Consider the following 57,671-nt stretch of genomic DNA (forward strand, 5'->3'; position numbering starts at 1 on the left):
TCGAGATCTGCGCGATATCGCCTGCCCAGGCTTGAAACAACGGCAACAGCCTGTTCACTTGCTGGCGGATGTCGTGTTGCGGCCGGCTTAGCCAGCGCAGGCTGGGCAGGCGCTCGGCGAGCTTTTCCGGCTGTGCGTAGAGCTTGAGCACTGCTTCCAGCGCGGCCAGGGTTAACTTGTCGCAGCGCAGGGCGCGCTTGAGCGGGTTCTTTTTCAGCTGGTCTATCAATGCCCGTTTGCCGACGATAATCCCGGCCTGCGGTCCGCCGAGCAGTTTGTCGCCGCTGAAGGTGATCAGGTCGGCGCCGCTGGCAATGCTGTCCATCGGCGTGGGTTCGTAGGGCAGGCCCCAGTGGCGCATATCGATCAGGCTGCCACTGCCCAGATCTATGGCGTAGGGCAATCCCTGTTCATGCGCGGCCTGGGCTATTTGCACTTCCGGCACGCTGGCGGTAAAGCCCTGGATGGCGTAGTTGCTGGCATGGATGGTCATCAGCAGGCCGGTTCTCGGGCTGATTGCTTCGACATAGTCGCGCAGATGCGTGCGATTGGTCGTGCCTACTTCAAGCAGCTTGGCCTGGGCGCGGCGCATGATATCCGGTACGCGAAAGGCGCCGCCGATTTCCACCAGCTCTCCCCGTGAGACCAGTACGTCCTTGCCTTTGGCCAGGGTGTTGAGGGTTAACAGCACGGCGGCGGCGTTGTTGTTGACCACGGTGGCCGCTTCGGCGCCGGTCAGACGGCAGAGCCAGTCCTCGACATGGCTGTCACGGTCACCGCGTTTGCCCTTGGCCAGATCGAATTCCAGATTGCTTGCGCCTCGGGCCACATCGCACATGGCGCTAATGGCTTCTTCCGGCAATGGCGCGCGGCCCAGGTTGGTGTGCAAAACGGTGCCGGTGAGATTGAACACCTTGCGTAAAGAGGGGGCGAGCAGGGCGTGCAACTGCTGCTGCACATGCTCGACAAACTGATTCGGGTCGCAAGGGTCACTGTTGATTCTAAGCCGGCTCAGCTCATCGCTGATGATCTGCTTGGTCAGTGTGCGGCCGTGGAGCTCGGTCAGTTCGTGAATGATTGGCCAGTTCAATATCTGGTCAACGGAGGGCAGGGTACGACGCACATCGGAGGATGTGGCCAGGTCGGTATTCTGCACGGAACACTAGCCTCGTGAAGTAATGCGAAGCAAGACGACTGGGTGAGATTGGTGTTCTGGGCGGATGCGGGCACCCCTGTACAAGACACGCAGCAAGTACGTCCTTGTAGCTCAGCGATGCCGTCCCTGGCATCGATGGTCTTGTACAGGGGTGCCCCCATCCACCCTGACTGAGCACCGAGTTCAACAGCCTTCATGCACGGGCTGCAAGGCCCGCCACCATCACGAGCCTTGCAGCGTTAACGCCTCCAAAATGCTCTCGAAAGCGTTGTCGGCCAGTGCGCGCAATTCGTCATCGGTACGGTCCTGAATCGGGTGAGGAACAAACACCATTTTCGGGTCCATGCCCAATGCCTTGGACTGCAGCGCTGCCGCTTCAACAAATTCGCTGGAAGCTATGCCTACGCCGGGGATCTGCCGGCCTTCCAAGTCGCCTATATCATGCATACAGCACGAGGTACAGGAGCCTCAGTCAGCCAGACCTTCCACCAGCAGATCACACTCACTGGCGATCTGTTGTTTCAGATCCGTGGGGGCAATACGTGCGAAAGTAGGTTTGCGATAGCGTTTTACCTCGATGCCGCGCTCGCTGAGCAGCTCATCCAGACGGTCCAGCAGCACGTTGCCACGTGCTTTGGAAATATCCAGCAAGCCGACAGTCAGGCCCTCCAGTGTGGCGGGTCTGGCCGTCAACGCGCGGCTGGCAGCCGAGCGTTCAGCGGTCGGGTCGAGCAATACGGTCGGCGATATCATGCCGTTACCTCCTTGCTAACCGGGGTGGAGCCAGTGGGTCCGGAAGCGGCCCAACCAGCGATAACAGCGGAAAACAGACCAGCCGGGCCACCGGCCCTGACGATCAGTAATCCACCAGGTCGAAACTTGGGTAGATCGGCGCCGGCAAAATTCTCCGGCATGCCCTCGGTAATGTCTTGCGCACCCATCACCAGATCCTTGCCCGGCAGAGTCAGCAGGCGGGTAAGCTCTTCGTGCAGGCGCGCCTTGCTCCAGCCGGCATCGGTAAATACCCGGCAGTGTTCGGGTGATATTACCAGGATGGCGTCGCCGTGCATGACCAGCTTGTAGTGATCCACCGCGCGCAAGGACAGGGCAAAACTGCGGGCCAGGGATTCGGGGGTGCGAGACTTCTGATCGACGATCGCCTGTACGCCTTCGCCAGCAAATAGGGTGACCACCGATTGGTCTTTGCTGAAGCCACGTTCAACGGCCAGAGAATCCCACTCGCTGTCTTCCGCTTCAGCAAAACAGAAGCTGTATTTGCCGGGGTTGCCCATGGTCGCGCGATCGATTTCGCCGGGGCGGCCACCGCCGACATTGCGCACTACCAACTGCAGCGCGCGGCCAATACTGGCATTGGCACGGTTGCCCTGGCCCAGGCAATTGACACCGGAGTTCATGCCAATACGTTTGGCCACGGGGCCGTTGACCAGCACCAATGGACTGCCAAACATCGTGGTGCAAAGCAGCCCATGCATGCCGAATTCGTCAATCAATGCAGCCTCGACTGCGGCGATGACCACAGGCATATATTCAGGTTTGCAGCCGGCCATGACCGCGTTGATCGCGACTTTTTCCACAGTGCAGGGCACCAGATCCGGCGGCATCAAACCGAGCACTTCGTCGGCTTTGCGCTCGGTGCCTTGCAGCATGCTGTATACGCGTTCAGGGGTCGGCGGGACGACGGGAAGGCCATCGCTCCAGCCGCGCTCATGACAGGCTTCTATAGGATCTTCGCTTTCACCGATTTCCACTTCGCGAGACTGGAAGGTAACGGCGCCAAAGCGGATTGCCAGCTTCTCTGCCATACCCGGATCCTGGGTTTTCGACCCGCAGCCGGGGCGGGAAGGGGGCAGGTCGGAGCCAAGCCCAGGTATGCCGGTCAGCTCCTCCCAGTCTTCACGGAACCAGCCGTAGGTGCGACTCTGCTCCTGACCGTTGGCGCGTTGAATCAAGGTGGGGACGATTTCACAGTCCAGTTGCCAGGACCACTCCAGCGTATCATCCTGGATCTGTTGGCCAGAGCCAACATCAAAGTCGGCCGTGTCCTGCACAATAACCGTGAGCGGTTGATCGCCACTGGCCAATTGAGCGAGTACAGGTTCGATCAAGGCGCAGGTCGGGCAAGCGCGCTTGAGAATAACGATGAGTCCATCAGGTAATGTTTGCATACCTGAGTTGTAGCAGTTTGAGCGCCACAGGCAAGCACTATCATTGGGTTTGATGGTGCTCGCCCACTGTCGTATATCGAGACGGGTGTGCACCTTAGCTTGCGATGGCTAAGCTGTCTCACTGTGGTATTTCCGCAGGGCCCTTCAGCTGGCTATTGCGGTCAGCTGTGGCCGCCCGCTGGGGCCACCGTGCTCCAGCAGCGCCGACAGGCGCACGTCCGCTCCGATCACATAACGCAGTTGCCCGTCCCCGGAGAACACCGGGGCCGAGAGGGTAAAACAAAAGGCATCGGTGGCCGAGGAGCGGTACACCGGGCTGATCTGCGGGGTGAGCTGATCTTTGACCTTGCGAAACCAGCTTCTGCTCGACCAGTTGCTGCCTTTCATGCTCTTGGCACCGCTGCACTCAAGGTCTGGTGCCAGAAGGTTTTCGCTGACTTGCAGGCCATCTGCGCCCACCAGATACATCAGTTCAAAGCGGCCGTCCTGGGCCAGGCAGTTGCGCATCAGCTTTTCTGCTGCCGCCATGTTGCTGCATATCGCGGGTTCACGCGCCAATGCGACCACGCGCTCGCGTATCTGTTGATGAACCCCTAGCTGGAATTCGCCCAGACCCTCAAGCAGGCGGTCACTCTCCAATCGAACCGCGTCGCTGTGTTTGCGCACCTGAGTGGCGCTCTGTTTCAGCTCGCCGGCGACGTCCGCGACTTTTTGCACGTCGGCGCTGACCGAGCGCACGGCTGCGCCGATCTGCTCGGTACCACTGGCCATGCCAGCCACGCGTTGATCCAGCTGGGCCATGGATTCGGTTGCATGGCTGAGACCCTGATCAACTCGTAAAATGCCTTCCCGGCCGTCGGAGATGGCCTGATGCATGCTATCGCCGGCTTGATGCAATCGTTGCATGCCGCTGCGCAGGCCATTGATGATCTGCCCGACCTGGTCCGTCGCCTGGGTTGTGTGGCCCGCCAAACGTCGTACCTCGTCGGCGACTACGGCGAAGCCGCGGCCTTGTTCACCGGCGCGGGCCGCTTCAATGGCCGCATTGAGGGCTAGCAGATTGGTCTGCTGAGAGATGTTGGCGATCATCGCGATGACCTGGTTGACCTCTTCAAGCTGCTTGCTCAGAGTCTGGATTTCCGTTGCTAGCGATTGTTCGGTCGCTTGTATGGTGTCGACCTGACCGAGTACCAGTTGACTATCGGTTTCACAAGCCTGCAATTGGGTGGATACGCTGCTGGCCAGATTCGCCACGGCAGTTGCGCCCGGCACCAGTTCCGACTCGAGGCTCGCACTGATTTCCTCAATCGCGCTGGCGATCATCTCCGAGGATTCGGCCAATTGATCGCCCTGGGTTTCCGTCGCTCTGGCAATGCTCGCCAGTTTCGGCGCATGCGCAGCTATCCCCACGGCCGCGTGCAGGCTAAGCGTAATGCGCTGCTGCAGTTTGCCGGTCCACCGACCGATTCTGCCAAGCAGGCCGGCTTGTTCCGGCACAGTGACACTCAGATCCAGGTGATCGAACAGCCTGTCCAGCTGTTCGGCTCCGTTTCTATCCTTGCGGGAGAAGTTGAAAAGGCTCATGACAGGTTCCTTGGCAGAGTTAGGCTATCAAACTGATATCAGTCTTTGCTGCCAAGCAAATAGAGTGCCACGCTCTAGCCTGCGGACACGCGCGGCTGGAGGCGATTGCATGCATTGATTTGGTGCGGGCGGTCTTATGGGAGAACGCAATGGTGCGTCGGGAATCACAGCTAGTGCATCTGGAGTTGCGGGCGCGGACCGGTCAGTTCAGTTGCGCAATAAAAAACGGGCGCCGTTAGCGCCCGTCTTGTGCTGCAGTATTGATGTGCGGTCAGGCGCCAGTCCAGCGCTTGAGTACGAGCGTGGCGTTGGTGCCGCCAAAGCCGAAGCTGTTGGACATCATCAGGTCCGCTGCTTCATCGGCGCGTTCGCGCAGAATGGGCAGGCCGGCGGCATTCTCGTCCAGCTCGTCGATATTGGCCGAGGCGGTGAGGAAGTTGTCGCGCATCATCAACAGGCAGTAGATGGCTTCCTGTACGCCAGCAGCACCCAGTGAGTGCCCGGAGAGGCTCTTGGTCGAGCTGATCTTCGGTGCCTTGTCGCCAAACACTTCACGGATCGCCTTGAGTTCTGCGACGTCGCCTACCGGTGTGGAGGTGCCGTGGGTGTTAAGGTAATCGATAGTGCCATCAACGGTAGCCAGGGCTTGCTGCATGCAGCGCACTGCGCCTTCACCACTGGGTGCGACCATGTCGTAGCCATCGGAGGTGGCGCCGTAGCCAACCACTTCGGCATAGATCTTGGCGCCGCGAGCCAGGGCGTGTTCCAGTTCTTCAACCACCACCATACCGCCGCCACCGGCGATGACGAAACCGTCACGCTTGTTGTCATAGGCGCGGGAGGCTTTCTCGGGGGTATCGTTGTACTGGGTAGAGAGGGCGCCCATCGCATCGAACAACATCGACTGCGACCAATGCTCTTCCTCGCCGCCGCCGGCAAAGACCATGTCCTGCTTGCCGAGCTGAATCTGTTCCATGGCGCTGCCGATGCAATGCGCACTGGTGGCACAAGCGGAAGAGATCGAGTAGTTGATGCCCTTGATCTTGAATGGCGTGGCCAGACAGGCGGAAACGGTGCTGCCCATGGTGCGCGGCACGCGGTATGGCCCGATCTTCTTGACGCCTTTCTCACGCAGGATGTCGATCGCTTCCATCTGATTCAAGGTGGAGGCGCCGCCGCTACCGGCGATCAGGCCGATGCGCGGGTGGCTGATGTCTTCCGCGCTCAGGCCGGCGTCGGCGATCGCCTGCTCCATGGATAGGTAAGCGAAACCCGCAGCATCGCCCATGAAGCGCTTGACCTTGCGGTCAATGGCAGCTTCCAGGTCGATATCGACGGTGCCGGAAACGTGACTGCGTAGCCCCATTTCAGCGTATGAAGGATTATGACGAATTCCAGATTTACCAGCTTTGAGGCTGGCGGCGACCGATTCCAGGTCCTGGCCCAGGCAGGAAATGATGCCCATACCGGTAATAACGACGCGACGCATGGTGAGTATCCTCAGAAGCTATCGGTAGATGTAAACAGACCTACCCGCAAACCTTCGGCGGTGTAGATTTCACGCCCATCGACGGCCATGCTGCCTTCGGCGATGCCGAGCGTCAGAGAGCGATTGATGGTGCGTTTGATATGGATGGTATACGTGACTTTTTTCGCAGTGGGCAGGACCTGGCCGAAGAACTTCACTTCGCCGGAGCCCAGTGCGCGGCCTTTGCCTTCATAGCCGAGCCAGCCAAGGTGGAAACCCACCAACTGCCACATGGCATCCAGACCCAGGCAGCCAGGCATGACCGGGTCGCCCTCAAAGTGGCAAGCAAAAAACCAGAGATCAGGATTGATATCCAGTTCGGCGACGATCTCGCCCTTGCCGTATCTACCGCCGGTTTCGCTGATGTGGGTGATGCGGTCGATCATCAGCATGTTGGGGGCGGGCAATTGTGCGTTTCCGGGCCCGAACAATTCGCCACGGCTGCATTTAAGCAACTCTTCCCGGGTGTACGCATTCTGTTTAGACATGTTGGCTCCTGCTCAACCCCGTTCGGTGGGGTGCGATTAATTCGGCTCTGCGGTGCTTACGGATTTATCCGCCAGCGTAAGCTCAGACAGCCCGGACCGGTTCAGAGTCACAACCGGGAACGGACTGGCGAGTCAGGCGTTGAGGATACCTGCGATGGGAGCCGAGGACAAAGTTTCTCTGCCCCCGACTAACGGCGGGTTGCGCTGAATCAATCCAGCTCGCCATATTGCGCCTGGAACTGATCACGCAGTTCGCGCTTGAGTACTTTGCCAATCGCGCTGCGCGGCAGCTCATCGGTGAGGATCAGGCGGTTGAGCCGCTGGGTCTTGCCGACCCGTTCGTTGAACCACTCGCAGATGGCCTGCGCATCGGTGTTCGCACCCGGCCGTAGTACCGCATAACCCACTGGCGTCTCGCCCCAGCTGCGCGATTGCACACCGATTACGGTGACCTCCTGCAGGTCCGGGTGCTTGCGCAGTTCCTGCTCCAGGTCACTGGGGTAAATGTTGAAACCGCCGCTAATGATCATATCCTTACGGCGATCCATCAACGTCAGGAAACCTTCTTCGTCAAAGCGGCCAACATCGCCCGTGCGAATAAAGCGTTTGCCCTCGGCGTCGTACCATTCAGCCTCGGCGGTTTTTTCCGGCTTGTTCAGATAGCCGGTCATCATCGCGGGAGAATGCCCGACCACTTCACCGATCTCGCCAGCAGGCAGCTCTACGCCGTCCTCGTCAATCACGCGCATATCGTGGTTTTCCAGCGGCTTGCCAACAGTGGCAAGCTTGTCCGGAAATTGATGCGCAGCGAGCATGCAGGAACCACCGCCTTCGGTCATACCGTAGAACTCGATAAGCCCGCCCGGCCAACGCTTGAGAATGTCAGCCTTGAGTTCGGCGTGGAAGGGCGCGCTGGTGCTGAACTTCATGTGGAAGGATGACAAGTCGTACTGATCAAAATCCTCGCGCGCCATGATGCGCTGATACTGCACCGGCACCAGCATGGTGTGGGTTACTGAGAGCTGCTCCGCGAGTTTCAGATACTTGGCCGCATCGAACTTGGCCATCAACGCCACGGTGCCGCCCAAGCCCAAGGAGGGTAGGAAGGACACCAGCGTGGTATTGGAATACAGCGGGGTGGAAATCAGCGTGACGCATTCCGGGCCGTAACCGAACACAATGCCGCGCTGAATATGCGACCAACGCATGCCGTGTGATTGCACGATGCCCTTGGGGTCACCAGTGGTGCCTGAAGAGTAGATGATGTTGAACGGCATCTCCGGGGTAATCGTCACGGGAGTTGGGGTTGCATCGGCCAGCCACTGGCTAAAGGCATTTTCCGTGCAGCTGTCATCCATGCTCATCAATTTGATCTGATGTTGCTCTGCGGTTTTGCCCAGCGCTTGGTCCACGGCTTGATCGACGAATACCAGCTTGGCTGCCGAATCCTTGATCATGGTGACCAGGCCCTCGGGGGTGGAGGAGGGCGCCAGGGGCGCTACCACCATGCCAGCGCGCAGGGCGCCGATATACAGCAAGGCATAGGGGATCGAATTGCTGCCGCAGATGGCGATGCTGTCGCCGGCTTGGAAACCGTCGCGCTGCAGCGCTGCGGCGACCTGATCGACCTTGCTGTTCAGCGCCGCGTAATCAAGCTGCTGACCATCCTGAATCAGCGCAGGATGGCTGCCTCGCGTCTTGGCGTGCAGGGCGATGAGGTCAGGCAATACGCTAAAGGGCGTTTCAAGGGTGATGGTCATGGTGACAATACTCGCAGACTGTTGATGACAGCTGCCTAGTATCGCCGCTCGGTGCGGCCTTGCACAGGAGTGAAATAGTGGTGGATCAGCGCGGTCAATGATCGGCTTTTTTCGCCTGTATCTGGTCTTCCACCGCTTTTTGCAATGCCTGGCGCGAGAGCGGTTTGCTGAGGAAACCCTGCATGCCAGCGTCGACACACTGCTGTCGGTCATCGGGCATGGCGCTGGCCGTCAAAGCGATGCAGCTGATGGGCGCGTGTTGCTGCTTGCGGCAATGCTGTAAATACTGGCGATAGACGCTCAGGCCGTCGATATCAGGTAGCTGAAGGTCCATCAGGATTACCGAGAAGGCTTGATCGTTCATGGCCAGATGGTTCAGCGCGGCCTGCCCGCTATCCGCGGTGATAACGCGATAACCCAGGCTGTGCAACATGCCCTCGATGACCATCTGGTTCACCGGGTTGTCCTCCACCAGCAGTATCGGTAACTCTGCGGTCATTGCCGTTGGCGGGACAGCCGTGCTGGGCGTCTCGGCTAGTGTGTCGGTCAGGGGCAAGGTCATTGTCAGGGTGAAGCATGAGCCCTGGCCTTCAGTGCTTTGCGCTTCCAGGCTACCGCCCATTTTCACCGCAAAGGTCCGTGCGATCGAAAGACCGAGTCCGGTGCCGCCGAAGCGTCGGGAGGTGCTGCTGTCCGCTTGCTGAAAGGCCTGAAACATGCTTTCCAGACGATCGGGTGCGATGCCGATGCCGCTATCGCGAACCTCGCAGCGCAGCCGGATATTGCGTGCATCGGCATCCGCCTGCCAACTTGCGTCGATCTCGATGCGCCCCTGCTCGGTGAATTTGAGCGCGTTACCGATCAGGTTGACCAGGATCTGCCGGATCCGGGTCGGGTCGCCGATCACCGTGGGCGATGCAGGACTACCCTGGGTGTGCGTGATCAGGGAGAGACTCTTCTGCGCGGCGGTGTGCTCGAACACGGTCACCGAATGGTTGATCAGCTCGGGCAGGTTGAAGGCTATCTCTTCCAGGTCCAGCACGCCGCGTTCGATACGAGAGAAGTCCAGGATATCGTTGATGACCCTGAGCAGGTGATCGGTAGATTCGCCGGCAATCTGCACATACTCGGCCTGCTCATTATTCAGCTCGGTTGTTTCCAGTAGTTGCAACATGCCCAGCACGCCGTTCATGGGTGTGCGCAGCTCGTGGCTCATCATGGCGAGAAAATCCGATTTTGCCCTGTTGGCGGCCTCGGCCTCTTCCTTTGCGGTATTCATCTGATTCAGCGCTTGCTGCTGCTCAAACGCCGACTGCTGTAATGCGCCTGCGAGGGTGTTGATGTTATGCATCAACTTGCCCATTTCGTGCTGCTGATCTTCGGTCAAGCGAGTGTCCAACTGCCCATCCTGCAGCGCCTGAACCGCTTGGCTCATGCGTGCCAGCGGACTCGACAGGGCGCTGGCGAGCCGCAGCGCAAGGATCAGCGCGGCCATGATCACCAGCGCTGCAAGAAGCAGGGCGCCGAGCAGGATTTCATCCTGTCGATCATCGAAGGCTTCGCGGCTCAGACCCACTCGCACCTGCCCGAGATAGCGGGACGCTTCGTCACCTTGCATCGCGGGGGCGTCCAGCAGGTAGAGCTCATTGCGCAATGGAATGCTTTGGCGCTGGATATCCGCAGCGAAGTATTGCAAAGGGGCGGGCTTAGCTTTTTGGGATTCGGACTGCAAATCCAGCATCAGCGTGCCGGCTTGGTCATATACCTCTACGCTGCGCACGTGCGGCGTGTCCAGAGTGCCTTTGATCAAGCTTTCGAGGGTCTTCAGGTTGCCGCTGATCACGCCGTATTCGGCGGTGGGTGCCAGTTGCTTCGCGATCAGCGCGCCGGTGTCCTGTAATTGACGACTGACGTCATCCAGGCGTGCGCTGACAAAGTAGGCGAAGACCACCAAACCCAGCATCAGTGCGGGGGCCAGGGCGATCAGAATCAGCCGGTTGTGAATACTGCCGGTGTTCCTTGGGCTCATTGGCCCACCTCCTGTTGTCTCAACTGACTGCTCAGAGCATCGTCATCCGGCGGCGGGAAGCCGAGAGAGCGGGCGACCTGAGCGTTACTGAGAACGGAAAAATATCGTGGGTAGCTGATCACGCCGCCGCGCCAGGGCGCATCGAGTAAATCATCGACGCTCTGCGCCATCTGCTCAGGTGTGCTGTAGGTGGTGCTCAGGCTGCCGGCATTGATAAACGGGGCGCTTGGGCCGATCAGCACTTTGTTGCGGGTGTAGCTGCTGAGCAAAATGGTCTTCAGATTGTCCGCGTTGTAGATATTCGGATCGTCCAGGGCAACCAGCACGTCGCTGCGATCAAGCAGATCGATCATCTGCCTGCCAAGTTGCGCCTGTGTGTTGAGAGGCATACTGACCAGGTTCAGCCCGAGAGTTGTAGCGGATTGCTCCCATTCGGCCAGTTGTGCTTGATGCTGCGGTGTAAACAGCGCGCCGATATTTTCTATTCTGGGTATCAGTAGTTGCGCCAGTCGCAGTTGCCTGGACGGTGCAGGGTTGGCCAGCAATATCTGCACCGACTTTGCCGGGGACGATATCCCAAGATCGCTCAGACTGCTGCGGCTGATATAGGTACCGATGGTTGGCGTATCAAGCTTCTGGTTGAGCCGCCATTGCAGGCTGCGACTGCCCATGGTTATGAGGCGTGAGGCATCGGGGGCAGAGCCTGAACTGGCAAGGCTGTGAACCAATACGTCGTCGTAGCGACGCTGTTCGCGCAGACGCTCGACAAACTCTTCTGTCAGGCTACTAGGCTCGGGAATGACCACCAGCAGGGTATCGGCGCGTGCGACTGCGCAGAACGCCATGCAGCAAACAATCAGCAGCAGGCGAAGGCGATTCATCGCCCAGGTGCCTTGGTGATTGGTCTGTTCATGCGACATTCCCTGTCTAATGCGCTATCTATCAGCAGCAGCGATCGCTGCTGCTGATTGCTATGGTGCCTCAGAAATTGAGCTCGGCACTAAGATAATAATGGCTGGGGCTATTGAACTGATTTTCCGGCCAGGTCAGGCCCTCGTCATCCAGGCGGTACTGCCAGGTCAATGCCAGGTTGAGATTGCTTGAGTTGCTTAAATCAAAGCGCTTGGCAATGCGACTGTCAAGCCGTTCGAAGCGACGCTCGTTGAGCATGTCGGCGCCATAGTAGATCAGGCTGCTTTCAATCTTGCCTGGCCACTGTCGCAACCAGGCCGCAGAACCGCTGTTACGGGCGGTCAGACGCTGGTCGAGCCTGCTGGTGGCAATAAAATCGACGTAGGCATAGGTTAGTCGCAGCCGGTCAGAACGGGTTATCGTCCAGTCGATCTGCGTTTCTGCCCCGGTAAAGCGGGAAAAGTTATCGTTGTTTGGCTCGAAGTTCCAAAGCTGCAAGGGCTGGCTGATCATGTCTTCGATCTCGTCATAAAAGCCTTTTATGTCGATCGACAGACCCAGGTTGTGAAAGTAGCCGTTGTAGCCAATCTCGTGTGAGCGCATGCGCTCCTGCTTTAAGTTACCCGGTGCCTGCGCCAGTGCGTAGTACTGATCGCTACCAGAAACGGGACCGCTGAGGTTATTGGCGGTGTAGGTCCAGTGAGCGTTGTTTTCATACATGTCGGGCGAGCGCACAGCTTCGGAGTAGACCGCGCGCAAGCTGTGAGTGGGATATATGAAGAAATGCGCTGCCACACGTGGCGAGACCGAAAAGCCGCTGAGTTTGTCGTCTTCTGCCATGGCGCCCGCGTGCAACAGCCAGCGGTGGTGCGGGCGGTACTCCAGGTTGCCGAACATCTGACCGATGTGGTTGTTCACGCGGCCGCCAAACAGCGTGTCAGATTGAGCTTCGTCATAGCGCAGGCTGCCGCCAAATACGGTACGCAGGTTGTCGGCGAGCTGCATGGTGTTCTGTACTTCCACCTCGTAGCGCGTTTCTCGCAGGTTCTCGTTAAGATCCCAGCAGGCAGGCTCGCCGTCACGCGCAGCGGCGTGTTCGGCGACAACGGCGTCAACCAGGGGCAAGTACTCTACTGGTAACGCATCCCCTCCAGGGGGGAGGTCATCGCCAATATAAGGATGGTCCTCTGGCCTTGTAAGGTATTCGTTACGTAGCTCACGGTCCCCCCAAAAGCCTCTGTTGCGCAGAATATAATTTATTCGCCGCGGGTATACCTCGCCGATATCCGCCAGCGCCCGCAACGCAGGGGAGAACACCACGGGTGAGTCACAGGCTCGCCACTGGCTGAGGCGCTCCATATGCTGGGCGTAGGTTTTTATTTCCAGGCGGTGCGTAGGCGAGAGGTCATTTTTCCAATGCAGCTGGGCGAAGTAGTCGCTGGACTCGATGTCAGAATTGGCTTGATGCTCGTTCATCATCCGATCATATGTAAAGCTATTGTCAGTTGGCTCTGCCAGCACGGTATAGTCGTTGGCGCGCTGATTGGTGCCTTCTTTGGCACCAAATTGCCAGCTCAACGTCTGGTTGGCGGATAACGTGGTGTCTCCCAACATGTTGAAGGCGTTCAGACGCCTGCCATCGCGAAAGTCGTTGCCATCTTCATCGATATCGAAGCCGGTATCTTCCTTACCAAATACGCTGAGCCGAGCCAGGCTGTTGCCAAACTCGAGGCCTTGGCTTGCATACAGGTCCTTGACGCCACGGTTACCTTGAGTGACCTTCAAGCGCGTGCCTTGAGCCAGTTCTGGCCGGGTGGAAATGATATTGATCACGCCCATCAAGGCATTGGCGCCATAGGTCGCGGTATTCGGGCCACGGAAAACTTCAATGCGCTCGATATCTTCAATCGCCAACGGAATGTCCGTCCAGTCAACGGTGGCTAGCCCGGGGCGATATACCGAGCGGCCATCGACCAGCACCTGCATGCGGCGCGCTTCAGTGGTGTTGGTGCCGTGGTAGTTGACGTTGCCGCGATGACCGTACAGATAGCCGACCATCATGCCGGGCACGAGACGGAGTATCTCCGGGATATCCCGGGCCCCTGTGGCGCGAATCAAATCACGATCAAGAACTGTCATGCTGCCGGGCACCTCAGCCGGCGATTGCTTCAGTCGCGTAGCGCTGAGTACCGAGGGCAGTTCGGAGTCGCCTGAACTCAGGCCGTCCACGGCAAAGGCAGGCATGCTGGCAACCAGGCACAGCAGTGGAAAAAAGGGATATCTCAACGGTGATGCCATCATTTTGCAACCATGCAGGTTTTTGTCAGCCCATCTTACCCAGAGGCGGCTTTTTTACCACCTTTGACGAACTGATTTATCGGCAGCGCCCCATTTAGCCTTAGCACGATTTATACTGCGCCCATCAATCACTGTTCCAAGGATCTCAGATGACCGATCACAAGACGCCTGTCTGCATACTGGGTGGCGGTAGTTTCGGCACGACACTGGCAGGACTGATGGCCGCAGAAGGTGTACCTGTCACCTTGTGGCTGCGGGATGAAAAGGTAGCCGAGGAAATCAACCGGCTGCACGAGAATCGTCGCTACATGCCGGGTTTCAAGCTTGATCCGCGGCTGACGGTGAGCACTGATATGCAAACGGCAGTGGCTAATGCCGAGCTGGTGTTTCTAGCCATCCCCAGCAGCGCTTTTCGCTCGGTGCTCAAGGACATCGGACCGGCTCTGGCCGGCAAGGGCGTGATCAGTACCACCAAGGGTATCGAGCAGCCGGGCTTCCTGATGATGAGCGACATCGCCGCTGAGGAAGCGCCAGAGGCCCGCGTTGCGGTGCTCTCCGGCCCCAATCTGGCCAAGGAGATGGCTGCCGGTGAATTGACCGCCACTGTGGTAGCGAGCGATGACCAGGCGCTCTGTTCCGAGGTGCAGGGCGTGCTGGGCAGCAAGCGCTTGCGCGTGTATGCCAGTCAGGATCGATACGGCGTAGAACTGGGCGGTGCATTGAAAAACGTCTATGCGATCATTTCCGGCATGGCAGCCGCGATGGGTATGGGCGAGAACACCCGGAGCATGTTGATTACCCGTTCGTTGGCGGAAATGAGTCGCTTCGCCGTGCATATGGGTGCCAATCCGCTGACCTTCCTGGGCTTGGCTGGAGTAGGCGATCTGATTGTGACCTGCATGTCACCGCTGTCGCGCAATTACCAGGTGGGATTCGCGCTGGGGCAGGGTAAAACGCTGGAGGAGGCGGTTGCCCAGTTGGGGCAAGTGGCCGAAGGCGTTAATACGTTGCGGGTATTGCGGCAGAAGTCTGAGGAAGAGGGCGTTTACATGCCGCTGGTAGCGGGCTTGCATGCAATCCTGTTCGAACAGCAGCCGCTGGCAGCGGTTATCAGTCGCCTGATGAGCGCTGAACAGAAGCACGATGTGGAGTTTGCCGCGTTCATGTCCACTACAGCGGTGCAGGAGAAACCTTGATGAGTAAACTGAATCAATCCGTCGGCTCGGCCGATTTCTGGCTGCGCCTGCTCTATACCTTGCTCTTGGCGCTCGCCTGGCAGGTTACGGAGTTGCTGTTGATAGCGGTGGTGATACTCCAGATCGGCTATCGAGTGTTCACTGCGAAGGCTGACCCCAGGCTGGCTGAGTTCGGCAGTAGCCTGTCGGCTTACGCCGCACAGATCGGACGCTACGTTACCGGCGCGTCGGAGCAGAAACCCTGGCCGTTCATGGAATGGCCAACGGACAATGCCGCGGCACCTGTCTCCGAAGCGCCCGCCGAGAAAATATGAAGATCTGGATTCTGCGTCATGGTCAGGCGCAAGGGTTGGCGCCCAGCGATGAGTTGCGAGCATTGACCGACGAAGGTCGTGAAGAGGTGCAGGTGATGGCGGCGCAATTAGCTGGCCAGTCCCTGGATGCCGTTCTGGCCAGCCCTTACCTGCGCGCCCAGCAAACAGCTCAGATTGTCCAGCAGCAGATACAACTACGCCGTGGCGTGGCTACCGTGGCCTGGCTGACCCCGGACGATGACCCGCGTCGGGTGCTGGATTTCCTTGCTGAGCGCGCTGAACAGAACTTGTTGCTGGTCAGCCACCAACCCTTGGTCAGTCAGTTGATCAGCCTGCTGGTCGAGGGCCATCGGGCCGGGCACTACCCGATGCCAACAGCCGGACTGGCGTGCATCGAACTGGACTTCCCCGCTGCCGGTCTGGGTCAACTGCGGCTCCTGAGCAGTCCGGCCGATCTGCTTAACTGATCACGCAACCAGTACACGGGGCGGCCGATATGCCCTTTATTACGTGCTTCTTCTATCTTGTCGAGGGTGTAGCTAGATGGGATAGTGTTCATTCATACGGGTGAGCAACTTTACCAGTAGGTATTGCAGTGCAGCTTATCTCATAAAAAAACAATCAGAACCGAGGTGCCGTCATGGGAGATCAGGTCAGGCTGACCGTGTCATCTGCGCTGGAAGCCTTCTACCAGCGAGAGGCAAAGCATCCGGAGAAAATCTATCTGGTCCAGCCTTTGCCCGACGGGCAGGTCGAAGAGATCAGTTGGGGGCAGGCTGGTGATCAGGCTCGACGGGTGGCGGCTTACTTGCGCAGCCTGGATTTTCCCGAGCACAGTCATATTGCCTTGGTCTCGAAGAACTGCGCGCACTGGATAATCGCAGACCTGGCGATCTGGATGGCAGGGCATGTCTCCGTTCCGCTGTACCCGAACCTGACCGCCGATTCGGCGCGCCAGATTCTTGAACACTCAGAAGCGCGAGCGGTGTTTATCGGTAAGCTTGATGATTGGCAAAGCATGCGTCCTGGTATGCCGCCAAACCTGCCCATGCTCGGGTTGCCGCTGGCGCCGGAGGACCCACAATTGCTCAGTTGGCAGTCGTTGCTGCAAGCCAATGACCCCATGCAAGGTGAGCCATTACCTGATCCAGAGCAACTGGCAACAATCATCTATACCTCCGGCACTACCGGGATGCCCAAAGGCGTCATGCTCAGTTTTGCCAGCATGTATTTTTCTGCCAACAATTGCCTGCGTTTGTTCAATATCAGCGACGCCGACCGGTTGATGTCCTATCTCCCGCTATGTCACGTTGCCGAACGCCAGTTTGTCGAGGTGGCTTCGCTGTTGGCGGGGGAGACCGTATTTTTCGCCGATACCCTGGATAGCTTCCAGCGCGATATGCAGCGCGCTCGACCCACCGTGTTCTTTGGCGTGCCGCGTATCTGGGTCAAATTCCATATGGGGGTTATCAGTAAAATTCCCGCAGCTTTGTTGGATAAGCTGTTGAAAATACCGGTAATTGGGCGGCTAATGGCGCGTAAGGTGCTCACCGGCCTGGGGCTTGATCAGATTCGTTATGCTGTGTGCGGTGCCGCGCCAGTCGCCGACACCACGCTGGCGTGGTACCGGCGTCTTGGCTTGAGCATTGCCGAGGTATACGGCATGACCGAAAACTGCGGTTATTCGCATCTGGGGCGGCCCAGCCGGGTCAAGCCAGGTTGGATCGGGTTGCCCAATCCTGGCGTGGAAAGTCGTCTTTCGGCAGAAGGCGAGCTGCAGGTACGTAGCAATGCGACCATGCTGGGCTATTTTAAAGAGCCCGAGAAAACCGCAGAAACCCTTACCGAAGACGGATTCCTGCGCACCGGTGACGTAGGCGAGATCGATAACGAAGGCTTTCTGCGCCTGACCGGGCGCATCAAGGACATTTTCAAGACCTCCAAAGGCAAGTACGTGGCACCGGCGCCGATCGAAAATCTGCTCGCTGCGCACAGCCGCGTTGAGCAGGTCTGTGTGGTCGGGAATAACCTCGGACAACCCTTGGCGTTGGTGCAATTGTCCGAGGCTGGTCAGCAGGAAGCGCAAAGCAATCGTGAGCAGTTGTCCAAGGATTTCAGCGTGTTGCTGGACGATGTTAATGCAAAAGTTGAACGTCATGAACAGCTCAGTTGCCTGGTGATCGTGGAGGATAACTGGACAATAGAGAATGGCTTTATGACGCCGACCTTGAAGATCAAGCGCAATGTGGTGGAGGCGACCTACCAGGACCAGTTCGAATTATGGTCGGTGAGTGGGCACCGGGTGCTCTGGCAAGGCCAGTAAGCTAACGCATCAGTATCTAGGAGGAAGAATGGCCGCAATCTGGCACCAGAAAGTCGATCTTGAAGAGCTCAACAAACCCGGCGAGCATATCAACTCGTTGCTCGATATCCGCTTTGAGGACGTGGGTGATGATTGGATCAGCGCCAGTATGCCAGTGGATGCGCGCACCCATCAGCCCTACGGCATATTGCATGGAGGGGCGTCGGTGGTGCTGGCAGAGTCGCTGGGCAGTACCGCATCCTATCTCTGCATCGACAACAGCACATCGTATTGCGTGGGCCTGGAAGTCAATGCCAATCACCTCAAGGCGGTACGCAGTGGCCGCGTGACAGCCCTAGCCAAGCCGATCCATCTGGGGCGTACCACTCACGTATGGGATATTCGGCTGCACAATGCCGCGGACCAACTGACCTGTATTGCTCGGTTGACGATGGCTGTGGTGCCGGTCAGATAAGGCCTTATGCCGGGTCATTCATGGGCTCTGCATTACTTGTCTCGCATCCAGTGGTGGCATAGATTGCCCGCCGGTACTGCGGTCCAGGCTGCGATTTTCTGTATCCCACCCATAGGATTCTGTCATGAGCGTGAGTAGTCACGAAGTTCGATTTTCACTGCCGTCGCTAGAGGTTGCTGCCAAGGTATGGGGCAACCCAGACGGCTTGCCGGTGATCGGTTTGCATGGATGGCTGGATAATGCTGCCACCTTTGACCGTATCGCGCCGTTGCTGAATGATGTGCACCTGGTAGCGCTCGACCTACCGGGTCACGGGTTGTCCGGGCATATGCCAGCGGCTGGCTACAGCCTGTGGCAACAAGCCGCGACCGTACTGCAGGTAGCCGAGAATCTGGGTTGGAAACGCTTTGCGTTGCTTGGCCATTCCATGGGCGCGATTATCAGTGGGGTGCTGGCCGGCAGCCTGCCTGAGCGGATCATGGGTGCCTGCCTGATCGATGGCCTGCTGCCATTTACCTCCGAAGCCGAAGATGCACCCAAACAGATGGCGCGTTTCTTCGCTGCCAGCCTGGCACTGGAGAGCAAGCGCAAACCGGTTTACGACAGTGTCGACAAAGCCATTCAAGCGCGGGCCAAGGGCAGCAATACGGATATCAGCAATGAGGCGGTGAAGATACTCGTGGAGCGCGGGTTGATGCCGGACAACGGCGGCTGGACCTGGCGCACCGATCCGCAACTCATGCTGCCTTCACCCATGCGCTTCACCAGCAACCATGCTGTGGCGTTTATCGAGGCCATCACTTCGCCGACCTGCCTGGTACTGGCCAACCAGGGCGTAATGCATAAACACCCTCAAGTGCTGGACCGTATCGAACGCTTTCAGAATATCGAGTTGCATCAATTGGACGGGGGGCATCACCTGCATCTTGAGGAACCAGCTTCGGAAGTCGCAACGATATTTGACAGTTTTTTCAGAAAGCTGACTTGACCCTGAACCGTCAGACGCAAATGATCAGTACCAGCAGCGGCTTGGACTACAGCATCCATCAGAGGTCAGGGGAGAGCACCTTACCAATATAATGCTGCTGAGTAGTGTATGGTCCCATGTGCCCCGTTCTGAGGGTGCCAACAGGAGATTGAATGCCCTTTTTTCTACCCACCCTGGGTTTTGCTGGCCTCTTGCTTTGTGTGCTGGCCCGGCCTGCGGCCGCAGATGATCTGTCAGAGCGCCTTCTACTGAGCGCCTTTCCTGGTGCAACGCTGGTGGATTCTTCCAGCGAAGCGGCTGTCGATCATGCGGTGGTGATGGGCAGTATTCGGCGCATCAACAATCAGCTACGTGCGGAGCGTGAAGTACGCACCATGGGCGAGCTCATCCGTGCCACCTATCGGATACCCGACCCACATGATCGCCATGAAGCATTTGAACATGCCAAGGAGCAATTGTTGGCTCAGCCAGGCAGCATGCTGTTTTTCTGCCAGGGCCGGGAGTGTGGCAGTAGCAGCTTGTGGGCGAATCAGGTGTTGAACAACTCGACGTTGTATGGCCCGGAAGATAATCAGGCCTATCTGGTCATGCAGTTGGATAGCGAACCACAACGATTTGTCAGCTTGTATGCGATTACCCGCGGCAACCGGCGGGTGTACCTGCATGTTGAACAGTTCACTCCCGAACAGCCGGTGGCTGAAACGCTCTACCCCACGCCCGCTACTATGCTCAAATTGTTGCATGCGGAGGGCCAACTGGTGATTCCGGCAAACCATGCCGCGGATCCAGAAACAGCGCAGGCCTGGGTCAATTTGATCAATCGCATGCTGCGTTCCGATACCCGTCTGCGGATATCGGTCAACGGTGATCAGGCGCCTGCGGTAACCCGGCAACTGGTGGAACTGGGAATACGTAGCCAGCGCCTGGAAGTGGGCGAAGCACTTCCCCAAGACGCCATTTTGATCATCAAGCTCTGACCCATAAACGCCGACTCATCGCGGCCGTAAGGTGACCTGATCCGGCAGAGCCTGAATCGCCTGCCAGTCGAACAGCTGGCTGCGATACCGCCCCTGATTGAATAGCTCGTTCTGGTCACGATAATGCGGGTCTAACGGATTGCCAGATTGCCCCATCGGATTGATGCCCAAACTGCGATCCAGGTCCGCCAGATCAATCAGGCGGCGGGTCGAAGGCCCCGCTTTGATCTGGTAGATCCCCACACCTGTATCGAAGGTCATGCTGTTAAGGCTTTCTGGTCCGCCGTCAACGGCGGCAACCCGGCTGTCGAAAAACCGCCCCACCGGTAGGCGCTCGCTTAACGCATGTTCATGCTGCAGGCGGGTAACTCGGCTCCAGCTCCAGCTGTCTGGCTCGATGCCCAGCTCGTCTGTCAGCGACTCGATCGTCTTTACCCAGGCTTGTTCAATGGCCGCCTGGCGACCGTCCATGATCGGTTGGAGTCGGTTATCCCACCAGGGGGAGGATGGCTTCCAGTACAGGCTGTACAGGCTTTTTTCGGCCAGATCAGTATTGCGGAAAACGTCAAACTGCTCGCCCAGTTCATCGGCAAACAGCGCCTGCATTAGATGGTCCTGCCAGCGCTGAAACAGCGTTGCGCCAACCTGCTCACGGGTGAAGGTGCCATTCCATTCGCTGAGTATCTCAGCCGCTCGGGCCGCCGGTGCACGCAGGTCCTTGCTTAACAACTGATGGTCCAGCAAGGGCAGCGCATCATCCAGCATCGCCAATGCCTGCGGCTTGCGCGTATCCAGTTGCATGTCCTTGAACTGCGACAGGTCGAACTGCTCTTCGTTGTTCAGCAACTCTGCCAGACGTTCGGCGCGCTCGCTGGGGGCGTAATAGCCAGGCATGATGCGTCGTCGGCCGGCTTCGGTATAAGGATTATTGGCACTGAAAATATGCCCTGAAGAAGGGTTGATAATGCGCGGATTGGCGCTGAACGGCTGATAGCCGAGAAAATCGTCCCGGCCACTGGAGCCGCTGAGCAGCGAGTAGCTGTTGTTGCTGTTTGGCCAGCGCTTGAGCCGGCCGATCGCCCACATGGCGATGTTATCTTCGACGTCGGCATAAATCAGGTTGAGCCCGGGAGAACTGTGGAGCGCTGCAGCCTGTTCAAACTCATCCATGCTCTTGGCGCGGGCCAGTCCATAAAACGCCTGCGCGGCGTCATTGTCGATGTTGAGGAAACTCCAGAACAGGCTGACTGGCGGCCGCGCCGCGGTTTCAGCGTCCAATGCGACCCCCGGTGCTGGATCATTGATGATCGGCCCATGTCGCGAACTGCGCATGCGCAGCAGGCGATCTTCTTGTCCGCGAACCTTGATAACTTCTTCATGTATGGTCAGGTCCTGCCAGCCGCTGTCGCCCGCGCGTACTTGATCGGGGTTATCGGGGTTGACCCGCTCGCGGTAGAAATCCACTTCGTCATTCATCAGCATCGTCAGCCCCCAGGCGTGCCGACGCGTCTGGCCCAGCAAAGGGAAGGGGATGCCGGCAAGAAAGTGGCCGTAGACTTCGTGCTCAGGGGTACGCAGGTGCGCTTCAAACCACACCGCAGGCGCTGAGTAACCGATATGCGGATCGTTGGCCAGTAGCGGCGAACCGCTCAGGCTACGCTTGCCATTGACCGTCCAGGCGTTGCTGCCGAGAAACTGTCCTGCGGGCACTTGCTGCTCGGCTTTGACGATCTGCTTCAGCAGCGGGTCGAGCAGGCCGGTTACCTCGCTGTCCACGGCCCTGCGCGGCGGCATGCTATCCGGCCAGCTGGGGACCAGATCACGGGCGTGGCGCTCGCCGAGATTGCCCCTGATGTTATCCATCAACGCATCGGTCTTGAACGCCTCGGCAAAGGAATAGGCCATATAGCCCATGACATGCGCGATGTCGGCGGCATCAAAATAGTCTGGTCGAGCCAGCAGCAAGCGGTATTCCAGAGGTGTTTTGCCGCTCTCTATGTAGGAGTTGATGCCGGCTTGGTAAGCGTGGATCAGTTTGACGTGCGGCTCTTCGGACTGCTGTTCCAGCCGTTCGGCATATTGCCGAGCAAAGCGGCTTATGCCCAGAGAGCGAAAAAACCGGTCGGTTTCAAAGGTTTCCTGGCCATAGAGTTCGGACAGGCGTCCCGCGCCTATGCGCCGCAGCATGTCCATCTGGAACAGCCGGTCCTGGGCATGCAAATAACCCAGCGCAAGGTAGGCGTCGTGATCATTGCGCGCATCGATATGCGGTACGCCCCAGGCGTCGTAGAAGACTGAAACGGGCTTTTGCAGCCCTGGCAGATCGAGCTGCCCATCGCGCTGTGGTTCTGCATTATAGAGGGCCCAGGCTCCCAATGTACCCAGCACAGCCACCAGCAGCAGCACAGCAAAAGCCCACTTCAAAGAAATCAGCACACGGGTATTGATCACGGGTAACCTTAACGCTATTGGAAGATGTCCGCGCATGATGCTCAGACAGTCATCCGCCGTCAATCGAGATTATTTTGCAGGGGGAAGCATGTCCCAACGGGTTGCATTGGTATTGGGAAGTGGTGGCGCCAGAGGTTATGCGCATATTGGCGTAATCGAAGAAATCGAACGTCGGGGTTACAAGATTGACTGCATCGCCGGTTGCTCTATGGGCGCCGTGGTCGGGGGTATTTATGCTGCTGGAGGACTGGAGGCCTACCGCGAATGGGTATCGGGATTGGCCTATCTGGATGTATTGCGTTTGTTGGATGTGGGCTTCGGCAATCTGGGTGCGATTCGCGGGGAGCGGGTATTCGGGCGTATTCGCGAGATCATCGGCGAGGTGAATATCGAGGACCTGCCGATTCCCTTTACTGCAGTGGCTACCGATCTGACCAATCAACAGGAAGTCTGGTTTCAGCAGGGTTGCCTGCATCAAGCCATGCGCGCCTCGGCCGCGATACCCAGCCTGTTTTCGCCGGTACGCCAGGGCGGCCGGGTGCTGGTCGACGGTGGTTTGCTGAATCCCTTGCCGATTGTGCCGGTGGTCTCGGCCCATTGTGATCTGATCATGGCAGTCAACCTGAACGCCACCCACTGTGCCGGCTACACCCTGCCGGTGGTGGAGCGCCCGGCACCCATCCGCCGTCAATGGGATCAATGGACCGGTACCTTGAATGTACGCAATTGGTTGGCTCGTCGGGAAATAGACGAGCAGGGCGCTTTGTCCGATCAAATGGCCTTTTTGCCGGAGGACGAATCACCGGAAGAACCGTCACCGGCATCCGATAAATTACCGCAGATTGACCGCAATGAACCAGAGCCCCCAGCCAAGGTGGCGGAAGTCCCGGTCGGGCCTGCAAGTTTGCTGGAGCTGGTGAACCTGTCATTTGAAGCTATGCAGGCCTCGTTGACCCAATACAAGATCGCCGGCTACCCGCCTGACGTGTTGATAGAAGTACCCAAGCGTCTTTGCCGCTTCTTCGAGTTTCACAAGGCCCCTGAACTGATCGAGTTGGGTCGTATGGTTGCCAGCGACACCCTTGATCGCCACGAGGGGCTCAAGCGCTGAAGGCAGACAGCATGCTAAAATCTCCGGCTTATGTCATAGCGGGAGAGCGGGATGAGTGAAAATATACGTCTGACCGAGTTCAGCCATGGTGCCGGTTGTGGCTGCAAGATTTCGCCAAAGGTGCTGGATGAGATTCTTGCTGTGGGTCAGCCAGGTCCCGATTTTCCACAGTTGTGGGTAGGCAACGCGAGTCGTGACGATGCGGCGGTATTTGGTCTGGATGCCGAACAGGGCATTGTCAGCACCACCGATTTCTTTATGCCGATTGTTGACGACGCCTTCGATTTCGGCAGAATCGCCGCGACCAATGCGATCAGCGATATCTACGCCATGGGTGGCAGCCCGATGATGGCTATCGCGATTCTCGGCTGGCCAATCAATCTGCTGCCGGCCGAACTGGCCGGTCAGGTGATCGCCGGAGCGCGCTCGGTCTGTACTGCCGCGGGCATGCCGTTGGCCGGTGGGCACTCGATTGACGCCCCCGAGCCGATATTCGGTCTGGCCGTGACCGGCCAGCTGAAACGCAGCCAGCTCAAGCGCAATGATAGCGCACGGCCTGGTGCGCGCCTGTTCCTGACCAAACCCTTGGGTATTGGCATTCTGACTACCGCAGAAAAACAGAAAAAATTGCGCCCGGAAGATGCCGGTGTGGCGCGCGACCTGATGTGCCAGTTGAACAGCGTCGGTGCGCGCTTTGCGACCCTGGAAGGCGTGCAGGCGATGACCGACGTCACCGGTTTTGGTCTGCTCGGGCATCTGGTGGAGATGGCTGAGGGCTCCGGGGTCAAGGCGCGCATAGAGGAAAGGCTGGTGCCGCGGTTGGCCAGTGTCGAGTATTACCTCGGTCAGGGTTGTGTGCCGGGCGGCTCGGGGCGCAACTTCGACAGCTACGGCGCGAAGGTCGCCGAGATGCCACAGGCTTGGCGTAACTTGCTTTGTGACCCGCAAACCAGTGGCGGGCTCCTGGTGGCGGTAGATCCTCAGGCGGAAGCCGAGTTTCTGGCCATGGCCGCCGCAGAGGGCTATCAGCTGCAGGCGATTGGCGAATGTCTGGCGGCGGACGCGGGTCCCTGCGTCGAGGTCGTTTGATGCGCGAAAATAGTCAGGACTATCGGCAGCTGTTTCTCAACGCGGTGCCGTTGATGGATGTCCGCGCGCCGGTGGAGTTCAACAAGGGTGCCTTTCCTGCAGCGATTAACCGCCCGTTGATGAACGATGATGAACGTCGACAGGTGGGTACTTGCTACAAGCATTCCGGCCAGCAGGCGGCGATCGACCTGGGTAACCGCCTGGTCTGTGGCGATATCAAGGAGCAGCGTATCGCCCAATGGGCAGATTTCGCGCGCAAGCACCCCGAAGGATACCTTTATTGCTTTCGCGGCGGGCTGCGTTCACAGATAGTCCAGCAGTGGTTGGCCGAGGCGGGGATTGACTATCCGCGGGTAGTCGGCGGTTACAAGGCCATGCGGCGCTACTTGATTGATAGTATGGAATCGACCATACAGAGTTGCCCCATGCATATTGTCGCGGGCCTGACCGGTACTGGCAAAACTGAAGTGATCCATGCGCTGGGCAATAGTCTGGATCTGGAAGGGCATGCCCATCATCGTGGTTCGAGTTTCGGCCGCCATGCCACCGCGCAGCCGGTGCAGATCGATTTCGAGAACGCCTTGGCCATCGAAGCGTTACGCGTGAGAGAAGCTGGGCATGGGCAGCTGGTGCTTGAGGACGAAGGGCGGATGGTCGGAAGCTGCACAGTGCCGCTGGAGCTGTACCAGACCATGCAAACCGCGCCACTGATCTGGCTGGAGGACAGCTTCGACAATCGCGTCGGGCGGATTCTCGGCGACTATGTGATCGATATGCATGCCGAATTTGCCCTGCTGCATCCAGATCAGCCCGAAATCGCGTTCAATGCCTTCTCAGAACACCTCACCGGCGGGCTATTACGCATCCGCAAGCGACTTGGCGGTGAGCGTTACCAGAGTCTGCAGGCTATCATGCAGGACGCGCTCGAGGTTCAGCGTTCAACTGGAGAGGTGCATGATCACCGGGCATGGATCGAGGGCTTGCTGACGCATTACTACGATCCGATGTATGCCTATCAACGCTCAGGCAAGGACGAACGGGTGGTGTTCAGCGGTGATCAGCAGGCAGTGGTCGAATTTCTGCAGCAACAAGCCATAGATAATCAGTATAAAGCGTGAACAACATAGCTGATTCAGTCGGATTGTGACGTTTGCTGCTGGTACTATCCTGCCAGTTCAACCAATTCTGTCAGGAGTCGAGACACTATGAGCACTACATTTGCCGGTAAAGTTGCATTGGTCACCGGGGGCGCGGCAGGTATTGGCCAAGCCACAGCGGAGGCTTTTGCTGCTCAGGGAGCCAAGGTGGTGGTGTCCGACATCAGCGAAGCCGCCGGTCAGGCGGTCGTTGAAGGAATCAAGGCCAAGGGTGGTGATGCGGTGTTTGTTGCTTGCAACGTGGCCAAGGCTGATGAGGTCAAGGCGTTGATGGATGCGGTGATCGCCCACTACGGCCGATTGGATTGCGCGTTCAACAACGCGGGTATCGAGATCGAGCAGGACAAGCTGGCGGACGGCAATGAAGATGTGTTCGATGCCATCATGGACGTTAACGTCAAGGGCGTGTGGCAGTGCATGCGTTTCCAGATACCCTTGATGCTCAAGCAAGGCGGCGGCGCGATCGTCAATACCGCTTCCGTGGCAGCGCTGGGCGCTGCACCTAAAATGAGTATCTACGCCGCTAGCAAGCACGCGGTGCTGGGTTTGACTCGTTCGGCCGCAGTGGAGTACGCGAAGAAATCGATTCGCATCAATGCGGTATGCCCGGCCGTGATCGATACCGAAATGTTCCGTCGCGCCGCAGCCATTGACCCGCGTAAAGCCGAGTTCGCTGCCGCAATGCACCCGGTTGGGCGCATTGGCAAAGCCGAGGAAATTGCTGCTGCGGTGCTCTATCTGTGCTCCGAAGGCGCAGGTTTCACCACCGGTATCGCCTTGCCAGTAGACGGCGGCGCCACCTGCATCTAGACCCTTAGTCGTCCCGCCCCTCCATCATTACCCGTTTGAGCAGAATATAAACGGAGCCGGTGCCGCCGTGGCGGGGCAGGCAAGAGGTAAAGCCCAGCACCTGGCTGTGTTGACGCAACCAGGTGTTCACGTGGCTTTTGATGATCGGGCTGCGACCGTCTTTACGCTGGGCCTTGCCATGTGTGACCCGTACGCAGCGCACCTCCATTTTGTTCGCTTCCGCGAGAAAGGCCCAAAGCAGTTCCCGGGCCTTTTCCACCGTCAGGCCATGCAGGTCAATCGAACCTTCAAAGGGGATCTGGCCGCTTTTCAATTTGCGTAGCTGGCTTTCCTGAACGCCGTTTGCTGCCCAGATGAGCTCTTCCTCGGGCAGCACATCAATCACGAACTGATCCGACATGCCGTCCACGCGAACGCGATTGGTCGGCTGCACGGCGCCCTGGCGCAGGGTCTTGATTCGCGTGCGGTCGGTGCGGGCTTTGCCGGTGTCGGCCTGGTCTACCTTGATGCGCCTGGCCCCTTGGGTAGCCTGGCGGAAAAGTTCCAGATCGTCCGGTTCGCTCGGGTCGTGGCTCATGGTAGTCATTCTGCGTGATAAAAAGGCAAGTGTATCAGTAGTTTCCAAGCCCATGCAGGTTAGAATGAGCGCTTGTCAGCAACCCGCGATCGAGCTGTTTAAGCCCTCTGGAGGCATCGTCATGACCGAGCACACCGCCCTCACCACTATCCGCGACCTGGTGCGCTGGGGTGTCAGCCGCTTTCATGAAGACGGGGTGTTTTTTGGCCACGGCTCGGATAACGCCTGGGACGAAGCCCGGCTGCTGGTATTGCATGCGCTGTATCTGCCATGGGAAACGCCCGAAGAGTATATGGCGTGCCAAGTAACCGAAAGCGAGCGCCAGTTGACCCTGGCGCTGCTGCAACGGCGGATAGAACAGCGCATTCCAGCGGCATACCTGACCGGGCAGGCCAGGTTTGCCGGTTTGGACTTTATCGTCGATGAGCGAGTATTGGTGCCGCGTTCGCCGATAGCCGAGCTGATCGCCCAACGCTTCCAACCCTGGCTTGAGGCGGAGCCGACACGGATCCTCGATCTGTGCACGGGCAGTGGCTGCATTGGTATCGCCTGCGCTTATGCCTTCCCCGAAGCTGAAGTGCTGCTGGCCGATCTGTCCGCCGATGCGCTGGCGGTCGCCGAGCTGAATATCGATGCCCATCAATTACAGGGCCGCGTAGAAGCACGCTGGTCGGATGGTTTTGAAGGCATGCCTGGCGAGCGATTTGACCTGATCGTCAGTAACCCGCCCTATGTCGATGCCGAGGATATGGCCGAGTTACCTGACGAGTACATGCACGAGCCGGAAATGGGCCTGGCGGCCGGTCTGGATGGCCTGGATCTGGTACGCAGGATGCTCGCGCAGGCTGCAGATCATTTGACCGAGCAGGGCTTACTGGTGATAGAGGTCGGCAATAGCATGGTGCATGTGATGGCGGAGTGGCCTGAAGTGGATTTCGAATGGGTGACATTCAGCCAGGGCGGGCATGGCGTGTTTGTACTCAGCGCCAGGCAATGCCGGGAGTATCAGGGCCTGTTTGCCTCCCACCTGAGCTGAAGCGCGGAGCTGAGATGAGCTGAAAAAAATTCAGCTCATCTCAGCTCATGACCACCCAAAGCAGCATCAGCGCTTGAAATATCGCGAACACGATCAGACAGCCGATGGCGAAGCGCTGATTCATTTCATTGTTCTTGAAGTTGTCTATCACCCGCTGGAACTGTGAAAGCTGCGCCTGTTGCTTGCGGTTCAACTGTTCCTGCTCGCGCAACTGGTTGAGAATATCGCTGATTTGGATCGCGGCGACTTTTTCAGTATTCCAGCTACTGATCAAGCTACTGACCCGGTTGGCCTGGGCGCGCCCTGCAGTGCGCTCCTCGTTCGAATAGCTCAGATCAAATCCGGCACGCAGCAACAACTTTTCCCGAATCAGCCGGCTTTCTTCGCTGCTGACTTCCTCCGCGTGCAATATGATCGGTGTGATCGAGTAGTCGCCGCAACTGCGCTGGCACCACTCGATAAGCTGGGCCAGTAAGTAGCCGCCCAGGCCGCGTTGAGCAGGTTGCATGCGTACCTGCTCAAGTGGGCCAAAGCGCACGCGGCGGTTCTTGTGGTCAACCAGCACTTCCAGCAGGTTGGTATCATCGGTTTTGTTTTCGCCATCGGTATTGACCCTGAGGCGGAATAACTCCAGATGAGCCGCACGTTCCTGGATAAGCGTGACCCGGGCCAAGCGTTCGGCATGGGCGATCTGCCGGCCTTTATAGATGGGTTTGAGCTGTATCCAGTAAACGTCGGTAGGCCGGGCGCGGGCGAAAGGGTCGCGCGGCGCAGTAACGATTTTCTGCTCGTTGTTGTCCTGCTCTGAAGAGGTGACTTGATTCATCGGCATTCCGAACAACAGTGGGCAATGGGTTATGAGGGTATTTATCGGCCGTTAATCGGGATTCTGCAATGAAAATCTGCCTTGGTCACCACCAGCTACTGGCTGCTTGCCAGATCAGGCGCAGGGCCAATAGCGTCAATAGCAGGTTGAAGATGAGGCCGAAGCGCTGGTCACTGATGCGCTTGAGCAGGTGCAAACCCGCCCAGGTACCCAAGGCGCCTGCTGCGATCATCAACAGTATCAGCCCCAGCCATTCGCCGAACACGAAACCGGCCGCGCCGTAGACGATTGCCTTGGGCGCATGTTGCAGGCTCATCGCCGCGGCAAAGGTAGCGACGGTAGACAGCCTTTCACCTTCCTGTTGCTGCTTGATGAAGGCGGCGACCAGTGGCCCGGTCGCACCCACAAACAGGCTTACGAAGGTGGTGAAGGTCGCGGCAATCATGGTGCCGGCCCGCCCGGTAGCCACCTTCGGAATCGCCGGCCCCCAGCACAGCAACAGGATAAAGCCAGCGATCCATAGCTGCACCAGGGGCAGCGGCAGGTCGACCAGAAACAGACTCGCCAGCCATGCGCCGATAATCACGCCGGGCAAGAACCAGAGAATGACACGCCAATTGATATGTCGGATGGTCATTAGCGCGCGGTTGGCGTTGGAGCCGAATTGCACCATACCGTGAACGGGAATAATGGCTGCCGGGGGCATGACCAACGCCATGATCGCCAGCAGCAACACGCCGCCACCGATACCCATGGAGGCAGTGAGCGCCGAGGTCAATATCGAGGAAATGATCAACAGTACGATCACCAGGCCGGGGACACCGGTGGGCAACACAAGCTCCAGTACTGCCTGCATGAATGCGTCCGTCAGGAGAAAACGCATAGCCTAGCGGCCTGCTGCCAGGCTGTCACCTGTCGAGAGGGAACGGTATACTTGTCAGCTTCGCTCACAAGACATCAGGTTGCGCGCATGTCCGGAAATACCCTAGGCACTCTTTTTACCGTGACCACTGCTGGTGAAAGCCATGGCCCGGCGCTGGTGGCTATTGTCGATGGGTGCCCGCCGGGGTTGGCGCTGGACGCCAGCGATCTGCAGCGCGACCTGGATCGGCGCAAGCCCGGCACCAGCCGGCACACCACTCAGCGTCAGGAGCCGGACGAGGTGGAAATTCTCACCGGTGTGTTCGAGGGTAAAACCACCGGCTGCCCGATTGGTCTGCTGATTCGCAATACCGATCAGAAATCCAAGGATTACTCGGCGATCAAGGATACCTTCCGCCCAGCGCATGCCGATTACACCTATCACCACAAATACGGTGTGCGCGACTACCGTGGCGGTGGCCGCTCCTCCGCCCGGGAAACAGCCATGCGCGTAGCGGCAGGTGCGATCGCGCGCAAGTATCTGGAAGGGCAGGGCATTGTCATTCGCGGCTACATGAGCCAGCTGGGGCCGATCGAGATCCCATTTAAAAGCTGGGATGCGGTAGCAAACAACGCGTTTTTCAGCGCTGATCCTGACAAGGTGCCGGAGCTTGAAGCCTATATGGATCAACTGCGCCGCGACCAGAACTCGGTCGGGGCGAAGATTACCGTGGTCGCAGAAGGGGTGCCGCCAGGTCTGGGTGAGCCGGTATTTGATCGTCTGGATGCCGAATTGGCTTACGCGCTGATGAGCATCAATGCAGTCAAGGGCGTCGAGATTGGTGCCGGTTTTGCGTCGGTGGCGCATTTGGGCACGGAGCACCGTGATGAGCTGACTCCAGAAGGTTTCACCAGTAATAATGCCGGCGGTGTACTCGGGGGTATTTCCTCGGGTCAGCCTATTGTTGCGCATCTTGCGCTCAAACCCACCTCCAGTATCACCACGCCTGGTCGCTCGATTGACGTCAACGGCAATCCGGTGGATGTGATCACCAAGGGTCGACATGATCCCTGTGTGGGCATACGCGCCACACCGATTGCCGAGGCGATGATGGCTATGGTACTGATGGACCATCTGCTGCGCCATCGCGCGCAGAACGCCGATGTCACCGTCACTACTCCGATACTCGGCCAGCTGTGAGCTGCCGGGTTTAGATTGAGGCGTTGATGCTGCCTTATTGGCGCCTCTCCGGTTTCTACTTCGCCTACTTCGCCTTGCTTGGCGGCGTAGCACCCTTTCTTGCGCTGTATTTCAGTCATCTGGGTTACAACGCAGCGCGGATTGGCGAACTGGTGGCCATCCCGATGCTGATGCGTTGCCTGGCACCCAATTTGTGGGGCTGGCTGGGTGATGTAACCGGGCGGCGTTTGACGATCGTACGCTTGGGAGCCTTGTTTACCGCGCTGGCATTCACCGGAATATTTTATCGCCAGGATTACCTCTGGTTGGCAATGATCATGGCGCTGCACAGCTTTTTCTGGCACGCCGTGTTACCGCAGTTCGAAGCCATTACCTTGAGTCATCTGGGCGCCCAATCGTCGCGCTACACCATGGTGCGATTGTGGGGCTCGGTTGGATTCATCGCGACCGTAGTCGGCTTGGGCTGGCTGCTGCAGATCCTCAGTCTGGATGTATATCCGGTCGTCATGCTCGGTATCATGCTGGCCATTTTCTTCTGCAGCCTGACGGTGCCTGCGGCGCCCGTAACCAAGCCGAATCACACAGGGGTACATACCGAAGGCTTTTTGCGGGTGTTGCGCCGACCCGGCGTGCTGGCGTTTTTTCTTTGCGCTGGTCTGATGCAGTTCTCTCACGGGCCTTACTACACGTTTCTGACACTGCATCTTGAAGCCCTTGGCTACAGCCGCAGCGTGATTGGGTTGCTCTGGGCCCTTGGTGTGATCGCAGAAATTCTGCTGTTTCTGGTCATGGCCAAGGTGCTATCGCGCTTCACCCTAAAACAGCTATTGGTCACCAGCTTGCTGCTCGCCGCCATACGCTGGTTGGTACTGGGGTCCTTGGCCGAGTATCTCATTGCATTGCTGTTTGCCCAGCTGTTGCACGCGGCGACTTTTGGTTGTTTCCACGTAGCGGCAATCCATTTTATTCAACGCAGCTTCAACGACCGCTTGCAAGGCCAGGGCCAGGCGCTTTACGCGACATTGTCAGGTATGGGGGGAGCTCTCGGCGCGCTATATGCCGGTTATAGCTGGAATACTATTGGCGCCTTCTGGACCTTCACCGTTGGTGGTCTGGCAGCTCTGCTTGCCGCGATCGTGTTACTGCGCTGTTTGCCCTCGGCCGACATTGAGCAGGCTCGAGGTCATACTTTCAGCTGACTGTCCGCTGCTAGCCAGGGCCTTTATACTGCCCTTACATTCCAAATAACAGGCGACGTCCAGGATGAATATCCTCGCTGTCTATGATCACGACCAGCTCCAGCTACCAGGCAAAGTCCTGACCCATTCCGAGGATATTGAGCCGCTGCTGGCTGGCATGGGTGTGCGCCTTGAGCGCCTGCAACCGCTGCCTACTCTAGGGCAAGATGATTCTGATCAGACCATTACCTCGGCCTTTGAACCGGTATTGGCTGACAGTCAAACAGCGGGCCCCTTGCCCTGTTTGCGAGTACAGAGAATGGAAGCGCTACCGGGTTATGCAGATGAAGCGCCGCACGCAGATGAGCAGTGTTTCGAGCAAGCTACAGCACGGCTGCAGGTGAGGGGCGCGGGTGTCGTCTGTCTGCATCAGGATCGCCAACTGCTGGTGTTGAGCTGTCGTCAGGGTGATTTGCTGACACTCCCTGCGCGTCTGGCCCATTGGTTTGTTCCCAGCGCCGGACAGCCCAGCCTGGTGATTCATGCGGCTGCGACGCAGCAAGCGCTGATCGCGGAGCTAACCGGTAATGATATTGCCAGCCGTTATCAGGTGCTTGAATTGTAAAACGTTGGGTGCGCGCTTGAGCTATAGTAAAGACCCATTGTAAAAGGAGCTTTATATGAATGTGAGCGTCGGTAACGGCTTTCTTGGTCTGGTTATTCTGATTCTGGATATCTGGGCGATCATCAATATCGTGCAGAGTAATGCCAGCACTGGCGCCAAGGTGTTGTGGGTGGTGTTGGTACTGCTGCTTCCGGTAGTCGGCCTGATTATCTGGTTCTTTGCCGGCCCGCGCGGTGGAAAGGTTTGAATGGAGTCTGAAAATCTTCCTGTGGCACTGGTTACCGGTGCCGCCAGAGGGATAGGTAAAGGCATTGCCGCCAGCCTGCTGCGTGCAGGCTGGTCGGTAGTTCTCACCGATGTAGACGAGCCCGCGGGTCAGGCCGCGGCAGAAAAGCTGGCTCGGCTGGGTACGGTTGAATTCATCCCTATGGATGTGAGCGATGAGGCGAGCGTGATGGCCTGCATCGAACGTATTGAAGGTGATTTCGGCCAGCTTGATGGTCTGGTCAATAATGCCGGTATGGCTGACCCGGACAATGGGCCGATCGAACAACTGAGCCTGGAGGCGTGGAATCGCAAGTTGGGGACCAATCTCACTGGTGCGTTTCTGGTAGCCAAGCACTGTATCCCCATGCTACGTGAAAGCGGGGGTGCAATCGTCAATATAGCTTCCACGCGAGCAGTACAGTCTGAAGCGCATACCGAGGCATACGCGGCCAGTAAAGGTGGCTTGGTCGCGCTGACGCACGCATTGGCTGTTAGCTTGGGGCCGACCATCAGGGTTAACGCAGTAAGTCCGGGCTGGATAGATACGCGTGACAATGCCCAGCAACAAAGCGACCCCTTACGCGCGGTCGACCATCAACAACACGCAGTAGGGCGTGTTGGCCAACCTCGTGATATCGGTGCTTTGGTGGTGTTTTTGCTGGGGCCAGCAGCAGGATTTGTGACCGGGCAAAATCTTGTTGCAGATGGCGGGATGACGCGCCAGATGATTTACGTAGAATAAAGTTTCTATCCCTCTCCGGTTAGCCCCCATGTTCTTGATTCGTTGCTGCCTTTTTGCCCTGGCTTTAGGGAGCTCGGGGCTGTTATTGGCCGACCCCTCGGCCTGGGATGCGGTGCGCGAGGGCAGGGCGATGGTTATCCTGCGGCATGCCTACGCACCGGGTATCGGAGATCCCGATAACTTCAGCCTGAACGACTGCGCCACGCAGCGGAATCTGAATGCGCAGGGAAGGGAGGAGTCTAGACGCTGGGGTGATTACCTGCGCAAGCAGGGGCTGGGTTCCGCTACCGTGTATACCAGCCGTTGGTGCCGGGCAGTCGATACCGCAGAAGGCTTCAAGCTGGGACAAGTGCAGCTATTGCCAGAACTGGATTCGTTTTTTCAGGATCGAGCGAACGCTCAGGAACAAATGCAATCATTGCGCCGCTTTATCGCTGCGCTGCCTGCAGGCGAACCGGTCATCATGGTCAGTCATCAGGTGAATATTACGGCCTTGACCGGTGAGTTTCCGGGCTCTGGTGAAGCGTTGTTGCTAGCCCTGCCTTTGAGTGACCGGCCAACGCTACTCGCCAGAGTGCCAGCGCCGGAGTATTAGCCGGCGCTGGTATGGCGGTGTAGAGTGCAGTTGCTCTATTTTTCGACGAATGCCCGCTCGATTACATAGTGCCCCTGGTCGCCATGACGGGCTTCCTTGAAGCCGCGCTCATCGAGAATGGCGCAGAAATCCTTGAGCATGCTTGGGCTACCGCACAGCATGAATCTGTCCTGCTCCAGATCAAAGGCGGGCAACCCGATATCGTCGAACAGCTTTCCGCCGGTCATCAGGTCCGTCAGGCGGCCCTGATTGCGAAACGGCTCCCGTGTCACAGTGGGGTAATAAATCAGTTTTTCCCTGATCTCTTCACCAAAGTATTCATGGTTAGGCAGTTCATCGGTGATCAGATCCTGATAAGCCAGCTCGCGCACGTGTCGGCAACCGTGGGTGAGGATGACCTTGTCATACTGCTCGTAGGTTTCGGGATCCTGAATGATGCTGATAAAGGGTGCTAACCCAGTGCCGGTGCTGAGCAGGTAAAGGTTGCGTCCTGGTAACAGGTGATCCAGTACCAGCGTACCTGTGGGTTTACGGCTGATGACGATCTGGTCGCCTTCGGCAATATTCTGCAGGCGAGATGTCAGCGGGCCGTCCGGCACCTTGATGCTGAAGAACTCCAGGGTGTCTTCATAGTTGGGACTGGCAATACTGTAGGCGCGCATCAGCGGACGGCCTTCAACTTCCAGCCCAATCATGATGAAATGACCGTTTTTGAAACGAAAACCCGGATCCCGCGTTGTTCGGAAGCTGAACAGATTATCAGTCCAGTGGTGCACGCTGAGTACCGTTTCGGAATTGAAGCCCGCCATTTAAATTCCCCCTGTAAGACTTGAGATATAAAGCCTGGATATCTTTAACTTGCGTGCAGTGTAAGGGCTGGCTAACCTATCGGTAAAACAAATAGTTTGGCTATATGTAAACGGAAAAACCGATAATGAAATACAGTTTCAGGCAGCTTGAAGTCTTTCTCGCCACCGCGGCGCATGAAAATCTTACGCGGGCGGCCGAGAGCCTGGCCATGTCTCAGTCGGCCGCCAGTAGCGCGCTGCGAGATCTTGAGCAGCAGTTCTCTGTGCAGTTGTTCGACCGTATTGGCAAACGTCTGCAGCTTAACGAGTTGGGCCAGAACATTCGGCCTCGGGTTGAGGCGTTGCTGGATCAGGCGCGCAGCCTCGAGCAGGCAATGGCTCGGCATGAGGAGCCGGGCCATCTGAAAGTCGGGGCGACCCTGAGTATCGGTAATTATCTCGCAGTGGAGATCATGGCCCAATACATGCTCGAACAACCGGGCGCAAAAGTGCAGCTGCAGGTGGCCAACACGTCCACCATTGTTCAGAAGCTGCTTAATTTCGAGTTGGATATCGGCCTTATAGAAGGGGAGACGCAGCATGCTGATCTGGAGATGCTGCCGTGGCGGGACGATGAGTTGGTGGTCTTTTGTGCCCCCGATCACCCCTGGGCGGGCAAACCTTGGCTGAATGATGAAGACCTGCTGGCGGCGCAATGGATTATTCGTGAACCTGGGTCGGGTACGCGCCAACATTTTGAGTGGGCCATGCACGGCTTGCTGCCGCAATTGCAGATCAAACTCGAGCTTCAGCATACCGAGGCGATCAAGCGCGCAGTAGAGGCCGGGTTGGGCGTAGGCTGCCTGTCGGCAATTACCCTGGTGGAAGCCTTCCGCAGGGGCAGTCTGGTGCCGTTATCAGTACCGCAGCGGGATTTCCGGCGGGGTTTCTACTTTGCATTGCATCGCAGCAAATTCCGAACGGCAGGATTGCAAAGCTGGCTGGAGTTATGCCGCGCGTCCGTTTGAAGAACACCTCTAGGATAAATCGCGTGCACAAAAAAGCCTGACGTCATCACATGCTTGTGATTAAACGTCAGGCTTGATGGGAGCTGCGTATTACTGCTTGGAAAGAACCAATTGGCCTTCTTCCAGCGGAATGCGGTTGCCTGGTTTGTGATCCATGCGAACGCTGCCTTCTTCCTCGCCGATGGTGTAATCCACCTGATAGGCAACTACCCGGTCATTGCTGTCGTAAACAGTCTCGCAACGGGTTTCAGTTGTGGTGTAAGTGCTGTTCTGCTGCATTCTTTCCTGGGTTTTATTCCCAGCGTAACCGCCAGCTGCAGCGCCTGCGACGGTAGCAATTTTCTTGCCGCTGCCACCACCTACCTGGTTACCAAGCAGGCCACCTACAACGGCACCAGCGACCGAGCCGAGCACTTGATGTTGATCCTGAACAGGCTTCTGCCGGTTGACGGCCACCTCTTGGCAAACCTCTCTGGGAGTTTTCTCGGTTTGCGTGATTTCTTCCACATTAACCACTTGGGCGTAGGTAGGCTCTTTGTCCGAAAGCGCGGTATAGCCGGCAATCGCACCGCCGGCGGTGGCTACTACAGCACCGATAATGATGCCCGACAGCATTGACTTGTTCATGATGAAACTCCAGTGCGATGAAATGTGTGCATTTTTTTAGTACGCACTGTTCTGACAAGACACTGTGACATAGGTTCACACTTTAGTCTGTAACTAATGTGACGCAGGTCGCATTCTCAAGCGCGTGGTAAGCTCAAGTGTCACCGGACGCCGCCACTGATCCTCTAGCTTTTGTCGCAATACGCGTAGATCGGCCAACAGAATGGGCTGCTCCGCGACCAGATCGCCGCGGATAATCACCTCATCGCCTGAGCGACTCACCTGCGGCACCAGTAGGCTCATACTCTTGCCATGAATGACAAAGGCTTCACGGGTCAGGTCATTTTCGATCTGCCATCTATCGTTGATGTCCTTGAAAGCAATCGTCAGGGGTATTGCTACGGTGGCCAACAGCAAAGCGGAGACCGCCAAACCTCTGCGCGCCTGCAGTAGCGGTGCATAGCCAAGTACCAGAAAAGTCAGAGCCGCACTGAGGGCAATCCCCACCAGGTTAGTCAGAAACAGCAGCATGGCACCGCTGAAAACGTCCCACTGCCACCAGCCGATACCGATGCCCGCCACCGACAAGGGTGGTACCAGAGCCACGGCAATGGCCACGCCGGGCAGACTTTTCATCACGCTTTCGCGGGCGTGGGCATAACCGCCGGCAATACCTGACGCAATCGCGACGCCCAGATCGAGAAGGTTGGGGTGTAGGCGACCAGCCATTTCCGGAGTGATTTTATTAATCGGAATCAACAGGCCGAGAATGGCCGCAGTCCCTAGCGCCAACAGAACACCTGCGCCAATAGTGGTGAGAGAGCGCTGCAGCAGGTTGCTGTTGCCGCGCAGCAACCCCATCGCCAGAGAAATGATCGGCGCCATCAACGGCGCCAGCACCATGGCGCCAATGATCACCGCGGCACTGGAGAGAAACAAGCCGAAGCTGGCTACCACCACGCTGAGCACCATCAGCGCGACGTAGTGGGTATGCAGTTGGGCGTTATCGCGCAAGAGCAGGAAGAGATCCTTGAAATCGTCTTCCAGAGCTCGGGTAAAAAGCGGCAGGTGGCTCTGGATCATGCTCAACCGCGCCTGATTGGTCGGCAGGTTGTCGATCTTCATGGTGTCTTTGCTATGGTTGCCTGGCGCCGGATTAGCCTGAGCGATGTCACCGGTATTGATCCGCACTGCCTGTGGGTACAGACGCAGCTCAATGGTAGCCGCCTCGCGCCGGCGCCCATCCACATAGTAGGCAAGCGGTTTGCTCGATTCGATCTTCAGGTACTGACTTTTGATATAGCTGACAGCCTTGGGCAGCCGGTTTACCCGGCTTTCTCCGCTGACCACCCCGGCAACCAGGAAACCCAGATACTCGCTGATGGATTTTGGCGCGATCAGGATGCTTGATACCTTGCCGTCCTGTGCCGAGAGACTCGCGTTGATCAGTCGTGCCGCCGCCGCATTGATATCATTTTCGATTACCACCATGCCGGTGATGGCTGTTTTCAGCGTCACATCCTTGCCGGTGGTCAAAGTGACCGGAAAAGGCTTGATAGCCCGCAGGTTCTTCAGGCTGCTCCATATCAGCGCAAGCCAGTAGAGCAGGTGCTGCCAGCGCGATGCCTGTCGGTTCAGATAGGTTTTACTACGCTGATCAATGAAGGGTGTTTCACCCAGCATGACCATGCCGAGAACCACTTCGTCATTACAGCGGGCGATGTCCATGGCAGTCGCGTCGACGCGAAAGGCCAGCTTAAGGGCGTCGGGCGCTTTGCTCGGAATGCCGAACCATTTGTGCAGCCGGCTTTTGCTCGCCGCAGGCAGTATTCCCAGGGAAAAATTAAGTGTTTTTGCCAGGTTGACGTGTTCTGTGATGTTTTCTTCATCGACCACGATGACCACGTGATCCGCCATCGTCAGACAGCTTCCGGGCGTTTTGAAAAAATCTTCGGTAGTGAATTCAAACAGCTCTATGTCTTCTGCCACGGCAAAGACACGGATATCCTCGAGCTTGTTCTGATGGGCATGGGAGCAGACTAACAGCGCTTTTTTGTGCAGGGTCACCGGCAAATCCTTACAAGATGAGCCGGCATTCTGCTTTATTTTTGCTGGTTTTGGCAGCCTGGCGCGCAGAGGCAGCGGGTCAGGGTAGCGGCAGGGCGTGAGAGTCGCGTTTCAAAATGCGGACGAAATCTCCCTCTGCCACTGGCGGGCTATATAAATAGCCTTGGAACGCGTGGCAGGACTGAGTTTGGAGGAAATCCAGCTGTTCCTGGGTTTCCACACCTTCGGCAATGAGTTCTAGCCGGAGGTTACGCGCCATCGCAATAATCGCGCGTACGATCTCCGCATCATTGGCGTCGCGGGTACAGTCGCGAATAAACGACTGATCGATCTTCAACAGATCGAGGGGTAAACGCTTGAGGTAGCTAAGTGACGAATAGCCGGTGCCGAAATCGTCCAGCGCAAACCTTACGCCCATGTCACGCAGTTCCTGCATCTTGGCGATGGTATCGCTGATATTCTGAATAACGATGTTTTCGGTAATTTCCAGTTTCAGGCATCGTGCAGGCACGCCGCGGCTCTCTATAGCGTGGCGCACCTGGTCAACAAAATCGGGTTGGCGAAATTGTCGGGGGCTGATATTCACGCTGAGGCTGAACTCCTCAGGGTTGATATGGCCCTGGCGCAACAGTTCGGCGATGAATTGGCAGGCTCGGCCCAGCACCCAGGTACCAACCTCGAGAATCATGCCGCTTTCTTCCAGTACATGGATGAAACCCATTGGGCCGGTAAGACCTTTTGTTGGATGCATCCAGCGAATCAGCGCTTCAGCGCCGACAATGCGTTGTTCCAGAGCGTCGAATTGCGGTTGATAGAAGAGCACGAATTCACATTTGCTCACCGCGACGCGTAACTCGGTTTCCACGGAAAGTCGCTCGCTGGCGGCAATCTGCATCGCCTGTTCGAAAAAGGCGATGCCGTTTCTGCCATTTTCTTTGACTTTGTAAAGAGCGATATCCGCGCGTTTGAGCAAATCGTCCGGGTTGGTTCCGTGTTCCGGCAGCAGAGTGATGCCTATGCTGCAACCCAATTGCAGGCTATGGCCTTCGATCAGCATCGGTGCCGACAGCGCGGCAAGCAGCTTCTCAGCGGTATGTTGCACTTGCAGGTGAATGGCCTCGGAGGGACCTTCCATACCGCAAAGCAGTACTACAAACTCGTCGCCGCCCAGGCGTGCGACCGTGTCGACCTTGCGCACCTGCGCCAACAGGCGACGGCTGACCTCCTGTAATACCGCATCACCGCAGGAGTGCCCCAGGGAGTCGTTGATGTGTTTGAAGTGGTCAAGATCAAAAAACAGGATTGCGCTGCTTTGCAGTAATCGCTCGCAAGCCGCCAGGTTCTGCGTCACGCGGTCACTCAGCAGCATGCGGTTGGGCAGGTCAGTGAGGGCGTCGTGATAAGCCAGATGTTTGACTCGCGCTTCAATCAGTTTCTGCTCGGTAATATCGCGAGCGGTCAACAACATGCATTCGGTGCCGTTGATAATCATCGGTTCTATCGAAACCGACACCAGAAGCTCCTGGCCAAACTTGCCATTCACGCGCATTTCTCGCTGCCGTACGCGCCCGTACCTTTCCAGCTCGTCAATCAGCACCGCGCGTTCGGAATAGTCTGCCCAGATGTTCATGTCCCGTGCGGTTCTGCCGATGGCATCAGTGGCGGTAAAACCGGTTAAGCGGGTGAAACCTTCGTTGACGTCCAGGTGCTTGCCAGTGGCCTTTTCGCTGATACTGATGGAGTCAGGGCTGGCTCTGAAAGCCCGGGAAAATTTATCCTCGGACGCGCGCAGTGCTGCTTCCGCTTCCTTGCGGGCGGTAATGTCCTTGAAGGTGGAAAGCATGCACAACTGACGGTTGATGGTGATGAAACTGCTCGAGACTTCGCAGGTCAGGTACAGGCCGTCGCGGGTCACGAAGTCGATTTCCATACTGTTGAGGCCGGCCGCTGGATCGATTCTTTTCAGCACTTGCGCACGCTGCTGTGCATCGCGCCAGAACCCCACCTCAAGAGCGGTTTTGCCAATGATATCTTCAGTGCGATAACCAAATACTCGGCTGAAACTCTGGTTGATCTCGATGACCAGTTGCGTGGTCGCATTGACCAGGATGTAAGGATCGGGCGAGCCCTGAAATAATGCCGAGAACTTGGCTTCACTGCGCTGCAAGGCCTGCTCACTGCGGCGTCGATCGGTAATGTCTTTCAAGGTGCCGACCATGCGCTGAATGCTGCCATCGGTGTGGCGATGAAGCGTGGCGGTCACTTCCACCCAGCGCAGGCTGCCGTTTTCCGGAACTAGGCTGTAAGTCAGCCGATAACGCGACTGCGTGCCTCGGCGGATGGCGATGAAGCTGCGACGCAGCTCACGGCGGTGTTTGCCGGGAATGTCCTTCATGAACAGCTGCAATGGGCCATCCCATGCTTCTTCGGCGTGACCGTGCAGTGCAGCGGCGCGCGCCGAACAGTGAAGCAGGTCAGTATGTGGGCTCCAATCCCATATGCCCATCTGCGCTGCTTCCAGCGCCATGTTCAAGCGCTCCTGACTTTCGCGCAGGGCGTTGTCGTGCTGCTTCTGCTCGGTGATATCGTGCGCGGTAATCACCAGGCATTCACTGCCATTGACCATCACCGGCTCGGCATACAGGGTGACGTCGAGGCGAGTACCATTCTGATGGTGAATGTGCACCTCGCGATTCCGGATACGGCCTTCCTGGCGCAGCAACTCATGCATCAGTTCGTAGGTAGCGCGGTCCATCACGTCCAGCTCACACAGCGTATGCCCAAGCGCATCGGTCGGCTTGAGACCCGTCAAGAGTTCGAAGCTTTGATTGGCCTCAAGCAACAGCTCAGTCTGCATATCCAGCACCACGATGGCTTCATGGCTGGCATTGAACGCCTTGAGATATTTTTCCTGGGAAATTTTCAGCTCACGCTCGGTACGAATGCGTGCGGTAATATCATGGGCCATCGATAGGCGGCATTCGATGCCATGCACGACAATGGCTTCCATCGAAACCAGACAGGTTTTCATCTCCCCATTGCGGCAGCGTAATACAGCTTCGAACTCGACAATCCGACCTTCACTGGCAAAGCGATCGAGCAACTGCAGGCGCTGCTTCTTGCTCGCCCAAAGCGGGAATTCAGACGAAAGCTGATCAATAATGTTTTCCGGAAGCCAGCCGAACAGCTCCTGAAACGCCGGGTTGACGTCTACCACACGGCTGGTGGCGGCCTCTGCCAGCATGCTGGCAATAGGCATGCGGTGGAACAGCCGTTTGAACGCGACATCCTGATCGCTGCCCGCTTTATGCTTGTTAGCGCTGGGTAACTGCGGCATTAATCCATCCCTGACTGGGTTTGCTTCCGACGAACAGGCAAGACAATTCTCTCTCTAGCTAGATTGAAAATAGACTTAGAAAAGGTTGCAAACAAGGCCCCATTACATTTGTTTGCAATCAAGCTGGCGCACCAGCGCCTGGCCCGCATTCGACAGGGTTCTACCGCTGTGCCAGATCACGCCGAGCTGACGCTGTAGCGTCACGTCGGGGACCTGCAAGGCTTTGACCTGTGTATCCAGCATGGTACGTGGCAATACGCTCCAGGCCAGGCCGATCGACACCATCATCTTAATGGTTTCCAGATAGTTGGTGCTCATGCTTATTTGCGGAATCACCCCGCGCTGCTGAAATAGCTGGCTGACCACCTTGTGAGTAAAGGTATTGACCCCTGGGAACACCGCCGGGTAAGCGGCCAGTTGCGCAAGATCGACCTGTGGCAGGCTGGCCAGCGGATGCTCCGGAGCCACTACAAAGTCAAGCGGATCATCCCAGACAGCTTTGGCCATGATCGGTGCTTCCAGGATCGGCGCCAGGGTGATCACCGCCAGTTCAATCTCACCGTGCAGGACTTTGTCATAGGCCACCTCCGAATCGAGGAACTCTATATCCAGCGCCACGTCTGGATAAGCCGCAGTGTAGTTACGCAGGACCGGAGGGAGGCGATGAAGGCCAATGTGATGACTGGTAGCCATGCTCAGGCGCCCCTGGACCTGGCTGGACAGGTTGCCAAGCGCGCGCCTGGTGTCTTTCAGGGCGGTGATGATCTGTTCGGCGCGCGGTTTTAACGCCCGGCCTGCCTCCGTCATGCTGATATGACGGCCTATACGGTCGAATAGTCGCGCCTCCAGCTGCTGCTCAAGAGTGGCAATCCTTTTGCTGATCGCCGGTTGAGTGAGATGCAGCTGCTCCGCCGCGCGGGAAAACGAGGCATGCTCGGCTACCGCGAGAAAGGCTGACAGGTTGGCAGTGTCCATGATTGAGATTCCATATAGTTATCCAATACATGAATAATATGAATTTGTGTTATCCGTTGCCAGCTTTTAAGCTTGTTGCGTGATTCAACGTGATCTATTTGAAATAAGCACGCCACCGAACGAGCGATCAATGCTCGCCTGGCAGCACCAGCCTGGTTCAGGAGTACAGCATGTCCGCCAAGACCCTTTACGACAAGCTTTGGGACAATCATATCGTCAAGCAGCGCGATGATGGATCTGCACTGCTTTATATAGACCGTCACCTGTTGCACGAAGTGACCTCGCCGCAGGCTTTCGAAGGCCTGCGCCTGGCCGGTCGCAAGCCCTGGCGTATCGACGCCAATCTGGCCACTCCGGATCACAACGTACCGACCACCAATCGGGCGGCCGGCGTTTCCGGTATCAGCGATCTGGTATCCAAACTGCAGGTCACCACTCTGGACGATAACTGCACGGATTTCGGCATTCTTGAATTCAAGATGACCGACCGCCGCCAAGGCATCGTGCACGTGGTCGGCCCGGAGCAGGGCGCTACCTTGCCGGGCATGACCGTGGTTTGTGGTGATTCGCACACCGCTACGCATGGAGCCTTTGCTGCGCTGGCGCACGGCATCGGTACCTCTGAGGTCGAACATGTGTTGGCTACCCAGTGTCTGGTAGCCAAGAAGATGAAGAACATGCTGGTCCAGGTCGACGGAGAGTTGGGCTTTGGTGTGACTGCCAAGGACATAGTCCTCGCGGTGATTGGTCAGATCGGCACCGCCGGTGGCAATGGTCATGCGATTGAGTTCGCCGGGTCGGCGATCCGTGATCTGTCGATGGAAGGGCGCATGACCATCTGCAACATGGCCATTGAAGCAGGCGCGCGCGTGGGCATGGTCGCTTGCGACGACAAGACCATTGCCTATGTGGAAGGCCGTCCTTATGCACCCAAGGGTGCGGACTGGGACCAGGCCGTAGCCGCCTGGAAAGATCTGGTCTCCGACGAGGGGGCCGTGTTCGATACCGTGGTCCATTTGGATGCGGCAAGCATCAAGCCGCAGGTGTCCTGGGGTACCTCGCCGGAAATGGTGGTCGCCGTAGACGCACTGGTGCCGGATCCGACCCAGGAACTGGATGCGGTCAAGCGCAACGGTTACGAGCGCGCGCTAAAGTATATGGGCCTGGAGGCCAATCAGCCGATCACCTCGATCAAGCTTGATCGGGTGTTTATCGGCTCCTGCACCAATTCACGCATTGAGGATTTGCGTGCCGCCGCCGCCGTCGCCAAGGGCCGCCAGGTATCGCCCGGCATCAAGCAGGCGATGGTCGTGCCGGGGTCCGGGTTGGTAAAAGAGCAGGCTGAGCTGGAAGGTCTGGACCAGATCTTTACCGCAGCCGGTTTCGAATGGCGTGATCCGGGTTGTTCCATGTGCCTGGCGATGAACCCGGACCGCCTTGAGTCTGGCGAGCATTGCGCCTCTACATCCAACCGCAACTTCGAAGGACGTCAGGGTAACGGCGGGCGTACGCACCTGGTCAGCCCGGCCATGGCTGCGGCTGCTGCTATCGCCGGTCATTTCGTTGATGTTCGTGACATGCTCAACCAGGAGGTCAGCGCATGAAGCCTTTTACTCAGCATACCGGCCTGGTCGCGCCTTTGGATCGTGCCAATGTGGATACCGATCAAATCATTCCAAAGCAGTTTCTCAAGTCGATTCGCCGCAGTGGTTTCGGCAAGAATCTGTTCGATGAGTGGCGCTATCTGGATGAGGGTTTGCCGGATCAGGATGCCTCGCATCGTCCATTGAACCCGGATTTTGTCCTCAATCAGCCGCGCTACCAGGGCGCCAGCGTGCTGCTCGCGCGCAAGAATTTTGGCTGTGGTTCCAGCCGTGAGCACGCACCCTGGGCGTTGGAAGAATATGGTTTCCGAGCAATTCTGGCTCCCAGCTATGCCGATATTTTTTATAACAACAGCTTTAAGAATGGGTTATTACCCATTGTTTTAACTGAAGAAGATATCGATGAGCTGTTTATACAAGCGGAACAGGTGCCGGGCTACGAGCTGACCGTCGATTTGCAGGCGCAGACGGTCACTCGTCCTGACGGCAAGCAGTACAGCTTCGAGGTAGACGCGTTTCGCAAGCACTGCCTGCTCAACGGCCTGGACGATATAGGCCTGACGCTGGAAGACGCGGACGCGATCCGCGCCTTTGAGGTCGGTCACAAGCAAAATAATCCCTGGCTGTTCGACGCTATCAAGGGCATCTGAAATCGCCAGCAACGGTTCTGATTTGAAGGAAGACATAATGAGCATGAAGATTCTGGTTCTGCCCGGCGACGGTATTGGCCCCGAGATCATGGCCGAAGCGGTCAAGGTGCTGGAGTTGGCCAACGACAAGTTCGACCTCGGCGCGGAGCTCAGCTATGACGATCTGGGCGGTGCGGCCTATGACCGTTATGGCAGTCCGCTGGCGGATGAAACCCTGGAGCGTGCTCGGCAGGCTGATGCCATTCTGCTCGGCGCAGTCGGTGGCCCCAAGTGGGACGCCATCGATCCGGCGCTGCGCCCTGAGCGCGGTCTGCTGAAGATTCGCTCGCAGCTGGAGCTGTTTGGCAACTTGCGCCCGGCGATTCTCTACCCGCAATTGGCCGAGGCCTCCACCTTGAAGCCTGAAGTGGTCTCCGGGCTGGATATCCTTATCGTTCGCGAACTCACCGGCGGCATCTATTTTGGTCAGCCGCGTGAGCGCAAGGTGCTGGAATCCGGCGAGCGCTTCGCCTTCGATACCCTGCCTTACAGCGAGTCTGAAGTACGGCGCATTGCCAAGGTCGGTTTCGACTCGGCGCGGGTGCGTGGCAAGAAGCTCTGCTCAGTAGACAAGGCGAACGTCCTGGCCTCCAGCCAACTGTGGCGTGAAGTGGTGGAGGAGGTAGGCAAGGACTACCCGGATGTAGAACTGTCGCACATGTATGTCGACAACGCCGCCATGCAGCTGGTGCGGGCGCCGAAGCAGTTTGATGTGGTCGTCACTGACAATCTGTTCGGGGACATCCTGTCTGATCAGGCGTCAATGCTCACCGGCTCGATCGGCATGCTGCCGTCGGCGTCACTGGATGCCAATAACAAGGGCATGTACGAGCCCTGCCATGGCAGCGCACCTGACATTGCCGGCAAAGGCATTGCCAATCCGCTGGCGACCATCCTGTCGGTCTCGATGATGCTGCGTTACAGCTTCAATCAGGTCGAGGCAGCCGATGCAATCGAGCAGGCGGTGAGTCTGGTGCTCGATCAAAAGCTGCGCACTGGCGATATCATGTCCGAGGGTTGTCAGTTGGTCGGCACAGCGCAGATGGGCGACGCCGTGGCCGCAGCTCTTAAAAACCTGTAAACTGTACGGCTTTGCGTTGCGCCCGGCTGGTCCGGGCGTAATAGTCTTTGAATTCACCCCACGGGGGTTGTAGTTATGAAACAAGTAGGTCTGGTTGGCTGGCGCGGCATGGTTGGTTCCGTGTTGATGCAGCGCATGCGCGAAGAAAACGATTTTGCCGATATCGAGCCGGTGTTCTTCACGACATCGAATGTTGGCGGAGCAGGTCCGGATATCGGCAAGGATACTCCACCGCTTAAAGATGCCTTCGATCTCGAATCGCTGAAGCCGCTGGACGTGATCATTACCTGCCAGGGTGGCGATTACACCCAGGCGGTCTACCCGAAGCTACGTGCCGAAGGTTGGAATGGTTACTGGATTGATGCGGCCTCCACGCTGCGTATGGAAGACGAAGCGGTCATCATTCTGGATCCGGTGAATCGCAAGAATATCGATCAGGCGCTGCGTGACGGGGTCAAGACCTACGTTGGCGGCAACTGCACTGTAAGCCTGATGCTGATGGGCCTTGGCGGTCTGTTCGAGCACGGTCTGGTGGAGTGGATGAGCGCCATGACTTATCAGGCGGCCAGTGGTGCCGGTGCGCAGAACATGCGCGAACTGATCGGGCAGATGGGCACTATTCATGGCTCGGTGGCGGATAAGCTGGCCGATCCGGCCAGTGCGATTCTTGAGATCGATCGCCAGGTAGCGCAAACCCTGCGCTCTGACGACTTTCCGGCCGAGCACTTTGGCGTGCCATTGGCAGGCAGCCTGATACCCTGGATCGACAAGCAGTTGCCCAACGGTCAGAGCCGCGAAGAATGGAAAGCCCAGGCGGAGACCAACAAGATCATCGGCCGCAGTGGCCGTCCGATCCCGGTCGACGGTATTTGTGTGCGTATCGGCGCCATGCGTTGCCACAGCCAGGCGCTGACCATCAAGTTGAACAAGGACGTGCCGCTGGCGGATATTGAATCCATGCTCGCCGAGCACAATTCCTGGTCAAAAGTGGTACCCAATACTAAAGAAGATACATTGCGTGATCTGACGCCGACAGCTGTGACCGGCACCTTGTCGGTCCCGGTCGGGCGTCTGCGCAAGCTGAACATGGGCTCGCAGTACCTGTCCGCGTTCACTGTCGGTGACCAGCTCCTGTGGGGTGCGGCTGAACCGCTGCGCCGCATGCTGCGGATTCTGCAGGAGAGCTAATCTGCCGGCCGGTCTTTTTTCAGGGGCACCCTGGCATTCGCCTGGGTGCCCCTTTGTTTTTGAGCAAGGTTTTTTCAGTTGAGGAATACGTATGAGCAAGACCTGTGACGTAGCGATAGTGGGTGTAACCGGCATGATCGGTGACGTGCTGATCAATGTGCTGGAGGATCACGAGTTCCCTATCGGAAGACTCTATTTGGTTGACGAGGAGGCCTCGGCTGGCGGGCGGCTGATGTACAAAGGCCAGAGTCTGCGGGTTGAGCCGCTGGAGCGCTTCGACTTCAGCAGCGTCCGTGTCGCGGTGTTCTTTTGCGCCGAATCTGTTACCGCGGCCTGGGCGCCGCGAGCGGTGGAGGCGGGGTGTAGTGTGATCGATGGCAGCGGGCATTTCCGCGCGGATACCAGCGTGCCGTTAATGGTTGCAGGCGCCAACCCCCATGTGCTGGAAGGGCGCAGCTGGCCCGGTATTGTGGCTTGCCCGGATAGCCAGGTGGTGCAAACCGTGTTGGCCCTGCGCGCAGTCGCCGGGTCTGGAGTTGAGGCCTTGTCCATCGCTACCTATCAGTCCATGTCTACTCGGGACCTGGACGCGGTAGAAGGTTTGGCTCTGCAGACCGGTCGTCTGCTTAACGGGCAACCGCCGGAAACGGGGGCGCTGGAAAAACAGGCCGCATTCAATTTGATCCCGCGTACCGGGGATGTGGATGAGTTGGGTTACACCCGCGATGAGGTCCGGCTGGCGGACGATTTACGGCGTATTTTCGAGGCCCCGCATATGCCTATCAGCGTGACATGCGTACTCGTGCCGGTATTTTATGGCAATGCGGCGGTGGTTCATGCTAAAACGACTGAATTAGTTGACGTCAAACGACTGGCGGGACTGATTCGCAAGGCTCCGGGAGTGAAATTGCTGGATAAGCCAGCGCCAGGTGGCTACCCGACGCCGGTTTCGGAGGCGACAGGAAGTGATTCGGTATGGATTGGTCGGTTACGTCAGGATCTGCTCGATCCCGCTGGACTGAATATGTGGATTGTGTCAGATAATCTGCGAAAAGGTGTTGTACTTAACAGTCTTCAGACCCTCGACCTGTTGATAAAAGACTATTTGTAATCAATACTTGCTGTGGATTTCGTATTAAGCAGATTAGGTTTGGGTTTTTGACCACTCAGGCCTAATAGGTGTGCCAGGTTGCTGCGGACCGGAAGGGGAGTTGTAGAGAGGGTCGGTACGTGAGCAACGGGATCTGTTGACGCGAGAGAAAACGATAAAAGCAAAGGAACTTCGCTATGGTTCGCAAACTGGTTTTGGCTGTCGCCGCAGCAAGCGCTCTGATGTCATCGAATATGACACTCGCTTTGGGCGTTGGGGATATCAACCTGCGCTCGGCGCTGAATCAGCCATTGGATGCAGAGATCGAGCTGCTCCAGGTCAAGGATTTAACCAGCCAGGAAATTCTGCCTAATCTCGCGTCGCCAGATGAATTTGGCAGAGCCGGTATCGAACGGGACTTTTTCCTTAACGATCTGGTGTTCACGCCGGTTATCCGGCCTGATGGTCGTGCGGTGATCCGCGTCACTTCTAGCAAGCCAGTCAAGGAGCCTTTTCTCAACTTTCTGATGGAAGTGCGCTGGCCGTCCGGTCGCGTATTACGCGAATTTACCCTATTGCTCGACCCTCCGCTGTACAGTCCGACGCCGGTCACCGCCAGCGCCCCGGCCACGCAAGCCTGGCGTGCTCCTGTCGAGCCAACCCAGCGCCCGGTGCCTACGGTTGCCGCTGCCCAACCCAGAGATACTCAGCCTTCGTCTCAGCCTCCGTCTCAGCCGCGGCCTCAGTCAACTGCGCCTGCATCAGCTCGCCCGTCGTCCGAGCAGGCCTCTGGCGAGTGGCGTACCAGCCGCACTGATACCTTGTGGGAAATCGCGCTTCGGAGTCGGCCGTCCGGCGCCTCGGTACACCAGACCATGCTGGCGATCCAGGAGCTCAACCCGAACGCCTTTATCGATAACAATATCAATCGGCTGAAAGCGGATCAGACCTTGACGCTGCCTGACGCTGAACAGGCACGGCGTCTCGGCCAGGCCGACGCAGTGGCTCAGGTTGCAGCGCAGAACAGTGCCTGGCAAGGCGGTCAACGGGCTGAGCCCGCACAGCGTCAGTTGGATGCCCGGCAGCAAGATGCCGCGCCTGCGGCACCGGAAACGGCTCCTGAGGGCGACTCGCTGCGCCTGGTGGCCGGCAGTGCCGAACAGGGTGAAGGCGCTTCAGACAGTGCCAGCACCGATTCCGCCAGTCGCCTGCGTGATCAGCTTGACGAGACCAAGGAACAGCTTGATTCGCTCGAGCGGGAGAAAGCGGAGGCGGATAGCCGCCTGACTGACATGCAGGCACAGATGGACACCTTGCAGCGCTTGCTCGAGCTGAAGGATGCTCAATTGGCAGCGATGCAGGAACAGCTGGGTGATTCGGCTGAGCTGCCAGATATAGCGCCAGAACCAGCTGCGGACGAGTCCACCGCCGATGTGGTTGCTGGCGAGAGTGCTCAGGATCCTGAACTGCCCGCTGTTGATGAATCGGGCCTGCCCGCTGATCAGATGGACGCCCCGGCAGATAGCCTGGCGGAAATGCCCGAAAGCACGGAAACGCCAATCGAGCTTGATGAAGCAGTTGCCGACGATAGTGGTGAGGTAGCTGATCAGGCCGATACTGCAGCTGCGGAACTGTCGCCTTCGGCAGCCCCCGTTCCTGAAACCCCCGCTGCCGAGAGCAATGATCAGGCTCCTGCTGTGGTAGATGCAGAGCAGGACGGCGTCGAGGCGCTGCTGCAACGGATGATGCAGAACCAGACATTCCTGATGGTCGGTGGCGGCATCATATTGCTGCTGATACTGCTGCTGCTGATGGCCCTGGCGCGTCGCAATGCGCGCCGCGAGTCGGAAATGGCGGACAACTTCATAGCGCGTGCTGCCGAAAACCGGGAAGGCGATGAGTCAGGCGATGCCGAAGAGTTCAATGTCGCACTGGCCGGCTTTGATGAGGAATCGCAAGAGCTGGGGATCAGTCATGATCCGATTACTGAGGCCGACGCACTCATTGCCTACGGCAAGCTCGCTGAAGCAGCCGAAGTACTGAACGCGGCGATAGAGGTCGAACCCGAGCGTACCGATCTTCGCTTCAAACTGATGGAGGTTGAAGGGCTGCTGGACAACCGTGAAGGTTACGCCGAGCAAATGACAGCGCTGCGCGACATGGGTGCTCCCGAGTCGCAGATAGCGGCCATGAACGCGCGCTTCCCGGTCATGGCCGCGGCGCTCGTCGCCGGTGCTGCGGTAGCTGATGATGACGCTACCCGGGACTCATTGATGGAAGGCGATGCTGAGACCGTCTTCGAGCAGGATGAGCTGGAAACAATCGAATATGACGTTGGCGGCTTTGAGCCTGAAGAGCCTGCTACTGATGCGGGCCCGGTCGCGGCTGAGTCGGAACACGACGACCTGGACCTGGATTTTGACCTGGATGACAATCTGGCCAAGGACCTGGCTGATCCTGGTGTCAGCGCGCCATCTTCCCAGACAGCTGAAGATGAGTTTGAGCTGGATTTCAATCTGGATGAATCCTCTCAGCCAGCGAAAACTGAAACTGAATCGGACTTTACCCTGGACGAAGATTTTGACCTGTCGCTGACCGATGATCTTCAGGCCGACAGTCTGATGGCCGAGATGGATGCCATGGGCCAATCTGAAGCCAAGACACCTACTGATGCGGAGCCTTCCGAGACCTCGTTCGATCTGTCCGACGAAGAGTTGATGCGCTTCGAAGAGGAACTCAACGAGGCCGAAAACGAAGAGGCTGGTTTTGGTCAGTCGGGAGTTGAGTCGGATGCTCCAGCGAGCAACCTGACATCTGACGATATCTCTTTCGAGTCGGATGAGCTGAACGACTCTCAACTCGATGACGACGACGAAATCGACGCGCTGCCTTCCTCAACGGCGGAACAGGCGTTGGCAGACAGCATTGCCGAAGATGACGAAGACGAATTCGACTTTCTCTCCGGCACGGATGAATGCGCAACCAAGCTGGATCTGGCGCGGGCCTACATCGATATGGGCGATCAGGAAGGGGCTCGTGATATTCTTGGCGAAGTATTGGAAGAGGGGAATGACCAGCAAAAGCAGGACGCTCGGGACATGATGGAGCAACTTGACTAAACAATGAGTAGTTCAACCTCAGACGCGGCCGCCCCAGAGGCGGCCGCTGTTGTTTCCAGGGTAGCGGCCTGCGTCGAATATCGCGGCACCGCGTACCGCGGCTGGCAGCGGCAGCAACCGGGAGTCAAGAGCGTCCAGGAGGCGGTCGAAAAAGCCCTCGGACGAGTCGCCAATCATCCGGTGAACCTGTTTTGCGCAGGCCGTACTGATGCCGGCGTACACGCCTCCTGCCAGATCATCCATTTTGAAACCAATGCGGTGCGTACCGCGTTCAACTGGGTGCATGGCGCCAATGCCAATCTGCCGGCGGATATCAGCCTGGCCTGGGCGCAAACTGTGCCGAAGGACTTTCATGCCCGGTTCTCGGCGGTAGCGCGACGTTATCGCTATGTTATCTACAATGATCCGGTCCGACCGGCGCACCTGGCGCACGAAGTGACCTGGAATTATCGCCCGCTGGATATCGATCTGATGCGACGTGCGGCCGAGCCTCTGGTCGGCGAACACGATTTCACTTCCTACCGGGCGCTGGCATGCCAGGCAAAATCACCGGTCAAGCGGGTGCATCACCTGAAATTGTACGAGTTTGGTCGATTTATCGTCATCGATATTCGCTCTGATGCATTTTTGCATCATATGGTGCGCAACATTGCTGGTGTGTTGATGCAGATTGGCTGTGGAGAAAGACCGGTTAGCTGGGCGGGCGAGGTGCTTGAAGCCCGCTGTCGACGCGAGGGCGGGCTGACTGCGCCACCCTACGGTCTGTATCTGGTTGATGTCACTTATCCCGAGCGCTTTTCCTTGCCGGAACGGTATATGGGCCCGCACTTTCTGGCGGCGCTGAATACGCTCGACTGACGCTGGCGGGCTGATCTGCTACTATTCAGGGCCAGATCAATTCAGGTATTTCTCCGTACATGGTGCGAATCAAGATATGCGGTATCACGCGGGTTGAAGACGCGCTGGCCGCTGCGCGGGCTGGAGCCGATGCCATAGGTTTGGTGTTTTATCCCGCCAGTCCGCGCGCAGTGAGCCCAACAGTCGCGCGTCAGATCATTCGCGCGCTGCCCCCTTTTGTCACTTCCGTTGGCCTGTTTGTGGATGCGTCTGCGACAGAAGTCCATCAAGTGCTGGCGGAAGCTCCCCTGGACGTTTTGCAATTTCATGGCAATGAATCCGCAGAGTTCTGTAATCAGTTTGGCCGGCCCTATCTCAAGGCGCTCAGAGTGAAACCTGGCGATGACCTGAACGCCTTAGCCGCTCAGTGGCCAGACGCTTCCGGCATTCTCCTGGATAGTTACAAGGACGGTGTGCCCGGCGGTACTGGAGAGATCTTTGACTGGTCGCTTATTCCGCTCGAGCGGAATTGGCCGCTGGTGCTGGCTGGCGGGTTGACCGCAGACAATGTGGCCGATGCCATTGCCCGATCTGCCCCCTGGGCAGTGGATGTCAGCGGCGGGGTAGAGCAGGCCAAGGGCATCAAGAATGCCGCTAAAATCAATTCCTTTGTTCAAGAGGTGAAGCGTGTCTGACACAAAGCCCGTGGATTACACCACTATTCCTGATCAGCGAGGGCATTTCGGACCCTATGGCGGTCGGTTTGTTTCCGAAACGCTGATGGACGCGCTGGAAGAGCTGGAGGCGCTTTATCAGCGCTTGTCCGCTGATCCAGATTTTCAGGCGGAGTTCGATTACGACCTCGCCCATTATGTTGGCCGTCCCTCGCCGCTGTATCTGGCTGAGCGCTTGACCGCCAAGGTTGGCGGAGCGCAGATCTATCTCAAGCGTGAAGACCTCAACCACACTGGCGCGCACAAGGTCAACAATACGATCGGCCAGGCGCTGCTGGCCAAGCATATGGGCAAGCCACGCGTCATCGCCGAGACTGGCGCTGGTCAGCATGGCGTAGCCACGGCAACAGTCGCTGCACGGCTGGGGCTTAAGTGCCAGGTGTACATGGGCGCTGATGACGTTCAGCGGCAATCGCTCAACGTTTACCGCATGAAGCTTCTCGGTGCCGAAGTGATACCGGTAACGTCTGGTTCCCGCACCTTGAAAGACGCGATGAATGAGGCAATGCGTGATTGGGTCACCAATATTGATGACACCTTCTACATTATCGGCACCGTCGCCGGCCCGCATCCCTACCCGAAGCTGGTGAGGGACTTTCAGTGCGTGATCGGTCGTGAGGCACGCGCACAGTGTTTGACCCAGTATGGCAAGTTACCTGACGCGCTGGTGGCGTGCGTCGGCGGCGGGTCCAACGCGATCGGACTGTTTCATCCATTTCTTGAAGACACTGGCGTGGCCATGTATGGCGTTGAAGCGGGCGGCCTGGGCCTGGAGACCGGCCAGCATGCCGCACCGCTAGCAGCCGGCCGGCCTGGCGTGCTGCACGGCAATCGGACTTATCTGATGGAAGATGACGCTGGCCAGATCATTGAGACCCATTCAGTTTCTGCAGGGTTGGATTATCCTGGCGTCGGGCCAGAGCATAGCTGGCTGAAGGACATCGGCCGGGTGAACTATGTGAACGCCACTGACGAAGAAGCCCTGACCGCTTTCCGCGAGCTGACCTGCGTCGAAGGCATCATGCCGGCATTGGAGTCTGCCCACGCAGTGGCGTACGCCATGAAGCTGGCAGCCACCATGCGTCCAGATCAGACTATTGTGGTCAATCTGTCCGGGCGTGGTGACAAGGATATTCATACCGTGGCCGGCATTGACGGCATCAGTCTTTGAACAGAGTGTGATATGAGTCGAATACAAGCGTGTTTTGAACAGTTGCGTACAGATGGCCGCAAGGCGTTGATTCCCTACGTGACAGCCGGTGATCCGGATCCGGCAATGACCTTGCCGCTGATGCACGAACTGGTAGAGGCGGGCGCTGACGTCATTGAGTTGGGTGTGCCTTTTTCTGATCCGATGGCCGATGGCCCGGTGATTCAGCAAGCGATGGAACGAGCCTTGAAGCACCAGGTTAGCCTGACTCAAGTGCTGGAGATGGTGCGTCAGTTCCGCGAGACCAATCAGACTACCCCGGTGGTATTGATGGGCTATCTCAACCCGGTTGAACGCATGGGTTATGAAACCTTTGCCGATGCGGCCCTGGCTGCAGGGGTTGATGGAGTTCTGACCGTGGACTTGCCTCCGGAAGAAGCCGACGAGGTCGCTGCGCTGTTCAAGGCGCGCGGGCTGGATGTGATTTTCCTTCTGTCACCTACCACCACGCTGCAGCGGGCGGCGAAAATCTGTCACCACGCCAGCGGCTATGTCTATTATGTTTCACTCAAGGGTGTGACCGGGTCCAGTGCATTGAACGTCACTGATGTGGCAGCCAAGCTGGATCAACTGCGCACCGTGACCGATTTGCCGATTGGCGTGGGATTTGGTATTCGTGACGGAAAGACTGCAGCAGCTGTTGGCGCTGTGGCTGACGGTGTGGTGGTTGGCTCGGTACTGGTTAATCAGATTGCCGATCATGTTGGGCAGCCTGAACAGGCTCGCAAGGCAATTGGCGCTATTATTCGCGACATGCGCCTGGCTATGGATCAGCGATAGAACAACCCTCTTTGGTATAGCAGACAACGAAAATAAGGATTGGCGATGAGCAACTGGCTGGTAGATAAGTTGATACCCTCCATAGTGCGTTCCGAAGCACAAAAGAGCAGTGTGCCCGAGGGCCTGTGGCGCAAATGTCCGTCCTGCGATGCCGTACTGTACCGCCCCGAGCTGGAAAAAAACCTGGATATCTGCCCCAAGTGCAGCCATCACCTGCGGATCAACGCCCGCCGTCGCCTGGATATTTTTCTTGATCCGGAAGGACGCACCGAGATCGCTGCCGAACTGGAGCCAGTCGACCGGCTGAAGTTCCGCGACAGCAAGAAATACAAGGATCGCCTGACCGCAGCGCAGAAAGATACCGGCGAGAAAGATGCGTTAGTGGTCATGCAGGGCGCCTTGAAAGGCAATCCGATTGTCGCCAGCGCCTTTGAATTCAATTTCATGGGCGGTTCGATGGGCAGTGTGGTTGGCGCGCGCTTTGTACGCGGTGCCGAAATTGCACTTAAAGAACGTATTCCCTACGTGTGCTTTTCAGCGTCCGGTGGCGCGCGTATGCAGGAAGCGCTGTTTTCATTGATGCAGATGGCCAAGACCAGTGCCGCTCTGGCAAAAATGAAGGAAGAGGGCATTCCGTTTATTTCGGTGATGACCGATCCGGTATACGGCGGCGTATCTGCCAGCTTGGCGATGCTCGGCGACCTGAACGTGGCTGAGCCAAATGCGCTGATCGGTTTTGCCGGTCCTCGGGTTATCGAGCAGACCGTTCGCGAGAAGCTCCCCGCGGGCTTCCAGCGCAGTGAATTCCTGCTCGCCCATGGGGCCTTGGATATGATCATCCCCCGCGCCGAGTTGCGTGATCGGCTGTCCAGTATGCTGACCATGTTCACGGGCTTGCCCGCACCGGAACGGGATCCGCCGCTTGAGCCCCTGACCGGCGAGGCCTGATGGCGCACACTGATCTAGCTGGCTGGTTGGCGCGGCTGGAGCAGCTGCATCCTACCGAGATCGATATGGGTTTGCAGCGGGTGGCCACTGTTGCGGCCCGTATGGGGCTCTCCCGTCCCGCACCGTTAGTGTTTACCGTCACAGGCACTAACGGCAAGGGGTCCACTTGCGCGACCCTGGATGCGCTGTTGCGGCACGCCGGGCTGCGCTCAGGTGTTTATACCTCCCCACATTTGCTGGCCTATAACGAGCGAGTTTGCATAGACGGCAAGCCTGTGTCCGACGATAGCCTCTGCGAGGCTTTTGCTCGAATAGAGGCCGCCCGCGCAGAAACCTCTCTGACCTATTTCGAGTTCGGTACGCTGGCAGCACTGCTGTTATTCGAGCAGGCGGAACTGGACGCGGTAGTGTTGGAAGTCGGCCTTGGTGGCCGCCTTGACGCGGTGAATATTGTCGATGCCGATGTGGCTGTGGTCACCAGTATTGGCCTGGACCATCAGGAATATCTGGGCAACACCCGGGAGTCTGTGGGTTACGAAAAAGCCGGCATCTTGCGACCCTCGATAAAACTGGTCTGCAGTGAAATCGATCTGCCCTCTACATTCGTTGCGGAAGTAGGGCGGCAGCAAGCGTTGATGCTGCAACGCAATAAAGATTATGGGTGGCGCGCGGAAGGTGGGCATTGGCTGTTATATGGCCGGGACGCGCGGGGCGAATCGCGAAGCGTAACTGGTCTGCCAGCAGTTTCCTTACCCAAGGACAACCTGGTCACGGCCTTGCAGGCATTCTGGGCGGCGGGGCTGGAGCTTTCCGACAAGCAGATCGTCGATGCGTTGGCCAATGTTTGCGTGCCAGGCCGCATGCAGCGCCG

Annotated in this window: 50 protein-coding genes (2 of these 50 only partly in view); 31 read left to right on the forward strand and 19 right to left on the reverse strand. The window is 57.8% G+C overall.

Annotated elements, in window-relative coordinates:
* From selA to DT594_RS04300, 10 genes are all read right to left on the reverse strand, one after another.
* Positions 1-1,156 carry the 5' portion of an L-seryl-tRNA(Sec) selenium transferase gene (gene selA / locus DT594_RS04250; RefSeq protein WP_246164544.1) on the reverse strand. The gene continues 254 nt to the left of window position 1, outside the view, so only the first 1,156 of its 1,410 coding nucleotides appear in the window; its start codon is at positions 1,154-1,156; the stop codon falls past the left edge of the window.
* A gap of 222 nt (positions 1,157-1,378) precedes the next feature.
* Positions 1,379-1,909 carry a UGSC family (seleno)protein gene (locus tag DT594_RS19130; protein WP_281290875.1) on the reverse strand — a complete coding sequence of 177 codons (531 nt, stop codon included), beginning with the start codon at positions 1,907-1,909 and terminating at the stop codon, positions 1,379-1,381.
* On the reverse strand, positions 1,906-3,342 hold the full coding sequence (locus DT594_RS04265) for a thioredoxin (protein WP_149331507.1): 1,437 nt from the start codon (positions 3,340-3,342) through the stop codon (positions 1,906-1,908). Before DT594_RS04265 ends, DT594_RS19130 begins: the two co-directional genes overlap by 4 nt.
* Before the next feature lie 144 nt (positions 3,343-3,486).
* Positions 3,487-4,926 carry a methyl-accepting chemotaxis protein gene (locus DT594_RS04270; RefSeq protein ID WP_149331508.1) on the reverse strand — a complete coding sequence of 480 codons (1,440 nt, stop codon included), beginning with the start codon at positions 4,924-4,926 and terminating at the stop codon, positions 3,487-3,489.
* Positions 4,927-5,197: 271 nt separating this feature from the next.
* Entirely contained in the window at positions 5,198-6,415 is a 1,218-nt protein-coding gene (gene fabB / locus DT594_RS04275) for a beta-ketoacyl-ACP synthase I (protein WP_149331509.1), read from the reverse strand.
* Between the two features lie 11 nt (positions 6,416-6,426).
* Positions 6,427-6,942 (reverse strand): 3-hydroxyacyl-[acyl-carrier-protein] dehydratase FabA, encoded by a 516-nt coding sequence (gene fabA, locus DT594_RS04280; RefSeq protein WP_096345809.1) that lies wholly within the window; start codon positions 6,940-6,942, stop codon positions 6,427-6,429.
* Positions 6,943-7,151: 209 nt separating this feature from the next.
* Positions 7,152-8,702, reverse strand: a complete 1,551-nt coding sequence (locus DT594_RS04285; protein ID WP_149331510.1) for a class I adenylate-forming enzyme family protein — start codon at positions 8,700-8,702, stop codon at positions 7,152-7,154.
* 94 nt (positions 8,703-8,796) lie between these two features.
* On the reverse strand, positions 8,797-10,731 hold the full coding sequence (locus DT594_RS04290; RefSeq protein ID WP_149331511.1) for an ATP-binding protein: 1,935 nt from the start codon (positions 10,729-10,731) through the stop codon (positions 8,797-8,799).
* Complete coding sequence (locus DT594_RS04295) at positions 10,728-11,651, reverse strand: hypothetical protein (protein ID WP_149331512.1); 924 nt, start codon at positions 11,649-11,651, stop codon at positions 10,728-10,730. The genes DT594_RS04290 and DT594_RS04295 overlap by 4 nt, the downstream gene beginning before the upstream one ends.
* A gap of 61 nt (positions 11,652-11,712) precedes the next feature.
* A complete protein-coding gene (locus DT594_RS04300) occupies positions 11,713-13,944 on the reverse strand; it encodes a TonB-dependent receptor plug domain-containing protein (RefSeq protein ID WP_425460508.1) in 2,232 nt (743 codons plus the stop codon).
* A gap of 146 nt (positions 13,945-14,090) precedes the next feature.
* On the opposite strand from DT594_RS04300, the gene DT594_RS04305 reads away from it, so the two are divergent.
* The 7 genes from DT594_RS04305 to DT594_RS04335 all read left to right on the forward strand — a co-directional run bounded on the left by DT594_RS04305 (position 14,091) and on the right by DT594_RS04335 (position 20,193).
* Positions 14,091-15,137 carry an NAD(P)H-dependent glycerol-3-phosphate dehydrogenase gene (locus tag DT594_RS04305; protein ID WP_149331513.1) on the forward strand — a complete coding sequence of 349 codons (1,047 nt, stop codon included), beginning with the start codon at positions 14,091-14,093 and terminating at the stop codon, positions 15,135-15,137.
* Positions 15,137-15,451 (forward strand): DUF4389 domain-containing protein, encoded by a 315-nt coding sequence (locus DT594_RS04310; protein ID WP_149331514.1) that lies wholly within the window; start codon positions 15,137-15,139, stop codon positions 15,449-15,451. The genes DT594_RS04305 and DT594_RS04310 overlap by 1 nt, the downstream gene beginning before the upstream one ends.
* Positions 15,448-15,918, forward strand: a complete 471-nt coding sequence (sixA, locus tag DT594_RS04315) for a phosphohistidine phosphatase SixA (RefSeq protein WP_149331515.1) — start codon at positions 15,448-15,450, stop codon at positions 15,916-15,918. Before DT594_RS04310 ends, sixA begins: the two co-directional genes overlap by 4 nt.
* Before the next feature lie 173 nt (positions 15,919-16,091).
* Positions 16,092-17,774, forward strand: coding sequence for an AMP-binding protein (locus DT594_RS04320; protein ID WP_149331516.1), 1,683 nt, complete (start codon positions 16,092-16,094; stop codon positions 17,772-17,774).
* Between the two features lie 28 nt (positions 17,775-17,802).
* On the forward strand, positions 17,803-18,228 hold the full coding sequence (locus DT594_RS04325) for a hotdog fold thioesterase (RefSeq protein WP_149331517.1): 426 nt from the start codon (positions 17,803-17,805) through the stop codon (positions 18,226-18,228).
* 124 nt (positions 18,229-18,352) lie between these two features.
* Positions 18,353-19,216: an alpha/beta fold hydrolase gene (locus DT594_RS04330; protein WP_149331518.1), complete on the forward strand. Its 864-nt coding sequence runs from the start codon at positions 18,353-18,355 to the stop codon at positions 19,214-19,216.
* 152 nt (positions 19,217-19,368) lie between these two features.
* Complete coding sequence (locus tag DT594_RS04335) at positions 19,369-20,193, forward strand: DUF4892 domain-containing protein (protein ID WP_149331519.1); 825 nt, start codon at positions 19,369-19,371, stop codon at positions 20,191-20,193.
* A 15-nt stretch (positions 20,194-20,208) separates the two neighbouring features.
* On the opposite strand, the gene DT594_RS04340 is transcribed toward DT594_RS04335, so the two are convergent.
* Complete coding sequence (locus tag DT594_RS04340) at positions 20,209-22,644, reverse strand: penicillin acylase family protein (protein WP_178091412.1); 2,436 nt, start codon at positions 22,642-22,644, stop codon at positions 20,209-20,211.
* A gap of 88 nt (positions 22,645-22,732) precedes the next feature.
* Between DT594_RS04340 and DT594_RS04345 the strand changes: the two genes are divergently transcribed.
* The 4 genes from DT594_RS04345 to DT594_RS04360 all read left to right on the forward strand — a co-directional run bounded on the left by DT594_RS04345 (position 22,733) and on the right by DT594_RS04360 (position 26,811).
* Positions 22,733-23,755 carry a patatin-like phospholipase family protein gene (locus DT594_RS04345; RefSeq protein ID WP_149331521.1) on the forward strand — a complete coding sequence of 341 codons (1,023 nt, stop codon included), beginning with the start codon at positions 22,733-22,735 and terminating at the stop codon, positions 23,753-23,755.
* Positions 23,756-23,806: 51 nt separating this feature from the next.
* The gene (gene selD / locus DT594_RS04350; protein WP_149331522.1) at positions 23,807-24,844 is read left to right on the forward strand and encodes a selenide, water dikinase SelD; all 1,038 of its coding nucleotides are present in this window, start codon (positions 23,807-23,809) and stop codon (positions 24,842-24,844) included.
* On the forward strand, positions 24,844-25,962 hold the full coding sequence (mnmH, locus tag DT594_RS04355; RefSeq protein WP_149331523.1) for a tRNA 2-selenouridine(34) synthase MnmH: 1,119 nt from the start codon (positions 24,844-24,846) through the stop codon (positions 25,960-25,962). Before selD ends, mnmH begins: the two co-directional genes overlap by 1 nt.
* 87 nt (positions 25,963-26,049) lie before the next feature.
* Positions 26,050-26,811 (forward strand): SDR family oxidoreductase, encoded by a 762-nt coding sequence (locus DT594_RS04360; protein WP_149331524.1) that lies wholly within the window; start codon positions 26,050-26,052, stop codon positions 26,809-26,811.
* Between the two features lie 4 nt (positions 26,812-26,815).
* Here the strand turns inward: DT594_RS04360 and DT594_RS04365 are convergent, their stop codons facing one another.
* On the reverse strand, positions 26,816-27,388 hold the full coding sequence (locus tag DT594_RS04365; protein WP_149331525.1) for a Smr/MutS family protein: 573 nt from the start codon (positions 27,386-27,388) through the stop codon (positions 26,816-26,818).
* Between the two features lie 121 nt (positions 27,389-27,509).
* On the opposite strand from DT594_RS04365, the gene prmB reads away from it, so the two are divergent.
* On the forward strand, positions 27,510-28,424 hold the full coding sequence (prmB, locus tag DT594_RS04370; protein WP_149331526.1) for a 50S ribosomal protein L3 N(5)-glutamine methyltransferase: 915 nt from the start codon (positions 27,510-27,512) through the stop codon (positions 28,422-28,424).
* A gap of 40 nt (positions 28,425-28,464) precedes the next feature.
* Here prmB and DT594_RS04375 read toward each other — a convergent pair whose 3' ends face one another.
* Entirely contained in the window at positions 28,465-29,250 is a 786-nt protein-coding gene (locus tag DT594_RS04375; RefSeq protein WP_149331527.1) for a hypothetical protein, read from the reverse strand.
* An 85-nt stretch (positions 29,251-29,335) separates the two neighbouring features.
* Positions 29,336-30,106, reverse strand: a complete 771-nt coding sequence (locus DT594_RS04380; protein ID WP_149331528.1) for a sulfite exporter TauE/SafE family protein — start codon at positions 30,104-30,106, stop codon at positions 29,336-29,338.
* Between the two features lie 114 nt (positions 30,107-30,220).
* Between DT594_RS04380 and aroC the strand changes: the two genes are divergently transcribed.
* From aroC to DT594_RS04410, 6 genes are all read left to right on the forward strand, one after another.
* Positions 30,221-31,312 carry a chorismate synthase gene (gene aroC, locus DT594_RS04385; RefSeq protein ID WP_149331529.1) on the forward strand — a complete coding sequence of 364 codons (1,092 nt, stop codon included), beginning with the start codon at positions 30,221-30,223 and terminating at the stop codon, positions 31,310-31,312.
* Between the two features lie 26 nt (positions 31,313-31,338).
* Positions 31,339-32,511: an MFS transporter gene (locus tag DT594_RS04390; protein ID WP_149331530.1), complete on the forward strand. Its 1,173-nt coding sequence runs from the start codon at positions 31,339-31,341 to the stop codon at positions 32,509-32,511.
* Positions 32,512-32,575: 64 nt separating this feature from the next.
* Entirely contained in the window at positions 32,576-33,115 is a 540-nt protein-coding gene (locus DT594_RS04395; RefSeq protein ID WP_149331531.1) for a cupin domain-containing protein, read from the forward strand.
* Between the two features lie 55 nt (positions 33,116-33,170).
* Positions 33,171-33,362 (forward strand): PLDc N-terminal domain-containing protein, encoded by a 192-nt coding sequence (locus tag DT594_RS04400; protein WP_096345831.1) that lies wholly within the window; start codon positions 33,171-33,173, stop codon positions 33,360-33,362.
* The gene (locus DT594_RS04405; protein WP_149331532.1) at positions 33,363-34,124 is read left to right on the forward strand and encodes an SDR family oxidoreductase; all 762 of its coding nucleotides are present in this window, start codon (positions 33,363-33,365) and stop codon (positions 34,122-34,124) included.
* Between the two features lie 28 nt (positions 34,125-34,152).
* A complete protein-coding gene (locus DT594_RS04410; RefSeq protein WP_149331533.1) occupies positions 34,153-34,719 on the forward strand; it encodes a histidine phosphatase family protein in 567 nt (188 codons plus the stop codon).
* 35 nt (positions 34,720-34,754) lie between these two features.
* On the opposite strand, the gene DT594_RS04415 is transcribed toward DT594_RS04410, so the two are convergent.
* Positions 34,755-35,528 (reverse strand): ferredoxin--NADP reductase, encoded by a 774-nt coding sequence (locus DT594_RS04415; RefSeq protein WP_149331534.1) that lies wholly within the window; start codon positions 35,526-35,528, stop codon positions 34,755-34,757.
* A gap of 125 nt (positions 35,529-35,653) precedes the next feature.
* On the opposite strand from DT594_RS04415, the gene DT594_RS04420 reads away from it, so the two are divergent.
* Positions 35,654-36,535 (forward strand): LysR substrate-binding domain-containing protein, encoded by an 882-nt coding sequence (locus DT594_RS04420; RefSeq protein WP_149331535.1) that lies wholly within the window; start codon positions 35,654-35,656, stop codon positions 36,533-36,535.
* Between the two features lie 90 nt (positions 36,536-36,625).
* On the opposite strand, the gene DT594_RS04425 is transcribed toward DT594_RS04420, so the two are convergent.
* From DT594_RS04425 to DT594_RS04440, 4 genes are all read right to left on the reverse strand, one after another.
* On the reverse strand, positions 36,626-37,162 hold the full coding sequence (locus tag DT594_RS04425; RefSeq protein ID WP_096345836.1) for a glycine zipper 2TM domain-containing protein: 537 nt from the start codon (positions 37,160-37,162) through the stop codon (positions 36,626-36,628).
* A 93-nt stretch (positions 37,163-37,255) separates the two neighbouring features.
* A complete protein-coding gene (locus DT594_RS04430) occupies positions 37,256-39,208 on the reverse strand; it encodes a DUF389 domain-containing protein (RefSeq protein WP_149331536.1) in 1,953 nt (650 codons plus the stop codon).
* A 79-nt stretch (positions 39,209-39,287) separates the two neighbouring features.
* Positions 39,288-42,545 carry a PAS domain S-box protein gene (locus tag DT594_RS04435; RefSeq protein WP_246164546.1) on the reverse strand — a complete coding sequence of 1,086 codons (3,258 nt, stop codon included), beginning with the start codon at positions 42,543-42,545 and terminating at the stop codon, positions 39,288-39,290.
* Between the two features lie 102 nt (positions 42,546-42,647).
* On the reverse strand, positions 42,648-43,520 hold the full coding sequence (locus DT594_RS04440) for a LysR family transcriptional regulator (protein WP_149331537.1): 873 nt from the start codon (positions 43,518-43,520) through the stop codon (positions 42,648-42,650).
* Positions 43,521-43,690: 170 nt separating this feature from the next.
* Between DT594_RS04440 and leuC the strand changes: the two genes are divergently transcribed.
* The 12 genes from leuC to folC all read left to right on the forward strand — a co-directional run.
* A complete protein-coding gene (leuC, locus tag DT594_RS04445; RefSeq protein WP_149331538.1) occupies positions 43,691-45,124 on the forward strand; it encodes a 3-isopropylmalate dehydratase large subunit in 1,434 nt (477 codons plus the stop codon).
* Positions 45,121-45,774: a 3-isopropylmalate dehydratase small subunit gene (gene leuD, locus DT594_RS04450; protein WP_149331539.1), complete on the forward strand. Its 654-nt coding sequence runs from the start codon at positions 45,121-45,123 to the stop codon at positions 45,772-45,774. Before leuC ends, leuD begins: the two co-directional genes overlap by 4 nt.
* Before the next feature lie 37 nt (positions 45,775-45,811).
* Positions 45,812-46,894, forward strand: coding sequence for a 3-isopropylmalate dehydrogenase (leuB, locus tag DT594_RS04455; RefSeq protein ID WP_149331540.1), 1,083 nt, complete (start codon positions 45,812-45,814; stop codon positions 46,892-46,894).
* A gap of 75 nt (positions 46,895-46,969) precedes the next feature.
* Complete coding sequence (gene asd, locus DT594_RS04460) at positions 46,970-48,082, forward strand: aspartate-semialdehyde dehydrogenase (protein WP_149331541.1); 1,113 nt, start codon at positions 46,970-46,972, stop codon at positions 48,080-48,082.
* A 91-nt stretch (positions 48,083-48,173) separates the two neighbouring features.
* The gene (locus DT594_RS04465; RefSeq protein WP_149331542.1) at positions 48,174-49,193 is read left to right on the forward strand and encodes an aspartate-semialdehyde dehydrogenase; all 1,020 of its coding nucleotides are present in this window, start codon (positions 48,174-48,176) and stop codon (positions 49,191-49,193) included.
* 176 nt (positions 49,194-49,369) lie between these two features.
* Entirely contained in the window at positions 49,370-52,291 is a 2,922-nt protein-coding gene (locus DT594_RS04470) for a FimV/HubP family polar landmark protein (protein ID WP_149331543.1), read from the forward strand.
* Positions 52,292-52,294: 3 nt separating this feature from the next.
* Positions 52,295-53,149, forward strand: coding sequence for a tRNA pseudouridine(38-40) synthase TruA (truA, locus tag DT594_RS04475; RefSeq protein WP_149331544.1), 855 nt, complete (start codon positions 52,295-52,297; stop codon positions 53,147-53,149).
* A gap of 59 nt (positions 53,150-53,208) precedes the next feature.
* Positions 53,209-53,823: a phosphoribosylanthranilate isomerase gene (locus DT594_RS04480; RefSeq protein WP_149331545.1), complete on the forward strand. Its 615-nt coding sequence runs from the start codon at positions 53,209-53,211 to the stop codon at positions 53,821-53,823.
* On the forward strand, positions 53,816-55,033 hold the full coding sequence (trpB, locus tag DT594_RS04485; RefSeq protein WP_149331546.1) for a tryptophan synthase subunit beta: 1,218 nt from the start codon (positions 53,816-53,818) through the stop codon (positions 55,031-55,033). The genes DT594_RS04480 and trpB overlap by 8 nt, the downstream gene beginning before the upstream one ends.
* A 12-nt stretch (positions 55,034-55,045) precedes the next feature.
* Positions 55,046-55,852 carry a tryptophan synthase subunit alpha gene (gene trpA, locus DT594_RS04490; protein WP_149331547.1) on the forward strand — a complete coding sequence of 269 codons (807 nt, stop codon included), beginning with the start codon at positions 55,046-55,048 and terminating at the stop codon, positions 55,850-55,852.
* A 45-nt stretch (positions 55,853-55,897) separates the two neighbouring features.
* Positions 55,898-56,800, forward strand: coding sequence for an acetyl-CoA carboxylase, carboxyltransferase subunit beta (accD, locus tag DT594_RS04495; RefSeq protein ID WP_149331548.1), 903 nt, complete (start codon positions 55,898-55,900; stop codon positions 56,798-56,800).
* Positions 56,800-57,671, forward strand: partial view of a bifunctional tetrahydrofolate synthase/dihydrofolate synthase gene (gene folC / locus DT594_RS04500; protein ID WP_149331549.1) — the 5' portion only. Its footprint extends 418 nt past the window's final position; 872 of the gene's 1,290 nt are visible here — the first part of the coding sequence; it begins with the start codon at positions 56,800-56,802; its stop codon lies beyond the right edge, outside the window. Before accD ends, folC begins: the two co-directional genes overlap by 1 nt.

It is taken from the genome of Halopseudomonas laoshanensis, from assembly GCF_008365385.1.
Classification (GTDB): Bacteria; Pseudomonadota; Gammaproteobacteria; order Pseudomonadales; family Pseudomonadaceae; genus Halopseudomonas; species Halopseudomonas laoshanensis.

Excerpts from the sequence above, each read along its gene's own strand:
- sixA (WP_149331515.1), top strand. The coding sequence starts at position 15,448 with ATGAAGATCTGGATTCTGCGTCATGGTCAGGCGCAAGGGTTGGCGCCC.
- DT594_RS04410 (WP_149331533.1), top strand. The coding sequence starts at position 34,153 with ATGTTCTTGATTCGTTGCTGCCTTTTTGCCCTGGCTTTAGGGAGCTCG.
- trpA (WP_149331547.1), top strand. The coding sequence starts at position 55,046 with ATGAGTCGAATACAAGCGTGTTTTGAACAGTTGCGTACAGATGGCCGC.
- DT594_RS04345 (WP_149331521.1), top strand. The coding sequence starts at position 22,733 with ATGTCCCAACGGGTTGCATTGGTATTGGGAAGTGGTGGCGCCAGAGGT.
- DT594_RS04400 (WP_096345831.1), top strand. The coding sequence starts at position 33,171 with ATGAATGTGAGCGTCGGTAACGGCTTTCTTGGTCTGGTTATTCTGATT.
- DT594_RS04290 (WP_149331511.1), bottom strand. The coding sequence starts at position 10,731 with ATGAGCCCAAGGAACACCGGCAGTATTCACAACCGGCTGATTCTGATC.
- aroC (WP_149331529.1), top strand. The coding sequence starts at position 30,221 with ATGTCCGGAAATACCCTAGGCACTCTTTTTACCGTGACCACTGCTGGT.
- DT594_RS04480 (WP_149331545.1), top strand. The coding sequence starts at position 53,209 with ATGGTGCGAATCAAGATATGCGGTATCACGCGGGTTGAAGACGCGCTG.
- mnmH (WP_149331523.1), top strand. The coding sequence starts at position 24,844 with ATGCGCGAAAATAGTCAGGACTATCGGCAGCTGTTTCTCAACGCGGTG.
- DT594_RS04265 (WP_149331507.1), bottom strand. The coding sequence starts at position 3,342 with ATGCAAACATTACCTGATGGACTCATCGTTATTCTCAAGCGCGCTTGC.
- DT594_RS04375 (WP_149331527.1), bottom strand. The coding sequence starts at position 29,250 with ATGAATCAAGTCACCTCTTCAGAGCAGGACAACAACGAGCAGAAAATC.
- DT594_RS04320 (WP_149331516.1), top strand. The coding sequence starts at position 16,092 with ATGGGAGATCAGGTCAGGCTGACCGTGTCATCTGCGCTGGAAGCCTTC.
- DT594_RS04470 (WP_149331543.1), top strand. The coding sequence starts at position 49,370 with ATGGTTCGCAAACTGGTTTTGGCTGTCGCCGCAGCAAGCGCTCTGATG.
- DT594_RS04285 (WP_149331510.1), bottom strand. The coding sequence starts at position 8,702 with ATGACCATCACCCTTGAAACGCCCTTTAGCGTATTGCCTGACCTCATC.
- DT594_RS04435 (WP_246164546.1), bottom strand. The coding sequence starts at position 42,545 with ATGCCGCAGTTACCCAGCGCTAACAAGCATAAAGCGGGCAGCGATCAG.
- DT594_RS04425 (WP_096345836.1), bottom strand. The coding sequence starts at position 37,162 with ATGAACAAGTCAATGCTGTCGGGCATCATTATCGGTGCTGTAGTAGCC.
- fabB (WP_149331509.1), bottom strand. The coding sequence starts at position 6,415 with ATGCGTCGCGTCGTTATTACCGGTATGGGCATCATTTCCTGCCTGGGC.
- DT594_RS04465 (WP_149331542.1), top strand. The coding sequence starts at position 48,174 with ATGAGCAAGACCTGTGACGTAGCGATAGTGGGTGTAACCGGCATGATC.
- DT594_RS04360 (WP_149331524.1), top strand. The coding sequence starts at position 26,050 with ATGAGCACTACATTTGCCGGTAAAGTTGCATTGGTCACCGGGGGCGCG.
- DT594_RS04325 (WP_149331517.1), top strand. The coding sequence starts at position 17,803 with ATGGCCGCAATCTGGCACCAGAAAGTCGATCTTGAAGAGCTCAACAAA.
- accD (WP_149331548.1), top strand. The coding sequence starts at position 55,898 with ATGAGCAACTGGCTGGTAGATAAGTTGATACCCTCCATAGTGCGTTCC.
- prmB (WP_149331526.1), top strand. The coding sequence starts at position 27,510 with ATGACCGAGCACACCGCCCTCACCACTATCCGCGACCTGGTGCGCTGG.
- DT594_RS04405 (WP_149331532.1), top strand. The coding sequence starts at position 33,363 with ATGGAGTCTGAAAATCTTCCTGTGGCACTGGTTACCGGTGCCGCCAGA.
- DT594_RS04415 (WP_149331534.1), bottom strand. The coding sequence starts at position 35,528 with ATGGCGGGCTTCAATTCCGAAACGGTACTCAGCGTGCACCACTGGACT.
- fabA (WP_096345809.1), bottom strand. The coding sequence starts at position 6,942 with ATGTCTAAACAGAATGCGTACACCCGGGAAGAGTTGCTTAAATGCAGC.
- leuB (WP_149331540.1), top strand. The coding sequence starts at position 45,812 with ATGAGCATGAAGATTCTGGTTCTGCCCGGCGACGGTATTGGCCCCGAG.
- selD (WP_149331522.1), top strand. The coding sequence starts at position 23,807 with ATGAGTGAAAATATACGTCTGACCGAGTTCAGCCATGGTGCCGGTTGT.
- DT594_RS04330 (WP_149331518.1), top strand. The coding sequence starts at position 18,353 with ATGAGCGTGAGTAGTCACGAAGTTCGATTTTCACTGCCGTCGCTAGAG.
- DT594_RS04420 (WP_149331535.1), top strand. The coding sequence starts at position 35,654 with ATGAAATACAGTTTCAGGCAGCTTGAAGTCTTTCTCGCCACCGCGGCG.
- leuD (WP_149331539.1), top strand. The coding sequence starts at position 45,121 with ATGAAGCCTTTTACTCAGCATACCGGCCTGGTCGCGCCTTTGGATCGT.
- DT594_RS04395 (WP_149331531.1), top strand. The coding sequence starts at position 32,576 with ATGAATATCCTCGCTGTCTATGATCACGACCAGCTCCAGCTACCAGGC.
- DT594_RS04310 (WP_149331514.1), top strand. The coding sequence starts at position 15,137 with ATGAGTAAACTGAATCAATCCGTCGGCTCGGCCGATTTCTGGCTGCGC.
- DT594_RS04380 (WP_149331528.1), bottom strand. The coding sequence starts at position 30,106 with ATGCAGGCAGTACTGGAGCTTGTGTTGCCCACCGGTGTCCCCGGCCTG.
- DT594_RS04300 (WP_425460508.1), bottom strand. The coding sequence starts at position 13,944 with ATGATGGCATCACCGTTGAGATATCCCTTTTTTCCACTGCTGTGCCTG.
- DT594_RS04305 (WP_149331513.1), top strand. The coding sequence starts at position 14,091 with ATGACCGATCACAAGACGCCTGTCTGCATACTGGGTGGCGGTAGTTTC.
- truA (WP_149331544.1), top strand. The coding sequence starts at position 52,295 with ATGAGTAGTTCAACCTCAGACGCGGCCGCCCCAGAGGCGGCCGCTGTT.
- DT594_RS04390 (WP_149331530.1), top strand. The coding sequence starts at position 31,339 with ATGCTGCCTTATTGGCGCCTCTCCGGTTTCTACTTCGCCTACTTCGCC.
- DT594_RS04365 (WP_149331525.1), bottom strand. The coding sequence starts at position 27,388 with ATGAGCCACGACCCGAGCGAACCGGACGATCTGGAACTTTTCCGCCAG.
- DT594_RS04270 (WP_149331508.1), bottom strand. The coding sequence starts at position 4,926 with ATGAGCCTTTTCAACTTCTCCCGCAAGGATAGAAACGGAGCCGAACAG.
- DT594_RS04440 (WP_149331537.1), bottom strand. The coding sequence starts at position 43,520 with ATGGACACTGCCAACCTGTCAGCCTTTCTCGCGGTAGCCGAGCATGCC.
- leuC (WP_149331538.1), top strand. The coding sequence starts at position 43,691 with ATGTCCGCCAAGACCCTTTACGACAAGCTTTGGGACAATCATATCGTC.
- asd (WP_149331541.1), top strand. The coding sequence starts at position 46,970 with ATGAAACAAGTAGGTCTGGTTGGCTGGCGCGGCATGGTTGGTTCCGTG.
- DT594_RS04335 (WP_149331519.1), top strand. The coding sequence starts at position 19,369 with ATGCCCTTTTTTCTACCCACCCTGGGTTTTGCTGGCCTCTTGCTTTGT.
- DT594_RS04295 (WP_149331512.1), bottom strand. The coding sequence starts at position 11,651 with ATGTCGCATGAACAGACCAATCACCAAGGCACCTGGGCGATGAATCGC.